At 56.8% G+C, this 57671-nt stretch carries 52 protein-coding genes and 3 pseudogenes (2 of these 55 cut by a window edge); 22 read left to right on the top strand and 33 right to left on the bottom strand.

Annotated elements, in window-relative coordinates; translation table 11 throughout:
* From FFH21_RS03255 to FFH21_RS03220, 7 genes and pseudogenes are all read right to left on the bottom strand, one after another.
* Positions 1–127 carry the 5' portion of a phage tail tube protein gene (locus tag FFH21_RS03255; RefSeq protein ID WP_011167615.1) on the bottom strand. 218 nt of this gene lie to the left of the window's left edge, so 127 of the gene's 345 nt are visible here — the first part of the coding sequence; its start codon is at positions 125–127; its stop codon lies beyond the left edge, outside the window.
* 60 nt (positions 128–187) lie between these two features.
* A pseudogene (locus FFH21_RS03250) lies at positions 188–421 on the bottom strand (phage tail sheath C-terminal domain-containing protein); the annotation flags it as partial.
* Between the two features lie 157 nt (positions 422–578).
* Positions 579–917 (bottom strand): hypothetical protein, encoded by a 339-nt coding sequence (locus FFH21_RS03245; RefSeq protein ID WP_011167613.1) that lies wholly within the window; start codon positions 915–917, stop codon positions 579–581.
* On the bottom strand, positions 898–1287 hold the full coding sequence (locus FFH21_RS03240) for a hypothetical protein (RefSeq protein WP_003411734.1): 390 nt from the start codon (positions 1285–1287) through the stop codon (positions 898–900). Before FFH21_RS03240 ends, FFH21_RS03245 begins: the two co-directional genes overlap by 20 nt.
* Before the next feature lie 122 nt (positions 1288–1409).
* Positions 1410–2582 (bottom strand): cellulase family glycosylhydrolase, encoded by a 1173-nt coding sequence (locus FFH21_RS03235; protein WP_011167612.1) that lies wholly within the window; start codon positions 2580–2582, stop codon positions 1410–1412.
* Positions 2583–2584: 2 nt separating this feature from the next.
* On the bottom strand, positions 2585–2779 hold the full coding sequence (locus tag FFH21_RS03230) for a Com family DNA-binding transcriptional regulator (RefSeq protein WP_004644430.1): 195 nt from the start codon (positions 2777–2779) through the stop codon (positions 2585–2587).
* A gap of 272 nt (positions 2780–3051) precedes the next feature.
* Complete coding sequence (locus FFH21_RS03220) at positions 3052–3495, bottom strand: hypothetical protein (protein WP_004642425.1); 444 nt, start codon at positions 3493–3495, stop codon at positions 3052–3054.
* A gap of 189 nt (positions 3496–3684) precedes the next feature.
* Here FFH21_RS03220 and FFH21_RS03215 point away from each other — a divergent pair, with 189 nt between their 5' ends.
* The 4 genes from FFH21_RS03215 (at position 3685) to estP (ending at position 7091) form a co-directional block, all read left to right on the top strand.
* Positions 3685–4296 carry a LexA family transcriptional regulator gene (locus tag FFH21_RS03215; protein ID WP_004663805.1) on the top strand — a complete coding sequence of 204 codons (612 nt, stop codon included), beginning with the start codon at positions 3685–3687 and terminating at the stop codon, positions 4294–4296.
* A 154-nt stretch (positions 4297–4450) separates the two neighbouring features.
* Positions 4451–4699: a DUF1654 domain-containing protein gene (locus FFH21_RS03210; RefSeq protein WP_004642420.1), complete on the top strand. Its 249-nt coding sequence runs from the start codon at positions 4451–4453 to the stop codon at positions 4697–4699.
* A 121-nt stretch (positions 4700–4820) separates the two neighbouring features.
* Complete coding sequence (locus tag FFH21_RS03205; protein ID WP_004643929.1) at positions 4821–5063, top strand: pyocin activator PrtN family protein; 243 nt, start codon at positions 4821–4823, stop codon at positions 5061–5063.
* Between the two features lie 105 nt (positions 5064–5168).
* Entirely contained in the window at positions 5169–7091 is a 1923-nt protein-coding gene (gene estP / locus FFH21_RS03200) for an esterase EstP (RefSeq protein ID WP_011167609.1), read from the top strand.
* A gap of 340 nt (positions 7092–7431) precedes the next feature.
* On the opposite strand, the gene trpE is transcribed toward estP, so the two are convergent.
* The 9 genes from trpE to FFH21_RS03145 form a co-directional block, all read right to left on the bottom strand.
* Positions 7432–8913: an anthranilate synthase component I gene (gene trpE, locus FFH21_RS03190; RefSeq protein WP_011167608.1), complete on the bottom strand. Its 1482-nt coding sequence runs from the start codon at positions 8911–8913 to the stop codon at positions 7432–7434.
* Positions 8914–8982: 69 nt separating this feature from the next.
* Positions 8983–9801, bottom strand: a complete 819-nt coding sequence (locus FFH21_RS03185) for a phosphoglycolate phosphatase (RefSeq protein ID WP_041924419.1) — start codon at positions 9799–9801, stop codon at positions 8983–8985.
* Complete coding sequence (gene rpe / locus FFH21_RS03180) at positions 9798–10472, bottom strand: ribulose-phosphate 3-epimerase (RefSeq protein WP_004660148.1); 675 nt, start codon at positions 10470–10472, stop codon at positions 9798–9800. Before rpe ends, FFH21_RS03185 begins: the two co-directional genes overlap by 4 nt.
* Before the next feature lie 126 nt (positions 10473–10598).
* Positions 10599–11420 carry an ABC transporter permease gene (locus FFH21_RS03175; RefSeq protein ID WP_011167606.1) on the bottom strand — a complete coding sequence of 274 codons (822 nt, stop codon included), beginning with the start codon at positions 11418–11420 and terminating at the stop codon, positions 10599–10601.
* Between the two features lie 11 nt (positions 11421–11431).
* Positions 11432–12679 (bottom strand): ABC transporter permease, encoded by a 1248-nt coding sequence (locus tag FFH21_RS03170; RefSeq protein ID WP_011167605.1) that lies wholly within the window; start codon positions 12677–12679, stop codon positions 11432–11434.
* Between the two features lie 77 nt (positions 12680–12756).
* On the bottom strand, positions 12757–13779 hold the full coding sequence (locus FFH21_RS03165) for a polyamine ABC transporter substrate-binding protein (RefSeq protein WP_011167604.1): 1023 nt from the start codon (positions 13777–13779) through the stop codon (positions 12757–12759).
* Positions 13780–13861: 82 nt separating this feature from the next.
* Complete coding sequence (locus FFH21_RS03160) at positions 13862–14986, bottom strand: ABC transporter ATP-binding protein (RefSeq protein ID WP_011167603.1); 1125 nt, start codon at positions 14984–14986, stop codon at positions 13862–13864.
* Between the two features lie 315 nt (positions 14987–15301).
* Positions 15302–15931 carry a response regulator transcription factor gene (locus FFH21_RS03150; RefSeq protein WP_004660136.1) on the bottom strand — a complete coding sequence of 210 codons (630 nt, stop codon included), beginning with the start codon at positions 15929–15931 and terminating at the stop codon, positions 15302–15304.
* A complete protein-coding gene (locus FFH21_RS03145; protein WP_011167602.1) occupies positions 15928–17940 on the bottom strand; it encodes a histidine kinase in 2013 nt (670 codons plus the stop codon). The genes FFH21_RS03150 and FFH21_RS03145 overlap by 4 nt, the downstream gene beginning before the upstream one ends.
* 114 nt (positions 17941–18054) lie before the next feature.
* On the opposite strand from FFH21_RS03145, the gene FFH21_RS03140 reads away from it, so the two are divergent.
* Positions 18055–19041 (top strand): alpha/beta hydrolase family protein, encoded by a 987-nt coding sequence (locus FFH21_RS03140; RefSeq protein ID WP_019741163.1) that lies wholly within the window; start codon positions 18055–18057, stop codon positions 19039–19041.
* Between the two features lie 32 nt (positions 19042–19073).
* Here FFH21_RS03140 and FFH21_RS03135 read toward each other — a convergent pair whose 3' ends face one another.
* The 3 genes from FFH21_RS03135 to FFH21_RS03125 form a co-directional block, all read right to left on the bottom strand.
* On the bottom strand, positions 19074–19841 hold the full coding sequence (locus tag FFH21_RS03135; RefSeq protein ID WP_004660130.1) for a TerB family tellurite resistance protein: 768 nt from the start codon (positions 19839–19841) through the stop codon (positions 19074–19076).
* Positions 19842–20513 carry an N-acetylmuramate alpha-1-phosphate uridylyltransferase MurU gene (gene murU / locus FFH21_RS03130; RefSeq protein ID WP_011167600.1) on the bottom strand — a complete coding sequence of 224 codons (672 nt, stop codon included), beginning with the start codon at positions 20511–20513 and terminating at the stop codon, positions 19842–19844.
* A 64-nt stretch (positions 20514–20577) separates the two neighbouring features.
* Positions 20578–21603, bottom strand: coding sequence for an aminoglycoside phosphotransferase family protein (locus tag FFH21_RS03125; RefSeq protein ID WP_004660128.1), 1026 nt, complete (start codon positions 21601–21603; stop codon positions 20578–20580).
* 129 nt (positions 21604–21732) lie between these two features.
* Between FFH21_RS03125 and FFH21_RS03120 the strand changes: the two genes are divergently transcribed.
* The 11 genes from FFH21_RS03120 to FFH21_RS03070 all read left to right on the top strand — a co-directional run bounded on the left by FFH21_RS03120 (position 21733) and on the right by FFH21_RS03070 (position 35798).
* On the top strand, positions 21733–24513 hold the full coding sequence (locus FFH21_RS03120) for an LPS-assembly protein LptD (RefSeq protein ID WP_019741166.1): 2781 nt from the start codon (positions 21733–21735) through the stop codon (positions 24511–24513).
* Positions 24494–25816 (top strand): peptidylprolyl isomerase, encoded by a 1323-nt coding sequence (locus FFH21_RS03115; protein WP_011167598.1) that lies wholly within the window; start codon positions 24494–24496, stop codon positions 25814–25816. The genes FFH21_RS03120 and FFH21_RS03115 overlap by 20 nt, the downstream gene beginning before the upstream one ends.
* Entirely contained in the window at positions 25813–26802 is a 990-nt protein-coding gene (gene pdxA, locus FFH21_RS03110) for a 4-hydroxythreonine-4-phosphate dehydrogenase PdxA (RefSeq protein ID WP_004663773.1), read from the top strand. Before FFH21_RS03115 ends, pdxA begins: the two co-directional genes overlap by 4 nt.
* Positions 26799–27605 carry a 16S rRNA (adenine(1518)-N(6)/adenine(1519)-N(6))-dimethyltransferase RsmA gene (gene rsmA / locus FFH21_RS03105; protein WP_004660123.1) on the top strand — a complete coding sequence of 269 codons (807 nt, stop codon included), beginning with the start codon at positions 26799–26801 and terminating at the stop codon, positions 27603–27605. The genes pdxA and rsmA overlap by 4 nt, the downstream gene beginning before the upstream one ends.
* A 113-nt stretch (positions 27606–27718) precedes the next feature.
* Complete coding sequence (gene apaG, locus FFH21_RS03100) at positions 27719–28099, top strand: Co2+/Mg2+ efflux protein ApaG (protein ID WP_004660122.1); 381 nt, start codon at positions 27719–27721, stop codon at positions 28097–28099.
* Entirely contained in the window at positions 28099–28995 is an 897-nt protein-coding gene (locus FFH21_RS03095) for a symmetrical bis(5'-nucleosyl)-tetraphosphatase (protein WP_004660119.1), read from the top strand. Before apaG ends, FFH21_RS03095 begins: the two co-directional genes overlap by 1 nt.
* Positions 28992–29312 carry a thiosulfate sulfurtransferase GlpE gene (glpE, locus tag FFH21_RS03090; protein WP_004660117.1) on the top strand — a complete coding sequence of 107 codons (321 nt, stop codon included), beginning with the start codon at positions 28992–28994 and terminating at the stop codon, positions 29310–29312. Before FFH21_RS03095 ends, glpE begins: the two co-directional genes overlap by 4 nt.
* A 284-nt stretch (positions 29313–29596) precedes the next feature.
* A complete protein-coding gene (locus FFH21_RS03085; protein WP_002551885.1) occupies positions 29597–31519 on the top strand; it encodes a PrkA family serine protein kinase in 1923 nt (640 codons plus the stop codon).
* A gap of 121 nt (positions 31520–31640) precedes the next feature.
* On the top strand, positions 31641–32912 hold the full coding sequence (locus tag FFH21_RS03080) for a YeaH/YhbH family protein (protein WP_002551884.1): 1272 nt from the start codon (positions 31641–31643) through the stop codon (positions 32910–32912).
* Positions 32909–34471 (top strand): SpoVR family protein, encoded by a 1563-nt coding sequence (locus FFH21_RS03075; protein WP_002551883.1) that lies wholly within the window; start codon positions 32909–32911, stop codon positions 34469–34471. The genes FFH21_RS03080 and FFH21_RS03075 overlap by 4 nt, the downstream gene beginning before the upstream one ends.
* Before the next feature lie 97 nt (positions 34472–34568).
* Positions 34569–35798 carry a multifunctional CCA addition/repair protein gene (locus FFH21_RS03070; RefSeq protein ID WP_004667103.1) on the top strand — a complete coding sequence of 410 codons (1230 nt, stop codon included), beginning with the start codon at positions 34569–34571 and terminating at the stop codon, positions 35796–35798.
* Between the two features lie 96 nt (positions 35799–35894).
* Here the strand turns inward: FFH21_RS03070 and folK are convergent, their stop codons facing one another.
* Complete coding sequence (gene folK / locus FFH21_RS03065; protein ID WP_004660110.1) at positions 35895–36419, bottom strand: 2-amino-4-hydroxy-6-hydroxymethyldihydropteridine diphosphokinase; 525 nt, start codon at positions 36417–36419, stop codon at positions 35895–35897.
* Positions 36410–36763, bottom strand: coding sequence for a dihydroneopterin aldolase (gene folB, locus FFH21_RS03060; RefSeq protein WP_011167596.1), 354 nt, complete (start codon positions 36761–36763; stop codon positions 36410–36412). Before folB ends, folK begins: the two co-directional genes overlap by 10 nt.
* 74 nt (positions 36764–36837) lie before the next feature.
* Here folB and plsY point away from each other — a divergent pair, with 74 nt between their 5' ends.
* Positions 36838–37407 (top strand): glycerol-3-phosphate 1-O-acyltransferase PlsY, encoded by a 570-nt coding sequence (plsY, locus tag FFH21_RS03055; RefSeq protein ID WP_004660108.1) that lies wholly within the window; start codon positions 36838–36840, stop codon positions 37405–37407.
* A gap of 35 nt (positions 37408–37442) precedes the next feature.
* On the opposite strand, the gene tsaD is transcribed toward plsY, so the two are convergent.
* Positions 37443–38468, bottom strand: coding sequence for a tRNA (adenosine(37)-N6)-threonylcarbamoyltransferase complex transferase subunit TsaD (gene tsaD, locus FFH21_RS03050; RefSeq protein WP_004663765.1), 1026 nt, complete (start codon positions 38466–38468; stop codon positions 37443–37445).
* Positions 38469–38666: 198 nt separating this feature from the next.
* Between tsaD and rpsU the strand changes: the two genes are divergently transcribed.
* The 4 genes and pseudogenes from rpsU to FFH21_RS03030 form a co-directional block, all read left to right on the top strand.
* Positions 38667–38882: a 30S ribosomal protein S21 gene (gene rpsU, locus FFH21_RS03045; protein ID WP_002551877.1), complete on the top strand. Its 216-nt coding sequence runs from the start codon at positions 38667–38669 to the stop codon at positions 38880–38882.
* Between the two features lie 509 nt (positions 38883–39391).
* Complete coding sequence (gene dnaG / locus FFH21_RS03040; protein ID WP_004663763.1) at positions 39392–41347, top strand: DNA primase; 1956 nt, start codon at positions 39392–39394, stop codon at positions 41345–41347.
* A gap of 67 nt (positions 41348–41414) precedes the next feature.
* The gene (gene rpoD, locus FFH21_RS03035) at positions 41415–43265 is read left to right on the top strand and encodes an RNA polymerase sigma factor RpoD (RefSeq protein ID WP_011167595.1); all 1851 of its coding nucleotides are present in this window, start codon (positions 41415–41417) and stop codon (positions 43263–43265) included.
* Between the two features lie 277 nt (positions 43266–43542).
* Positions 43543–43914: pseudogene (locus tag FFH21_RS03030) on the top strand (PAS domain S-box protein); the annotation flags it as partial.
* 60 nt (positions 43915–43974) lie between these two features.
* Here FFH21_RS03030 and FFH21_RS03020 read toward each other — a convergent pair.
* The 3 genes and pseudogenes from FFH21_RS03020 to FFH21_RS03010 all read right to left on the bottom strand — a co-directional run bounded on the left by FFH21_RS03020 (position 43975) and on the right by FFH21_RS03010 (position 46066).
* The gene (locus FFH21_RS03020; RefSeq protein ID WP_004667385.1) at positions 43975–45234 is read right to left on the bottom strand and encodes an IS256-like element ISPsy17 family transposase; all 1260 of its coding nucleotides are present in this window, start codon (positions 45232–45234) and stop codon (positions 43975–43977) included.
* A gap of 183 nt (positions 45235–45417) precedes the next feature.
* Positions 45418–45741 (bottom strand): annotated as a pseudogene (locus FFH21_RS03015) (hypothetical protein); the annotation flags it as partial.
* A gap of 145 nt (positions 45742–45886) precedes the next feature.
* Positions 45887–46066 (bottom strand): MbcA/ParS/Xre antitoxin family protein, encoded by a 180-nt coding sequence (locus tag FFH21_RS03010; RefSeq protein WP_050772247.1) that lies wholly within the window; start codon positions 46064–46066, stop codon positions 45887–45889.
* 1453 nt (positions 46067–47519) lie between these two features.
* Between FFH21_RS03010 and FFH21_RS03000 the strand changes: the two genes are divergently transcribed.
* Complete coding sequence (locus FFH21_RS03000) at positions 47520–47939, top strand: hypothetical protein (RefSeq protein WP_041924415.1); 420 nt, start codon at positions 47520–47522, stop codon at positions 47937–47939.
* 18 nt (positions 47940–47957) lie between these two features.
* On the opposite strand, the gene FFH21_RS02995 is transcribed toward FFH21_RS03000, so the two are convergent.
* The 8 genes from FFH21_RS02995 to FFH21_RS02960 all read right to left on the bottom strand — a co-directional run.
* Positions 47958–48806: a hypothetical protein gene (locus FFH21_RS02995; protein ID WP_011167593.1), complete on the bottom strand. Its 849-nt coding sequence runs from the start codon at positions 48804–48806 to the stop codon at positions 47958–47960.
* A gap of 370 nt (positions 48807–49176) precedes the next feature.
* Positions 49177–50241, bottom strand: a complete 1065-nt coding sequence (locus FFH21_RS02990) for a hypothetical protein (protein WP_041924414.1) — start codon at positions 50239–50241, stop codon at positions 49177–49179.
* The gene (locus FFH21_RS02985) at positions 50231–51169 is read right to left on the bottom strand and encodes a hypothetical protein (protein WP_041924413.1); all 939 of its coding nucleotides are present in this window, start codon (positions 51167–51169) and stop codon (positions 50231–50233) included. The genes FFH21_RS02990 and FFH21_RS02985 overlap by 11 nt, the downstream gene beginning before the upstream one ends.
* Positions 51166–53037 (bottom strand): hypothetical protein, encoded by a 1872-nt coding sequence (locus FFH21_RS02980; protein WP_011167590.1) that lies wholly within the window; start codon positions 53035–53037, stop codon positions 51166–51168. Before FFH21_RS02980 ends, FFH21_RS02985 begins: the two co-directional genes overlap by 4 nt.
* The gene (locus FFH21_RS02975; RefSeq protein ID WP_011167589.1) at positions 53024–53920 is read right to left on the bottom strand and encodes a hypothetical protein; all 897 of its coding nucleotides are present in this window, start codon (positions 53918–53920) and stop codon (positions 53024–53026) included. The genes FFH21_RS02980 and FFH21_RS02975 overlap by 14 nt, the downstream gene beginning before the upstream one ends.
* A 337-nt stretch (positions 53921–54257) precedes the next feature.
* The gene (locus tag FFH21_RS02970; protein ID WP_011167588.1) at positions 54258–55304 is read right to left on the bottom strand and encodes a hypothetical protein; all 1047 of its coding nucleotides are present in this window, start codon (positions 55302–55304) and stop codon (positions 54258–54260) included.
* Positions 55305–56041: 737 nt separating this feature from the next.
* Positions 56042–57169: a hypothetical protein gene (locus tag FFH21_RS02965; protein ID WP_011167587.1), complete on the bottom strand. Its 1128-nt coding sequence runs from the start codon at positions 57167–57169 to the stop codon at positions 56042–56044.
* Positions 57153–57671, bottom strand: the 3' portion of a protein-coding gene (locus FFH21_RS02960; RefSeq protein ID WP_081002660.1) for a hypothetical protein. Its footprint extends 126 nt past the window's final position; the window shows 519 of its 645 coding nt (coding positions 127–645); its start codon lies off the right edge, out of view; its stop codon occupies positions 57153–57155. The genes FFH21_RS02965 and FFH21_RS02960 overlap by 17 nt, the downstream gene beginning before the upstream one ends.

Genomic DNA, 57671 nt, shown 5'->3' with positions numbered 1-57671 from the left:
TTTCCTTGTAGTAACCAGGCACGACGGTCTCGCGCTTGATGTTCATCAGAGGCGCTTCGCCGCCGCTGATGGTCAATTGGGTGCCATCCACTTTGATGTAGCAGGTACCCGCAACTTTCTGACCCATGTTGTTTATCTCCAGAATGAAAAAACCCGCACGAGGCGGGCTTGAAAGGGTTGGTTAGGCTTATGCCGCTTCGTCGTACTGCAAGCGGAACTGGTTGAGCAGCGCGAACACGCGCAGGCCGTTGATGTAGTCAGGCGGGAACATCACGTTCACGCGGCTTGGGTCATTGCCGTCACGCTCGACAATCAGGTGCTGGGCGAACGTTTCGGCGTTCTCCACATGACCCTCTTCTTCAAGACGTGCGTATTGCGCAATCAACTCGCCACGGATGGTGCTCGGCGTGATGATCGGCTGGGCGAGCTGATCACCGAGGGCGACCGCCGCCCAGTCGATACCGGCACTGATTCGCCCGGCAAAGCTCGGGCAGGTCGCCTGCAAGTGGGCAACTATCGGGGTTATCTTCATGAGGGGTTCCGCGTGTGTTGAAGGTTGATTGCGGCGTGGGAAACGCCTACTGGTTCGCCTTGCCCAACGCCTCATCAGCCTTGTCTGCAGCACGGCTGGCCGTGTGAGCGGCCTGATTGGCAATTGATGCAGCACTCTCGACCTTGTCTGCCGCCTGGGTGGTGGTTTCGGCCAGCCTGTCCAGGCGCCGGGCGCGCTTGCCCAGTGCTGCGTCGTAGGCATTGCGAACCTCGGCCAGCTGCTGCGTATGCTCGGCATTCGCCGACCACTGCCCGGCCTGAAAACCGAGCATCAGGCAGCCAGCGATCAGCAGCACGGAAATCAGCCAGACCTCCAGGCGCCGCCACCAATGGCGAGCGATGAAATCAATTGCGCATCTGTGCATCGTTTGCACCTCCGAGTTGGGATCGCAGCCGGGCTATTTCGGCGCTTTGCGTGGTGACCTTGTCGGTGAGTTGAACGATGTGGCTGGTGAGGGCTTCGATCTTGCCCTCCATCCGCCCAACCGCTGCGGCGAGCTCGTTGCGCTCCTTGGCGAACTGATCAGCCCGCGCTTCAGCCTCCTTGCGCGCCTGGCGCTCGGAGTCGAGCAGCTCATTGAGGCGGCGCACCGTACCGATGTCCGCGTTGTCCATCGCCCGGTCTGTTGCATCTCTGGAAAGAAACTTGCGCAGCCATAGAAAGCCGCCAAGCAGTATTGTGCCCGTGCCGCCCAGCCAGGTAGCTGTGCCTGGGCCTAGGTCGGTTGGGTCCATTGGTGCTCCGTAATAGGGTAGTGGACTCTCAAGGCCCTCGAAAATCGAAAGCCTGAATAAACTGGAAAGAGCCCCTTGATGCGGGGCTCCGTTGTTGGTTCAGAACGGAATGACTTGCACCGTCATGCTTGTGCATAACCCCACAGGGCAATGCGCTCGGCAAAGTACGGTGTGACCAGTGCGACGGTCTCCGCCTGATTGCTGGCCTCCAGGCTCATCTTTTCGCCATCGGTGCCTGGCCCTGTGACCCACAGTGTCACTGGCACTTTTTCCGCCTTCGCTTTATCGAGCAGGTTTTTCAGCGCGGTGCGACCGGCAGCCGTTGGCGGAATCCCTGTTTCGCCGATAAATGCGGCCATCTTGTTGGTCTTGGCATAGGTCAGAAACGGACCCACGATTTCATCGCGCAGAACGGTCGGCGAGATCAGGTCGTTGTTATTGGCGTAGGCACCGCTGGAGCTTTTATCGTAATCGCCGTAAGCATGGGCTTCCCAGACAATTGCATTGGCCGGGTCGACGATCTTCGACTGAAGGTTGGCAGAGACGGTGGCCCAGTTTCTGGCGCTTGCAAACTCAAGCCCACAAATGAACACCGGCTTTTTCGAGCTGTTGCGCAACGCCTGCAGCACGGTATTCATCGTGCTGATGTATAGCGCCTCAAGAGCAGGGAACGTAATGTAGTCCTTGGCACCCACCGTAGTATTCGAATACGGCTCGTTACCCAACCCCCAGCCCAACACCATCGGATCGTCGCATTCGGTGACCAGCTTCTGGTGAAAGTTGGCCAGGTGAACGGCGCTCCAGAAAGTGCCACTGACACCGTTCCCATCCTTGATCAATACCGACTCGGTTGCCTTCCAGCCGTTCTGATTACCGGCCTCCGCGGCAGGAAGAATGCGCCCGATCAGGTTCCCGTTTGCATCGGTTTCGTAGCGATGCAAACGCATGTAGTGGTGCGGATCAGGAATGATTCTGGCCTCGCCAATGGAGTCTTCACGAATCCAGCCAAGCATTTCTTTCCAGCGCTTCACGAAGTCGGTATTCAGGTTCGCCCCTTGACCTGGCAGGCCGTCCAGAGTCGACAGTTGAATAGCGCGCTGAAGTTCGAACGGGAAACGGATCAGACGCACGCCCCGATTCTTGACCCAGGTAGTGATGGTTCCACGATTGGGCCACTGATAATGAGTCCCTGCCTCGCCAGGCACGATCTGCCCGGCGTTAGCCACTGAACCCAGGTTGATACCTACCAGCGGAATATTCTTGAGCTGGCTGACAGCAGAACTGCTATTGGACATGATTAATACCTCTGATTAGCACCGCGAGGCAGCAACGACGCTGCTGTACCTCTGTCGCTCAACGGCGATAACTCGAGGCGCGCGGCCTTCACATGATTCAACGTTCCGCAGCGGGAACATTTGATCTGGAGCTCTGTGTACTCACCCATGCGGGCCAGCAGTTTCTTGCACTGCCCGCATCGAAAGTCCTTCAACATTTGCACTGGCCTCCGTGTGCCTGACCCAATGAAAAACCCCGCCGAGGCGGGGTTTGAGATGGGTCGCGAGTGACCGGTTGTGGCTGTTGTTCAGCCTGTTTCCGGCTGCTGCCCTGAGGCGCAAATCGCATATCGTGGGACCTTTTTACCCCCCTCCGGAAAGGCTGGGAAGGGGCAGTTTCGGGGTGGGTCGAGTTTGACCGGAGTTCAACACGAGTTCGGCCACAGCTGTGCAATCGACCCGGATAAACGGCGTAAAACCGTGTCTTCGTTCAGCCCTGTGCAGCTTTGTTGGCGACGGCGTTGTTGCTTCTGGAAGCGCTGCGCTCAGCGAGAATTGCCAGCACTTGCTGGTGAAGCTTGTTGATCCAGTTGCGATAGGTGCGGTCTGCGCCTTCATTGATGCCCACCAGACGCATCTGCTCGCGCACCGGCAACGACTCGACATAACGCAATGTCGCCAGTTGCGCCAGTTCAGGCCCGCGGCTCTTTGCAGGGCTGCGCGAAAGCTGCGCCACAGCCGCCTCGACTTCGCTGCTTATATAGTCCAGGCCGCTGCCATTACCCACCAGTGCGCGCGAGCCGGGTGTGCGACGCGGAATGTACGCGCCCCACTCCATGATCCCGGCCATCGGGCTGCTCAGTCCGCCGCCCAGGCCAATGCGCATGCGCTGTTCCCCCCAATGCTGCATCACGGCTTCTATTTTCTCGATCATCGTGTCTCTCCTGTAGGACCTTTCTGAAACGCTGCGCAACGTCTTTCGCTGCGCAGAACCAAGGCCTTACAATACATTTTGTATTTTTATGAAACAACGAAGCATTACATTATGTATATTGCTCAACACCCTACAGCCTGTATGATTCGACGCATGAACAGAAAATGGTATGAAGTCGCAAGACAGGTCATGGAAACCCAGCAGATCAGCCAGGAAGAGATGGCTGAGCGGATGGGCGTGACGCCCGGCGCGGTAGGGCATTGGCTGAATGGCAAGCGTGAGCCGAAGATCGAGGTTATCAATCGGTTCCTGACCGAGCTCGGCCTGCCGATTCTCACCACCTCCATTCCGGCCAGCGAGCCCGGCATGCACAACGTGGAGCCCACGGTGCAGCCCTCGCGTTTCTATCGCTATCCGGTCATCAGCTGGGTAGAGGCCGGTGGCTGGAGTGAAGCCGTCGAGCCCTACCCTGCTGGCTATTCGGACACCTTCGAGATCAGCGACTATAAAGCCAAGGGCAAAGCCTTCTGGCTGGTGGTCCGTGGCGATTCGATGACCGCACCCGCAGGCCAGAGCATTCCTGAAGGCATGTTGATTCTGGTCGACACCGGAATCGAGCCCACTGCCGGCAAGCTGGTCATCGCCAAACTGCCGGAAAGTAACGAGGCCACGTTCAAAAAACTGGTCGAAGACGCCGGACGCTACTTTCTCAAGCCGTTGAACCCCGCCTACCCGACCCTTGCGGTGACCGAGGAGTGCAAACTGATCGGTGTCATCAGGCAGATGACGATGCGTCTCTGACCCCCGGCATGCCACGTCCAAGCCCCGATAACCGGGGCTTTTTCATGCGCCACTGTTTCGTCCCGGGCAGGTGTCCGTGTAGGAAACATTTGTAGCTTGCGTGAGAAACACCCCTCAATTACTGTATGCACATACAGTAAAAAGGAGTTCACTCATGCTCAAGCAGTTCCCCGACACCTCGCAACATGACGCTTACCTGGCCTTGGCACAGCGCATTCAGGACGCTATCACCGGTGACAAGGCGCAGATCGAGCATCAGGTCCTGCTGATCAGGGAGCCTGGCGAATCGGTGGCTCACTGGGAGCGCATCATGGATCAGATCAGCGAGGCCGAAGGTATCAGCGTGACCCGCAACCCTGAAAACGGCACTGCTCGCGTGTCCTGGTACATCGATTCCCTGTGAGACGAGAAATACAAATCGTATTTAAGATACAAACTGTATTGTCACGAAGCGCTACATATCGTATTGTTTGTCTGCACCCCATCGCGGGAGTACTCACATGCAAACCACAGGGAGTCATGGAATGAACGAAATACTGGATCAACTTCGCAAAGAATTCGCCACGCCGTGCCCTTCACTGAGCGCCGTCCGAGAGCGTTATTTTTCGCACCTGTCGAACGACAGGAATCTGCTGCGCAAGATCAACGCAGGACGCATCGACTTGAAGGTCAGCCGCACAGGCGGCAGTCGTCAGGGTCACCCCTTCGTGTACCTGCATGACCTGGCCAAATACCTGAGCGCCATCGTGACCAACAGGGCAGCCTGAGGTCAAAAAAGCACCGCCGTAGCGCGATAATGTTCATCGAACTTTGCAGTCATGAAAAATCTTGCTACGTTTCCGGTACAAAACAAAAACAATCGGGATCCGTTCATGACCAAGACATCGAGGCGCTGGCCCTTCGCGGCCTGCCTGTTATCGCTTGCCTGCGGCACCGCTGCTGCCGCGCCCTATTCGACCATGGTGGTGTTCGGTGACAGTCTGGCCGATGCCGGGCAGTTTCCGGATACCGCAGGGCCCAGGGGCTCTACGTTAAGGTTCACCAATCGTGTCGGCCCCACGTATCAGGACGGCAGCGGTGAAGTGTTCAATCTGAACTCATCGACGCTGATTGGCAGAATGCTCGGTGTTCCGGCAGGAGATCTGGCGGCCTCCACGTCGCCAGTCAATGCTGCGTTGGGCGCCTCGGATGGCAATAACTGGGCAGTCAGCGGCTATCGGACCGACCAGATTCTTGAGTCGATCAACTCGCAATCCACCTTTGTCGACCCGAACACAGGCACACTGCTGCGCAGCCGGACCGGCTACCTGCCCGCAAACGGTTTTCGCGCCGACCCCAATGCGCTTTATTACCTGACCGGAGGCGGCAACGACTTCCTGCAGGGTCGCGTGGTGAGTGCCAGCAGCGCAGCGCAAGCCGCCAATCAGCTGGCTGACAGCGCGCAAGCCCTGCAACAGGCCGGTGCGCGCTACATCATGGTCTGGTTGCTGCCGGACATCGGTAAAACGCCAGCCTTGAGCGGTTCGCCACTGGCTTCGGCCACCTCGGCACTCAGCGCGGGCTTCAATCAGCAACTGGTCAGCCGACTGGCGCAGATCAATGCGCAGATCATTCCACTGAATGTTCCATTGCTGATCAATGAAGTCCTCGCTGAACCGGCACGCTTCGGGTTCGATCCCAACGAGAACCTGGTCAGTACCTGCTTCAGTGGCGACAGCTGCACAGAAAGCGCAGCCAACGGCAGGTCCAGCGCGACGCCGAATCCGAGCCGAGTGTTTTTCAACGACCGCGTCCACCCGACGGAAGCCGGACAACGACTGCTGGCCGACTACGCCTATTCGTTGCTCTCGGCCCCATGGGAAATAACCCTTTTGCCGGAGATGGCCAATGGCACGCTGCGGATGCATCAGGACGAGATTCGCGCGCAGTGGCTGAGCGACTGGGGCAACTGGCAAGGTGTCGGCCAGTGGCAGAGCGTGCTTGCGGCGGGTGGTCAGAAAATGGACTTCGACGCGCAGGACAGCTCGGCCGATGCTGATGGAAGAGGCTACAACCTGACCATCGGCGGCAGCTACCGATTTGCCGAAAACTGGCGCACTGGCGTTGTTGCCGGAGCGTATCGGCAGAATCTTGAGGCAGGCCCCAAGGACTCGGACTACAAGCTCAACAGCTACATCGCCACCGCGTTTCTGCAGTATCAGGCCAACCATTGGTGGGGTGATCTGGCGGTTTCAGGCGGCAAGCTGGACTACGAAAATGCCGAGCGCAAGTTCGCGCTGGGCGTCAGCGAAGGTCAGGAAAAAGGCGATACCGACGGTGAGATGTGGGCGGCCAGCGGTCGAGTCGGCTTCGACATCGCGGGGGCTTCCAGCCGCTGGCATCTGTCGCCTTTTGTCAGCGCCGACTACGCGCACATCGATGTCGATGGCTACTCGGAAAAAGGTGATCGCTCGACGGCACTGACCTTCAGCGACCAGACCCGCAAGTCGCGGCGTGCAGGCGTGGGTGTGCAGGGCAAGTTCCAGGTGACACCGAGCACACAGGTATGGGGAGAAGTTGCCCATGAACGGGAGTTCGAGACCGATCAGCAGGACGTGACCATGGCGCTCAACAGCGTCCAGTCAGTGGGTTTCACGCTGGAAGGTTACACACCGCAACGCGACCTGAACCGGGCAACGCTGGGCGTCAGCCAGAAGCTGACTCAAGACCTGACACTGCGCGGCAACTACAACTGGCGCAAGAACGACGACGTGACCCAGCAAGGGGTGAATGTTGCGTTGAGTATGAGTTTCTAGAGAGTCCGCTGGGCAGCCTCACTATCGTGCGTGGCGCTTTTTCGGGGTTTCACTATCGTGCGACGCTCCGCGTCGCATGCCTTTCTGGACGCTCTGCGTCCTATCCTGAGAACTGCGGCGCGGCGCAAATCTGTGACGCGGAGCGTCACCCACGGCATTCCCACGCTGGAGCGTGAGGAACGATGATCCAACGATAATCTCGGCTATCGTGCGACGCTCCGCGTCCTCTCCTGAGAACTGCGGCGCGGCGCAAATCTATGACGCGGAGCGTCACCCAAGGCATTTCCACGCTGGAGCATGAGGAACGATAGCTATCTAACTACCAGAGCAGCAAGCCTGCTCAACCCTCGGCAGGCTGCGACGCCAGGGCAACGGCGCGGAACATGGCGCGGCGTTTGTTCAGGGTTTCTTCCCATTCCAGCACTGGCACGGAGTCGGCGACAATGCCGCCACCGGCCTGTACATGCAGCTCACCGTTCTTGATTACCGCAGTCCGAATCGCAATCGCCGTGTCCATGTTGCCGTTCCAGGCCAGATAACCGACTGCCCCGCCATAGACGCCGCGCTTGACCGGCTCCAGCTCATCGATGATTTCCATGGCGCGGATCTTCGGTGCTCCGGACAGGGTGCCGGCCGGCAGAATCGCCCGCAGTGCGTCCATTGCCGTCAGCCCGTTTTTCAATTGACCGGTGACGTTGGAAACAATGTGCATCACGTTGGAATAACGCTCGATAACCATCTTCTCGGTCAGTTTGACCGTACCGATCTCGGACACCCGCCCAACGTCATTACGGCCCAGATCGATGAGCATCAGGTGCTCGGCGATTTCCTTGTGATCGGACAGCAGGTCTTCTTCCAGCGCAAGATCGGCCTCTTCGGTGGCACCGCGAGGGCGAGTACCGGCGATTGGACGCACCGTAATCAGGTTGTCCTCGACCCGTACCAGCACTTCCGGCGAACTGCCGACGACATGGAAGTCGCCGAAGTTGAAGAAGTACATGTAAGGCGTCGGGTTGAAGCAGCGCAGCGCCCGATACAGATCGATGGGCGCGGCCTTGAAATCGATGGACATGCGTTGCGACGGCACAACCTGCATGACGTCACCCGCGAGGATGTACTGCTTGATCGTGTCGACCGCAGCCTCGTAATCATCCTGAGTAAAGCTGGAGCGAAACACCGGGTCGGCAGCCGGAGGCCGGTCCAGATCAAGACCGCGGCGCGGCGTGATCGGCTGACGCAGCTTGTGCTTCAGTTCATCGAGCTGCGCGACGCCACGTGCGTAGGCATCCTGCTGCGCCGGATCGACCAGCACGATGGCGTGCATCTTGCCCGCCAGGTTGTCGAACACCACGACCGCGTCAGACACCATCAACAGGATATCCGGCACGCCCAGCGGGTCCGGGTTCGGGCAGTTGGCCAGACGCTTCTCGACATAACGCACACAGTCGTAGCCAAAGTAGCCCACCAGCCCGCCGTTGAAGCGTGGCAGCCCGGCAATCGTCGGTACGTTGTAACGCGCCTTGAAGGTCTCGACGAAGTCCAGCGGGTCTTCGACATCCAGGCTTTCGATCTCGACGCCATCGTGGGTCACGCTGACGTGATGGCCATGAACGCGCATCACGGTGCGGCATGGCAGGCCGATGATCGAATAACGCCCCCACTTCTCGCCGCCCTGAACCGACTCCAGCAAGTAGGAGTTGGGCTGATCGGCAAGCTTGAGGTAGATCGACAGCGGCGTATCGAAGTCGGCCAGGGTTTCGCGGGCAAGCGGGATGCGGTTGTAGCCTTCGGCGGCCAAACGCAGGAATTCTTCACGGTTCATGAGCAACCTCGTGGTTTGAGGAAAAACGGTCAGTCAGGCAAACGTGCCGGCAGGCCGGCCAGGATCAGGTCAGGCGCGCCAACGCCAGCGGGCCAGGGCCTTGATGACTTTCATCCAGAGCTTGCGAGTGACCACCACGATGGATTCTCTTGAGGAGGGACTGTTGATGTCGGGCAACAGTATCTCAGCGTCCATGTCCAGGCAACCGGGAATCAGTTTGCGCAGATCATCGATGACCATCGCCGGGTTTTCCTCGGCAATCGGCCGCCCATGGTTGTAGCCATAACTCAACGCGACGCAGGCCACACCGGCCGCCTTGGCAGCCTGTACATCACTGCGCGAATCGCCAACGAACAGCGCTTGCGAGGCAGGCACACCCGCCATTTTCATTACAAAAAACAGCGCGGCAGGGTCAGGTTTTTTCTGCGGCATGGTGTCACCACCGATGATCCAGCGAAAGAAACGCCCCAGTTTCATCTCATCCAGCAGCGGCGCGACGAAGCGCTCCGGTTTGTTGGTGATGAGGGCCATTTCGACGCCCATCTTCTGCAGCCATTTCAGGGTTTCACGCACGCCGGGGTAGACCACGGTGAACTCGTGCTTCTGAGCGTAGGCACGCATGAAGATCTCCAGACCCTGCTCAGCCAGTTCATCATCGACGCCACTGTGGTCGAGGTGGTTGGCCAGCGCGCGGCGTACCAGCACCGGTGCGCCATTGCCGACCCAGGCGCGGACCGACTCAAGCCCGGCTATTGGCCGGCCAAGTTCAGCCAGCATGGTATCCACCGCTACTGCCAGATCAGGGACCGAGTCCACCAGGGTCCCGTCCAGGTCGAACATGACCAGCTTGGGCAACTTGCCTGCAAACAGCTGCTCAAAGCCGCTCATGCGCGGGATGCTGCCAGTTCTGCACGCATTTTCTCGATCACTTCCCGGTAGTCCGGCGCGTTGAAAATGGCCGAACCGGCAACGAAGGTATCAGCACCTGCCGCTGCGATCTCACGGATGTTGTTGACGTTTACGCCACCGTCGATTTCCAGACGGATGTCACGGCCCGAAGCATCGATCAACGCCCGCGCTTCACGCAGCTTGTTGAGCGTGCCGGGAATGAACTTCTGCCCGCCGAAACCCGGGTTGACGCTCATGAGCAGGATCATGTCGACCTTGTCCATCACGTACTCCAGCAGGTTCAACGGCGTGGCCGGGTTGAACACCAGACCTGCCTTGCAACCGCCTTCACGGATCAGTTGCAACGAACGGTCGATGTGCTGAGTCGCTTCCGGATGAAAAGTAATGTAGATGGCACCGGCCTCGATGAAATCCCCGATGATGCGATCCACCGGGCTGACCATCAAATGCACATCGATCGGTGCAGTAACGCCATATTTGCGCAGCGCGCTGCACACCATCGGACCAATGGTCAGGTTCGGGACGTAGTGATTGTCCATCACATCGAAGTGGACAAAGTCGGCGCCGCTGGACAGCACGTTGTCGACTTCCTCGCCCAGACGGGCGAAGTCAGCGGAAAGAATCGATGGGGCAATAACGAAGGGCTGCATGACGCACCTGTTTGAGCAGAATCACGGTGCGCGGATTGTACGCCAAGCTTCGCCTGGAGCGGTAAGCCTCAAGCTGCACGCCAATGGATTCGCCTTGGCTGGCAGCTTGAAACTTGCGGCGCCCGGTTATTGAGCCGTTCGGAGTTTTTCACTGCGCCCGCGTAACCACTCCAGTACCAGCAGCAACAGCACGGAGAAGCCGATCAGCAAGGTCGCGGCGGCAGCGATGGTCGGGCTGAGGTTTTCGCGAATGCCGCTGAACATCTGCCGAGGCAAGGTCGCCTGCTCCGGCCCGGCGAGGAACAGCGTCACCACCACTTCGTCGAACGAGGTCGCGAAGGCGAACAGCGCACCGGAAATCACCCCTGGCGCAATCAATGGCAGGGTCACGCGACGGAATGCAGTCAGCGGCGATGCACCGAGGCTGGCAGCAGCGCGTACCAGATTGTGGTTGAAACCCTGCAAAGTGGCCGACACGGTAATGATCACGAACGGCACGCCCAGTACCGCGTGGACCAGAATCAGCGAGGTGTAGCTATTGCCCAGGCCCAGTGGCGCGAAGAACAGGTAACTGGCGACACCGACGATAACCACTGGCACCACCATCGGCGAAATCACCAGCGCCATGACCAGCGCCTTGCCGGGAAAGTTGCCACGGGTCAGGCCGATCGCCGCCAGCGTGCCGAAGCCCATCGCCAGCAGGGTCGCGGCCGGGGCGACGATCATGCTGTTCTTCAGCGCACGCATCCACTCGGCGGAGTTGAAGAAGTCCTGATACCACTGCAACGAGAACCCTTGCAGCGGATAGACCAGAAAGCTGCCTGAATTGAACGACAACGGCACGATGACCAGCACCGGTAACACGAGAAAGAGCAGTACCAGCGCACAGATGATGCGCAAGGCGTAATACCAGATGCGTTCAATCGACGATGTGTAGGGGTTCAACATGGTGACACTCCTCAGCTCAGACGCAGGCGGCTGGCGCCGACCAGCCAGCTATAAATCAGGTACAGCACGATGGTCGCCAACAGCAGTAACCCGCCGAGCGCGGTGGCCATGCCCCAGTTGATGCTGGTGTTGGTATAGAAGGCGACGAAGTAACTGACCATCTGGTCGTTCGGACTGCCCAGCAAGGCCGGGGTGATGTAGTAGCCGATCGACAGAATGAACACCAGCAGACAGCCTGCACCAATCCCGGCGTAGGTCTGTGGGAAGTACACGCGCCAGAAACTGGTGAACGGATGGCAGCCAAGTGAAATGGCGGCACGCATGTAGGTCGGGGAGATGTTCTTCATCACACTGTAGATCGGCAGGATCATGAACGGCAGCATGATGTGAACCATCGAGATGTATACGCCCACCCGGTTGAAGACCAGTTCCAGCGGCTTGTCGATAATGCCCATCGCCAGCAACGCGCTGTTGATCAGACCGCTCGACTGCAACAACACGATCCAGGCAGCCACACGTACCAGAATCGAGGTCCAGAACGGCAATAGCACCAGAATCATCAGCAGGTTGCTCTGCCGCGCAGGCAGACTGGCCAGCAGATAGGCCAGCGGATAAGCCAGTACCAGACAGATCGCGGTAATCACCAGGCCCATCCAGAACGTGCGGGCGAAGATGTCCAGATAGATCGCCTGGTCCGGGGTCGCCGGGGCGACTTCGCCGAGGTCATCGATACGATGGTCGACGGCCGCCAGCAGGTAATACGGCGTAACACTGCTGGTATTGCGGCGTACCGCCTGCCAGTACGCCGGGGCGCCCCAGCGCTCGTCCAGTGCTTCGAGCGCTTCTTTATAAGAGGCAGGCTCGGTCTTGAACGGCAGCGCGCGGGCGGTCTTGCTCAGCAGGCTGCGATAACCGGCCAGTTCCATGTTCAAACGCTTGGACAGATCGCCCAGCGTGGAATTCTTGCGTGTTTCGGCCAGGTCCAGGCTCATTGCCTTGTAGACCGACTCGGGCGGCAGCCCTTTTCCATCCCACTTTTGCACTTCGACCACAGTGGTCGGCAGTGCAGTCACGACTTCCGGGTTGCCGACACTCTTATAGAGCAGCGCAGCAATCGGCACCAAAAACACTAACAGCAGGAAAATCACCAGCGGAGCGATCAATGCCTGAGCCTTCCAGCGGTTGACCCGCTCGGCGCGAGCGAGACGTTGCTTCAAGTTGGGGCTGGCGCCTTCAGTCAGGGGCACGGCGATGGCCATAGCGAACTCCGGAATCTTTCAACGAGAGGGCGCTCCCTACAGCAGAGAGCGCCCGGATCTGACGTGATGCAGCCTGATTACTTGGCAGCCCAGGCAGTGAAACGCTGCTCAAGGGATTCGCCGTTGTCGGTCCAGAACGCTACGTCCATCTGCACCTGATCCTTGATGTTCTCAGGCGTGGTCGGCATGTTCTGCAGGGTTTCCTTGTCCAGCAGCTTGACCGCCTGGGTATTGGCCGAGCCGTAGGCGATATTCTGCGAATAGGTCTTCTGCTGCTCGGGGCTCAGCATGTAGGCGATGAATTTCTTCGCGGCATCGGCGTTTTTCGAACCCTTCGGGATGGCCCAGGCGTCGAAGTCGTACACGCCGCCAGTCCACACGACCTTGAGGTTGCTTTCCTTCTGCACAGCAGCGATCCGGCCGTTGTAGGCCGAGCTCATCACCACGTCACCGGAAGCGAGGTACTGCGGCGGCTGTGCGCCTGCTTCCCACCACTGAATGTTTGGCTTGAGTTCATCGAGCTTCTTGAACGCGCGGTCCTGGCCGTCTTTGCTGGCCAGCACTTTATAAACGTCTTTCGGCGCAACGCCGTCAGCCATCAGGGCGAATTCCAGGGTGTACTTGGCGCCTTTACGCAGACCGCGCTTGCCCGGGAATTTCTTGGTGTCCCAGAAATCGGCCCAGCCGTTTGGAGCTGTGGCGACCTTGTCGGCGTTGTAGGCCAGCACGGTGGACCAGACGAAGAAACCGGCACCGCAGGTGGTGATGGCGCCAGGCACGAAGTCAGCGGCATTGCCCAGCTGTTTCGGGTCCAGCTCTTCAAACATGTCCTCATCGCAACCACGGGCCAGCTCCGGCGATTCGACTTCTACCAGGTCCCAGGAAACGCTCTTGGTGTCGACCATGGTTTTGACCTTGGCCATCTCACCGTTGTATTCACCGGCGATGATCTTGCCGTTACCGGCCTTTTCCCACGGCGCGTAGAACGCCTTTTCCTGAGCGGCCTGGTTGGCACCGCCAAAGGAGATGACGGTCAGGTCGGTGGCTGCCATGGCCTGCGCGGCGCACATGAGGCCCAACGTGATGGCGGTGTTCAACATAGGTTCTTTTCTCCACGAGCAGTGTTGGTAAGCGATTGGGATGGGCGATCAGGTCGCCTCTGTTATTGCTTTTATTGATAGATCAATGCACTTGCTGCAAGGGGTCGAGCGCGCGGACGTGCTCGACTTGCCAGCCGATCGGCACGACATCGCCCACGCTGAGCGTCGGGTCCAGTTCAGCAATCGGCTGTTTGACGAAGAAGTCGTTCTTGCCGGCTACCTCCAGACGCACGCGAACGTGGTCGCCCAGGTAGATGAACTCGGCCACGCGGCCGGAAAAACGGTTTGCACAATTCTCGCTGCGACCATTGAGGTTGATGCGCTCAGGGCGGATCGACAGGGTCACCGGGCCGCCAGGCTGGCCGACGTTGATCGCCAGCGCATGTACTTTTTCGCCGCGCTCAAGCTCGACGACACAGTGGTCGCCATCCTGACTGACCAGAAGTCCGTTCAGCCGGTTGTTTTCGCCAATGAAATTGGCCACAAAGGTGTTCTTCGGCTCTTCGTACAGGCTGCGGGGCGGTGCGATCTGCTGGATCTTGCCCTGATGGAAGACGGCGACCCGGTCGGACATGGTCAGGGCTTCGCCCTGGTCGTGGGTCACGTAGACCACGGTCACACCCAGACGCTGATGCAGGTGCTTGATCTCCATCTGCATGTGCTCACGCAGCTGTTTGTCGAGCGCGCCGAGCGGTTCGTCCATCAGCACCAGTTGCGGTTCGAACACCAGCGCACGCGCCAGCGCCACGCGCTGCTGCTGGCCACCGGACAACTGCGTCGGGTAACGATGTGCAAAGGTGTCCAGCTGGACCATGCCCAGCGCCTTTTTAACTTTCTCGCCAACATCGGTCTTGCTCATGCCACGCACTGACAACGGGAACGCCAGGTTCTCGGCCACCGTCATGTGTGGAAACAATGCGTAGTTCTGGAACACCATGCCGATGTCGCGCTTGTGCGGCGGCACGTTGTTGATGGCGCGCCCGCCGAGGAGGATTTCACCAGCCGTCGGGGTCTCGAAACCGGCCAGCATCATCAGGCTTGTGGTCTTGCCCGAGCCGGACGGACCGAGCAGCGTCAGGAACTCACCCTTGCGAATATCCAGGTTAAGGTCTTTGACGATCAGTGCTTCGCCGTCGTAGCTCTTCTGCACACCACGAAAGCTGACCAGAACATCATTTGCTCCAGCGCTTGTATCGACGTCGCTCATTACCCACACCTTTGTTTTGTCTGCGTGGGCTCAAGCCTAGAGCAGCCTGAATGCCCCGCAAATCGGCAGCCGGGAGAGAATCGCCTAGGCAGGCTGGAAGGCTGGGGGTAGGGATTGCCCTACAGCGATGGCGCGATTGAGTATGTGAGTGAGCCTGATCGTTGCGCACGCCCCAGCGTGGGAATGCAGTGCGTGACGCTCTGCGTCACAAAAGAGGACGCAGAGCGTCCAGAACGGCATGCCGACGCGGAGCGTCGCACGATAGTTGTGAGTAAGGCACCGACCCGACACTCAACTGGAGTGTCGTTTTCAGACTCAGAGCAGTTTGTGCTCCATCGCGTATTTGACGAGATCGGCCAGTGAGTTGAGTTTCATTTTCTGCATCAGCCGCGCCTTGTGGGTACTGATGGTTTTGCTGCTCAGTGCCAGTTGCTGGGCGATGTCGTTAACGTTGGCGCCCTGCGCCAAGCGCTCGAACACCGAGAACTCGCGCTCCGACAACAATGAGTGCAAAGGCCGGCTATCGGTCAGGCCCACTTCAAAGACCATGCGGTCGGCGAGGTCCGGGTCGATATAGCGCCCGCCTGCCGCTACCCGACGAATTGCCGTCAGCAGCAGCGCCGGGTCGCTGTCCTTGGTGGCATAACCTGCGGCGCCGACTTTCAGCGCACGTGCCGCCATCTGTGCTTCATTGTGCATCGACAGCACCAGAATGGCGGGCGGACTGGCCAGTGCGCGAATTCGCGGAATCGCCTCAAGACCATTGACGCCGGGCATGGAAATATCCAGCAACACCACTTCGCAGGCCACATGACGCAAGGTTTCGAGCAGCTGCTCGCCATTGCTGGCCTCACCGACCACTTGCAGGTCTCTGGCCAGACCGATCAACTGCTTGATCCCTTCACGCACGATGGTGTGGTCTTCGGCTACCAAAACACGAATCACTGGCTTCGCTCCTGTGCGACGGGGTCCAACGGGATGTAGGCGCGCAAGGTTGTGCCCTCACCGGCATCGCTGTCCAGCTCCAGTCTGCCGCCGAGCATCAGCACCCGCTCGCGCATCCCGACCAGACCGAATGAAACCACCCTGCCCGACTCGACGACAAACCCCTGCCCGTCATCGGCGATGCTCATGCACATCATGCCATCCTGCAACGTCAGGCTGATTTCCACCGTGTGCGCCTGGGCGTGGCGCATGACGTTGGTCAGCGCTTCCTGGAGAATCCGGAACATGCCAGTGGCTCTGGCATCGCTAAGCACCGGGAGGTTGTCCGGCACCTGCACCAGGCAAGGGATTTGCGTGCGCGCCTCGAAACGGCGTGCCTGCCACTCGATAGCCGACGCAATGCCGGCGTCGAGAATCGGTGGCCGCAATGCCGTGGCAACATCACGCACCAGTTGAAACAGCTGAGCGATGAGACGCTTCATGCTGTCCAGTCGCTCACCAAGGCCGGGGTCCAGGTCAGCATAGGCCAGTTCGCACATTGATGTTTCCAGCTTCAGCACCGTCAGCATCTGCCCCAGCTCGTCATGCACCTCGCGAGCAATACGCGCCTTCTCTTCTTCACGCACGCTTTCCAGGTGCGCTGATAATTCACGTAACTGATCATGCGCACGGCGTCGTTCGCTGGCATCGCTGAGAAACACCACCAGGTATTCCGCCTCGTGAAAGCGCAGGAAGCTCAACGAGACATCGGCAGGCAGAAGACTACCATCAGCGCGCAGACAATGGGCCTCAAACACCTGCGGGCTGTCTTCGCGGGAACGCGCGTTCTTCCACAGGTTGAGCCAGCGGTCCATGTGCAGACCGGGCTCGAAATCAATCAACGGGCGCTCGACCACCTGTCCCGGCGCGTAGCCGAGCATGGATTCCGCCGCCCGGTTGGCGTAACGCACACGACTGTCCCAATTGACCCAAAGGATGCCGACAGTGCTCTGGTCGATGGAGAATTGCGCCAGACGCAGCGCCTCCTCCCCCTCGACGCGACGGGCGAGTTCTTCTCGCGCGCAAAGCAACTCCTGCTCCTGCGCTTGCTGCTGGCGACGCTGCCAGATCACGATGGCGAAACAGGCCAGCAACATTATCAGCAGCAGAATGCACAGGTTTTTCCAGAGCTTGGTCGACTCGATGAAATGCGATGGGGTGAGTGGCATCCAGCGCGCGTGCAGTTGCTCCAGCTCTTTGGCAGGAATCGCGCGCAACGCTTCGCTGACGATGGCGGCCAGCTCCGGCATGTCACGGCGTGAAGCCACGCGCAACAATTGCGGCAGCCCGATATCCCCCACTACCGCCAGCCCGGCAAATTCCGGCTCGCGGAGCAGGCGGCTGAGCTGCGCCTCGTCCACCACGGCATACCGTGCCTGCTGACTGAGTAACAATTGCAGCGCCTGACGCTCCAGCGGCACGCCTTGCAGGTTCAGGTGCGGAAAATTGCTGCGCAGGTAATCGGCGGCAGGGCCTGGCATGCGTACAGCAACCCGCGAAAGGCTGTCGAGTTTCTCGAGGTCCACGGCAGTGCTGCCGTCACGTTCGCCGATCAACAGTTGCGAAACACGCAGATACGGATCGGAAAACAACCACAGACGCAGGCCCGCCGGGGTCTGCATCAAACCAGGCGCAACATCGATTTCACCATTGGCCAGAGCCTTCTCAAGCGCCGCCTGATCAGGAAAGTTCCGCCACAGCAACTCGACCGGCAGCGTTGCTGCCAGCGCGTTCATCAGGTCGACGTTAGCGCCGGACAACTGCTGCAAACGCTGATCGAACTGGGCGTAAGGCGCGCGCAGTACCAGGCCAACCCGCAATGGGCCATGCTGATCGAGCCAGCTACGCTGTGCTGAACTCAACTGCGCAGGTTCAGGCGTTTGTGGCTCGTCGGCCTGCGTATTCGCCATCTGAACCATCAAGAGCAAAGCCAGGCAGCCGATAAAGCCGGTGCGCAGAAGACCAATCATCAATGTGTCGCTCTCGTGTGTTCATATGACGGCCATATGCCGCGCAGGCTCAGGCCTGACAAAAGCCGATCAACCCATTAGGCTGCCGGGATAGTTTCTGGCTTGGAATATCCGATGTCCTACACCTTTCGCGCAACGTTTCCTGCATTGTTTCTGTCATTGGTCCTGCCTTGCGCATTGCCTGTGCTCGCAGCCGATCCGGCCCCGGCCAAGGACGCGGCTGCCGAAGCGCCGGTAGAACGGGCACCGCTGCTCAGCCGCTCGCAGGAAGACGCGATAGCGCTGGAGCGTCAATTGCCTCGCGAGGATCAGCAGCAACTTCAGGCGGGTGACGAAAGCTTTCTCGCGCTCTGGAAGCCTGCAAACAGTGACGAGCCCCAGGGCGCGGTGATCATTGTGCCTGGCGACGCCGAGTCACCGGACTGGCCGGATGCCGTCGGCCCGCTGCGCAGAAAATTTCCGGATGTCGGCTGGTCAAGCCTGAGCATCACCCTGCCGGATGCGATAGACAACAGCCTGGTGCCACGCGAGCCCGACGCCGCCTCGACCGACGCGAACGCTGCCAAACCCAAGGAATCCCCCAAGGACGCCAGTGCGAAAGCGCAAGACCCGGCAGCTGAAGCCGAGGCTCTGGCTGCCGCAGCAACCGCAAAGGCAGCTGCCGACGAGGAACTCAACAAGGCTCAGGCCGAGCGCATCTTAGCGCGGATCGAAAGCGCGATCAGCTTTGCGCAGCAGAACAAGGCTCGCAGCATCGTATTGATCGGCCATAGCAGCGGTGCCTATTGGGCAGCCAGATTCCTCAATGAACGCACATCGCCTGCCGTGCAGAAGCTGGTGATGCTTGCTGCGCGCGAGCCGGTCAATGCTGCGCCTTCGCTGCTGGACATGGTGCCTCAGCTGAAAATAAAGACCGCTGACTTCATCTACAAAAACTCGCCGGACCAGGCCGCCAAAGCACGTCTGCAGGCCAGCAAACGCGCCAAAGGCCCCGGTTTTACGCAGATTGGTCTGATCAATATCGTGGGCAATGAAGATACCGAGCAAGAACAACTGTTCCGCAGGGTTCGTGGCTGGATAGACGCCAAGGAAGAAAAATAAGCTTCACCCCGAGCGCCCGACGCACAGCAGGCTCAGTTGAACCCGCGTCGGGCCTTTACCACCCGATAGGCGTTATGCAGCTGACTGGTCTTGTCGGTCGCCACCCGTACTTGCTGAGGGTTGGCGCCCGAACCGGCAACCTTGTCAGGGTGATGCCGACTGAGCAGCCGACGGTAGGCGCGCTTGATGCTTAAAGGATCGGTGTCCGGTTTTATTCCCAGAAGCGTCATCGCGCTTTTGTAGTCATCACCGCTACTGACCGGCGAACGCTTCATCGGGTCGTGATCGGCAGCCAGCGCTTCGACTTGTGGTCCTGTCCAGCCCAGCCACATGCCCCATACTCCGATCAGCTCGCGCTCGACCCGGGAAGCCTTGCCATCCGCCCAGGCCATGCGCCAGCACGCACGCAACAACTCCTCGGCGGTGTCCGGCTGCCCGTGCAGACCGCGCAAATAACTGCGCAGGCCATCGGCACCGTCACGACCGCGTTTGAAGGCGTTGATGGCGCGCAACTGATCCGCCTCGTTCAGGTTCAGACGGCGCATTTCGGTACGGGCCTGATTAATATGACTGGCCAGGACACGTCCGTCACTCTTGGCCAGACGGCCCAGCAACACAAACAGCAGCCCATCGGCGGGTATCGCCGCCCGCCCGCCCAGACGCTCGCGCAGATGCGCCCAGCTCTGCAGCTTCAGGCGACGATCCAGCGCCTGCCCCAATAGAGCACCCAGCATTGCGCCCGGGATGCTGGCAATTGCATAGCCGACACCCGCGCCGATCAATGTGCCAGGCCAAAGCATTCAGCGGGTCTCCGCAAGCAACTGCTCGACTTCAGCCAGACGCTCGTGCGTGCCGACATCGACCCACCGCCCTCTGTGGTGCTCTCCCGTTACCAGGCCTTGATGCATGGCCTCACGCAACAACGGCGCAAGCTTGAACGCACCGGGCTCACAGTTGGCAAACAACTGTGGATGCAGGATAGCGATACCGCTGTAGGTCAGCCGCTGGCCTGCCGAATCGTCATCGCGTACCTGACCGTCGACCAACGAGAAATCGCCAGTGGGGTGATGTGCCGGGTTATCGACCAGCACCAGATGCGCGAGACCGGCTAGCGGCACGCGCAAAGCGCTGAAGTCATAGTCCGTCCAGATATCCCCATTGATCACCACAAACGGCTCAACGCCCAGCAATGGCAAGGCCCGATGAATCCCGCCGCCTGTTTCCAGCGGCTGGCCTTCGGGGGAATAACGGATGCTCAGGTCGAAACGCTGACCGTCGCCCAGATAATCCTCGATCTGCTGCCCCAGCCAGGCATGGTTGATGACCAGCTGGTGAAACCCGGCTGCGCGCAAGGCGTTCAGGTGGTGCTCGATCAACGGCATCCCCCCGGCACGCACCAACGGTTTGGGCGTGTGCAGGGTCAACGGGCGCATTCGCTCGCCTCTACCGGCGGCGAGAATCATGGCTTTCATGCAGTCCTCTTCAACACAATCAGGTTTCTTTCAAAATAGCCATTTTCAGGCCGTCGCTGGCGTATCAGACAGCGGTCTCTACCGGTTGCTGCAGACTGGTGAGCAACTGCCCGAGTTGAGCCAGCTCGGGGCGACGCGACAAAACTGCCTCTATATAAGCGAAAAAGCGCGGGACGTCTTGCAGATAACGCGGTTTTCCATCGCGGTGGCAGATGCGGGCAAAAATACCGATCACCTTCAAATGGCGCTGAACACCCATCAGATCACTGGCGCGCTCAAAGGCTGCAAAATCTTCCTGCACCGGGATACCAACGGCACGCGCCTGATCCCAGTAGATTCTGAGCCAGTCGCTGACGCGTTCTTGTGGCCAGCTCAGGAACGCGTCCTTGAACAGACAGGTCACGTCATAGGTGACCGGGCCGTAGACAGCGTCCTGAAAATCCAGCACGCCTGGATTGGGCTCGCTGATCATCAGGTTTCGCGGCATGTAGTCGCGATGCACCAGCACTTTGGGCTGCGCCAGAGCGCTGTTGATCAACAACTCGCTGGCCTGCCGCCAATCGCTCAGTTGCGCCTCGTCCATCTCGATACCCAGGTGGCGCTTTACGTACCACTCGGGGAAAAGCTCCAGCTCACGACGCAGCAACGCGACGTCATAGCTGGGCAGCGGCGCGTCCATCGGCAATTGCTGATAGGCCAGCAGCGCCTGGATTGCATCGGCGAACAAGGCATCGGAATTGTCAGCGTCAATCACATCCAGATAGGTCTGACGGCCAAGATCATTGAGCAGCAAAAAGCCTTGCGTCAGGTCTTCGGCATAAATTTCTGGAACATTAATGCCCGACTTTTTCAGTAAATGAGCGATATCCACAAACGGTTTGCAGTTTTCCTGCGGTGGCGGAGCGTCCATCACAATAAAAGTTCGGCCAGCGCCCTCCCAGCGAAAATAACGACGAAAACTTGCGTCACTACTGGCCGCAGTCAATGTAGCCGGGGGTACAGCGCCCCAATTTTGCGCCGCAAACAGCGCTGGCAACTGCTCATCGAGCCAAACTTTCAGGGATTGCAGGCGTATATCTTGATCTGACATTACAAGGGTCTCCGACGGCGCTAGCCGTCAAGCGGGTCATGCTTTATTATCCGGAATCTTTTTCAGCCCATCGAGAGGCGTGCGGCCCCCCCGCGGGCAGATGGCGCGCAGGAAGCCCGGACTAATAAGATGGCATTGAAATCCCCCGCGTTTCGTAAAAAATTTCCGTTGCTCGTAACCGGCAGTCTGCTGGCGATGCAACCTCTGGCCACTCAGTTCGTGGTCGCCGCGGAACAGTATGACTGCTCAGTCTCTGCTTCGGGTGCCTGGAACTGTGCGCCGAAATCCAATGCTGCTGCAGTGGACCTGCCTCCGCGCCCCGTGCATGACACGACGTCGGTCAGTTCCAACGGCACAGTCACCTCGCAAAGCACCTCTTCGGGTGAGCAGGTTGCGGGTACGCAACTGGTTACCGAAGCCAAGGGCAAAGGTCTCAGGTCGCGTAGTGCTGACTACAGCCACCTTGATTGGGTTCCTCGTGAAAAGCTCACCGCAGCACAACTGGCCGAAACCGGCCCGTATTGCTCGGGTGCTTACGTCGAGCCAATCCGCCCTGGCATGGACGACAAGACGCCGATGAAAGACGCGCCTATGTTCGTGGGTGCCAAGGCTTCGCGTTACGAACAGGAAGCGCAGGTCGCGACGCTGGCAGGTGATGTCGTGTTGCGCCAGGGCAGCATGCAGGTACAGGCTCAAGAGGCAGCACTGCATCAGGCCGAAAACCGTGGCGAGCTGAACGGCGATGTCCGTCTGCGCGACAACGGCGCGCTGATCGTCGGTGACAAGGCCGAGCTGCAACTCGATACCGGCGAAGCCCGTGTCGACAATGCCGAGTACGTCCTGCACAAGTCGAACATTCGCGGTAACGCCCTGTATGCCAAGCGTGCAGAGAACGCGATCATCCGGCTCAAGGACGGCACCTACACCACCTGCGAGCCGAACAGTAACGCATGGACGCTCAAGGGCAACAACATCACGCTGAACCCGGCCACCGGCTTTGGTACAGCGACCAACGTTACCCTGCGGGTCAAGGACATTCCGGTTCTGTACACGCCGTATATCTACTTCCCGATCGACGACCGTCGCCAGTCCGGCTTCCTGCCGCCGACCATTGCGGCAGGCGGCGATAACGGTTTCACGCTCGTTACTCCGTACTACTTCAACCTGGCACCGAACTACGACGCCACGTTGTACCCGCGTTACATGGCTGACCGCGGCCTGCTGATGGAAGGCGAGTTCCGCTACCTGACCAAAGGCAGCGAAGGCCAGTTTGGCGGCGCGTACCTGAACGACGAGAATGACGACCGCAAGCTGCAGTCGGACTACGACAAGACTCGCTGGATGATCAACTGGCAGCACAAGGGCGGACTTGATACGCGCTGGCTGACCCAGGTTGATTACACCGACATCAGCGACCCGTATTACTTCCAGGATCTGGAAACCGATCAGATCGGCGTTAAACGGACTGACTTCCTCAACCAGCAGGGCTCTTTGACCTACCGTGGCGACAGCTACGCGGCAACGCTCAACGCTCAGGCTTACAAGCTGGCTACGGTTGCCAACATTACGCCTTACAACCGCCTCCCGCAGTTGACGCTTAACGGTACGTTGCCTTACAACCCGGGCGGGCTGAAGTTTGATTATCAGACTGAAGCCGTTCGCTTCGAACGTGACCTGCGCAGCGGCGCGTTCATTGATGAAGATGGCAACTCCGAGACACGCCTGGACAACAACATCTCCGGCCTTGCCCGGGCAAACGGGGACCGCCTGAATCTGGCGCCGTCCGTAAGCCTGCCAATGAACTGGACCTATGGTTTCCTGACACCGAAGCTCAAGTACGTCTACACCCAGTACGCGTTGGACCTGGACAGTCAGGGCAAAAGCTCGCTTCTGGCTGGCGAGGAATACAGCAGTAGTCAAAGCCGCAGCGTGCCGATCTTCAGCGTCGACAGCGGCCTGTACTTCGACCGTAACACCAACTGGTTCGGCAAGGATTACCGTCAGACCCTGGAACCGCGCCTGTTCTATCTCTATGTACCTGAGAAAGACCAGACCGACATCCCGGTATTCGACACCAGCGAAAGCACGTTCAACTATGCCTCGCTGTTCCGTGACAACCGCTTCACCGGTTCCGACCGCATCGGCGACGAGAACAAGCTGTCGCTGGGTATCACCAACCGCTGGATCGAAGACAACGGCTTTGAACGTCAACGCTTCAGCATCGGCCAGGCGCTGTATTTCGAAGACCGCAAGGTGCAATTGCCTGGCGTAGTGTTCGCTGATCGTGATGATGCGCGTGCCAACGTTTCGCCTTACGCACTGGAATACGAATACCGCTTCAACCGCGACTGGCGCTTCAACTCCGATTTCAACTGGGATCCGGACAGCAAGAGCACCCGTTCGGGCAGCGCAATGTTCCATTACCAGCCTGAAGACAACCCGAACAAGATCGTCAACCTCGGCTATCGCTATCGCAACGACCAGATTCGTTACGACGAAAGCACTGGCCGCTGGATCGTGGGGGGTGGCGACTACGGACGTCCGGGTGATGCCAACTACGTGAAGGACTACTACAAGATCCAGCAGCACGATTTCTCGGTCATCTGGCCAATCGTGCCGCAGTGGAGCCTGATCAGCCGCTGGCAGTATGACTACAACCGTGAGCGCACCATCGAAGCTTTCGGCGGGTTCGAGTACGACAACTGCTGCTGGAAAATGCGTCTGGTCAACCGCTATTGGGTCGACTACGACGAGTTCAGTCAGGCAGCGCCTCAGAACGAGAAAGGCGACCGCGGCATATTCCTACAAATCGTGTTGAAGGGGCTCGGCGGTGTAACTGGCGCCAAGGTAGACAGCTTCCTCGACAAAGGCATTCAAGGTTATCGTGAACGTGAAGACCAAGCTTTCTGATTGTCTGCGCCCGCTGATGCTGGGCGCGTTACTCCTGAGCGGTGCAGTGCATGCTGCGGTTCAACCTCTGGAAAGTGTCGTGGCTATCGTCGACAACGATGTGATCATGAAAAGCCAGATGGACCAGCGTGTACGTGAAGTTCAGCAGACCATTGCCAAGCGTGGCTCTGGTGTACCGCCTGCAGAAGCCCTGCAACCACAGGTTCTGGATCGTCTGATCCTGGAAAACCTGCAGTTGCAGATGGGCGAACGCTCTGGCATTCGCGTCTCAGACAACGAGTTGAATCAGGCCATTGGCACCATTGCCCAGCGCAACAACATGAGCGTGGAGCAGTTCCGCGCCGCGCTGGCTCATGACGGTTTGTCCTATAACGATGCACGCGAGCAGGTGCGCCGGGAAATGATCATCAGCCGTGTGCGTCAGCGCCGGGTGGCCGAACGTATCCAGGTATCCCAGCAGGAAGTGAAAAACTTCCTCGCCTCCGATCAGGGCAAGGCTCAGTTGTCTGAAGAGTTCCACCTGGCCAACATCCTGATCGCCACGCCTGACAGCGCCTCTTCGGATGCCATCCAGGCTGCAGCGGTCAAAGCCAAGGGCATTTATGACCAACTGAAGAAAGGTGCTGACTTCACCCGACTCGCAGCAACCACCTCCTCCAGCGAAAATGCACTGGAAGGCGGCGACATGGGCTGGCGCAAGGCTGCGCAACTGCCACCGCCGTTCGGTGACATGCTCAGCGCGATGCCTGTCGGCGACGTGACGCCTCCAGCGCGCACGCCGGGCGGTTTCATCATCCTCAAGTTACTGGAAAAACGTGGCGGCCAGGGGCAGGCACAAATGCGTGATGAAGTGCATGTGCGTCATATCCTGATCAAACCAAGCGAAATCCGTAACGAAGAAGAAACCAAGCGTCTTGCCGAGAAAATCTACGACCGCATCCAGAATGGCGAAGACTTCGCCGAACTGGCAAAAAGCTTTTCGGAGGATCCAGGCTCGGCACTTAATGGCGGCGATCTGAACTGGGTTGATCCGAACTCTCTGGTTCCGGAGTTCCGTCAGGTCATGAACGAAACGCCACAAGGCGAATTGTCCAAACCGTTCAAGACCGCTTATGGCTGGCACGTTCTGGAAGTTCTCGGTCGCCGCTCCACGGATGCTACCGATCAGGCGCGTGAACAACAGGCGTTGAACGTACTGCGTAACCGCAAGTACGACGAAGAGCTGCAAACCTGGCTGCGTCAGATCCGTGACGAAGCCTACGTTGAAATCAAACTCCCTGGCGCGACCCAGGCTGCGCAGTGAAACCCAAGCGTTTCGCCCTGACACCCGGCGAGCCGGCCGGCATAGGCCCTGACCTTTGCCTGCTGCTCGCCACGCAGCCTCAGCCATACCCCCTGATCGCCATCACCAGCCGTGACCTGCTCCTTGAGCGGGCCGCGCAACTGGGTGTGGCGGTCAGTCTGCTTGACGTCACCCCTGATACGCTTCCCGACCTGCCTGCGCCTGCCGGCAGTTTGTACGTCTGGGATACGCCCCTGGCAGCCGCGGTAGAAACCGGCGTGCTGAACAAGGCCAATGCAGCATTCGTACTGCAAACCCTGACTCGCGCTGGCCAAGGCTGTCTCGACGGGCTGTTCAGCGGCATGATTACTGCCCCGGTGCACAAAGGCGTCATCAACGACGGCGGCATCGCTTTTTCCGGACACACCGAATTTCTTGCCGAACTGACCCACACTGAACAGGTGGTGATGATGCTGGCGACCGGCGACCTGCGCGTGGCACTGGTGACCACGCACCTGCCGTTGCGCGAAGTAGCTGATGCCATCACGCCAGACCGACTGGAGCGAGTGACACGCATCCTGCATGCCGATCTGGTGAACAAATTCGGCATTGCCCGCCCGCGTATTCTGGTCTGCGGCCTCAACCCTCATGCTGGCGAAAGCGGGCATCTGGGCCGTGAAGAAATCGACATCATCGAACCGACTCTGGAGCGCCTGCGCAGCGAGGGCCTGGACTTACGCGGCCCACTGCCTGCCGACACTCTGTTTACCCCCAAATATCTGGAGCACTGCGACGCAGTGCTGGCGATGTACCACGATCAAGGCTTGCCCGTGCTGAAATACAAAGGTTTCGGCGCAGCAGTCAATGTGACGCTCGGCCTGCCAATCATCCGCACCTCTGTCGATCATGGCACGGCGCTGGACCTGGCCGGCACCGCAAACATCGACACCGGCAGCCTGCACGTTGCACTGCAAACCGCCTACCAGATGGCCGAGACCCATTCATGACCGAGCAATACCAACACCGGGCGCGCAAGCGTTTCGGTCAGAACTTCCTGCACGACGCAGGCGTTATCGACAAAATCCTGCGCGCCATTCGTGCCAAACCTGAAGACCGGCTGCTGGAAATCGGACCGGGCCAGGGCGCGCTGACCGAAGGGCTGCTCAACAGCGGCGCACAGCTGGACGTGGTCGAGCTGGACAAGGACCTGATCCCGATCCTCACCGGCCAGTTCGGCAACAAGCCAAATTTCAACCTGCATCAGGGTGATGCACTGAAGTTCGACTTCAACAGCCTGGGCGCCGAACCGCGCAGCCTGCGTGTCGTGGGCAACCTGCCGTACAACATCTCGACGCCGTTGATTTTTCATCTGTTGCAAAACGCCAGCCTGATCCGCGACATGCACTTCATGTTGCAGAAGGAGGTGGTCGAGCGCATGGCTGCCGGTCCCGGCGGCGGTGACTGGGGTCGCCTGTCGATCATGGTCCAGTACCATTGCCGCGTGGAGCATCTGTTCAACGTAGGGCCGGGGGCGTTCAACCCGCCGCCGAAAGTGGACTCGGCCATTGTGCGTCTCGTCCCTTACGAAACATTGCCGCACCCTGCCAAGGATCACCGCGTGCTGGAGCGGGTCGTGCGCGAAGCGTTCAACCAGCGTCGCAAGACCCTGCGCAATACACTCAAATTATTGCTGAGCAGTGACGAAATTACCGCTTCCGGAGTAGACGGCAGTCTGCGTCCCGAGCAACTCGACCTGGCTGCATTCGTCCGCCTGGCAGACACTCTCAGCGAAAAAGTTGTGACAGAGTGAACCCTGAGGACAAGTAAACGGCACTGCCAGTCGTCATTTCCCGCTTACTTGTCCTAGACTTGTCTACCTGCCGCACACGCCCTTTTTTCGCTATGGATTTCAAGGCCTATTGCATGCCCGATTCTCGTTACAAGGTCGACGTCAGCGTCGTCACACGCTTTCTCTCGGAACAGTCTCAACCCGAGCAGAATCGCTTCGCTTTCGCCTATACCATCACCGTGCACAACAACGGTGAATTACCTGCCAAACTGCTGTCGCGTCACTGGGTCATTACCGACGGCGACGGCCATGTCGAAGAGGTGCGCGGCGAGGGCGTGGTCGGTCAGCAACCGTTGATCGAGGTCGGTAAAAGCCATACCTACAGCAGCGGTACGGTAATGACCACCCGCGTGGGCAATATGCAGGGTTCTTATCAGATGCTGGCTGAAGACGGTAAACGCTTTGATGCGGTCATAAAGCCCTTTCGTCTGGCCGTCCCGGGTTCGCTGCACTGATGGCGGTGTACGCCGTTGGTGACCTGCAAGGTTGCCTTGAACCTCTGCAATGCCTGCTCGAGCACGTCCACTTCAACCCCGAGCATGATCGACTCTGGCTGGTGGGCGATTTGGTCAATCGTGGCCCGCAATCGCTGGAAACACTTCGCTACCTGTACGGCCTCCGTGAATCGCTGGTGTGCGTGCTGGGCAATCATGACCTACACCTGCTTGCGGTCGCCCGTAAACACGAACTGCTCAAAAAAGGCGACACGCTGCGCGAAATCCTTGAAGCGCCGGACCGTGACGAATTGCTCGGCTGGGTGCGTCGGCAAAAGCTGATGCACTACGATGCAGAACGCAACGTTGCCATGGTGCATGCGGGAATCGCGCCGCAGTGGTCGTTGAAAAAGGCCTTGAAGCACGCAGCCGAAGTCGAGCAGGCACTTCAGGAAGACCAGCTATATGGCGCTTTTCTCGACGGCATGTACGGCAACGAGCCGGCCAAGTGGGACAACGACCTGCAAGGCGTCACGCGTTTGCGGGTCATTACCAACTACTTCACCCGTATGCGCTTCTGCACCAGCGATGGCAAGCTCGACCTGAAGAGCAAGGAAGGCGTTGAAACCGCCATACCTGGCTATGCGCCCTGGTTCAGCCACCCGAAACGCAAGACCCGTGAGCTGAAAATCATTTTTGGCCACTGGGCGGCGCTTGAGGGTCGCTGCGACGAGCCGGGCGTCTTTGCCCTCGACAGCGGATGTGTCTGGGGCGGTTCGATGACGCTGCTCAACGTTGATACCCTTGAACGTCACCAGTGCAATTGCGATGCTGTCGGCCATGCCGCCAACGGGCTTGTTAAAAGCGCACAGGCCGGCACCGCCACTAACCCCCAGGCTCAGGAGCCCAGGCAATGACCGAATTCAAACGTATTCCACCTGAACAGGCACAGGCGCTGCGCGAGCAAGGCGCAGTGCTGGTTGATGTTCGTGATGCGCAGACTTTTCAGAGCAATCACATTCCTGACTCCGTGCATCTGGACAATCACTCGATTGCCGACTTCATCGCCAAGGCCGATCTGGATAAACCGCTAGTCGTTGTCTGCTACCACGGCAACTCCAGCCAGAGCGCCGCAGCCTATCTGGTCGGCCAGGGTTTCTCCGACGTATACAGCGTTGACGGTGGTTTCGAGCTGTGGCGCGCCACTTACCCTGACGAAACCGTGCAAGGCTGATAAAAAATATTTTTATGACAGCTGATCCCGCGTTCTACGCGGGCTCGCGAGCCATCTGACGAACGGTCAGCCCGTCTTCTCGCGCATCCCTTCTTTATCTTTCCGAATCCGAACTATCCTTAGCCTAGGCCATCCGTATTCAGGGGAGAGCCGGTACACCGGCGCGTGGGTCATCGGTAGTTACTTTTAAGGTGTTCTGGGGGGAAACAGCAGCCGCATTGCGGTCGCTGCCAGCATCGACTGACGATCCGCCGCCGGCTCCACGTATCGAGCGAGGTGACGTCATGAGTATATTCAGCCACTTCCAACAACGCTTCGAAAGCACACGGCAAGAAGAGCTCTCGCTACAGGAATATCTGGAGCTCTGCAAACAGGACCGCAGCGCCTATGCCTCTGCCGCAGAACGTCTTCTGCTGGCCATTGGCGAGCCCGAACTGGTGGATACCTCTACCAACTCCAGGCTCTCGCGAATATTCTCCAACAAGGTGATACGCCGCTATCCAGCCTTTGCCGACTTCCACGGGATGGAAGAATGCATCGACCAGATTGTTTCGTATTTCCGCCATGCCGCCCAAGGCCTGGAAGAGAAGAAGCAAATCCTTTACCTGCTCGGCCCGGTTGGCGGCGGTAAGTCGTCCCTGGCTGAAAAGCTCAAGCAACTGATCGAAAGAGTCCCGTTCTACGCCATCAAGGGCTCGCCAGTCTTCGAGTCGCCTCTGGGCCTGTTCAACGCCACTGAGGACGGCGCGATTCTGGAAGAAGACTTCGGAATTCCGCGACGCTACCTGAGCACTATCATGTCGCCGTGGGCGACCAAGCGCCTGGCCGAGTTCGGTGGCGACATCAGCCAGTTCAAGGTTGTGAAGCTCTACCCTTCGATTCTCAACCAGATCGCCGTAGCGAAAACCGAGCCCGGCGACGAAAATAACCAGGATATTTCCGCGCTGGTCGGCAAGGTCGATATTCGAAAACTGGAAGAATTCCCACAGAACGACGCCGACGCGTACAGCTACTCGGGCGCACTGTGCCGGGCCAACCAGGGCCTGATGGAATTCGTCGAGATGTTCAAGGCACCGATCAAGGTCCTTCACCCGCTGCTGACCGCGACCCAGGAGGGTAACTACAACAGCACCGAGGGGCTGGGGGCCATCCCGTTCACCGGTATTCTGCTGGCGCACTCCAACGAATCGGAATGGCACAGTTTCCGCAACAACAAGAACAACGAAGCCTTCATCGACCGTATCTACATCGTGAAGGTGCCGTACTGCCTGCGTGTCAGCGACGAGATCAAGATTTACGACAAGCTGCTGTTCAACAGCTCGCTGTCCAAAGCGCATTGCGCGCCTGACACCTTGAAGATGCTCGCACAATTCACCACGCTGTCGCGCCTCAAAGAGCCGGACAACTCTAACATCTACTCCAAGATGCGCGTGTATGACGGCGAGAACCTGAAAGATACCGACCCCAAAGCCAAGTCGATCCAGGAATACCGCGACAGTGCGGGCGTCGACGAAGGTATGAACGGTCTCTCTACCCGCTTCGCGTTCAAGATTCTGTCCAAGGTCTTCAACTTCGATCCACACGAAATTGCTGCCAACCCGGTGCACCTGCTGTACGTACTGGAACAGCAGATCGAACAGGAGCAATTTCCGGCCGAAACGCGTGAACGCTACCTGCGTTTCATCAAGGAATACCTGGCACCCCGCTACATCGAGTTCATCGGCAAGGAAATCCAGACGGCGTACCTGGAATCCTACAGCGAGTACGGTCAGAACATTTTCGACCGCTACGTGCTGTATGCAGACTTCTGGATTCAGGATCAGGAATACCGCGATCCGGAAACCGGCGAGATTCTCAATCGCGTGGCCTTGAACGAGGAGCTGGAAAAGATCGAGAAACCGGCCGGCATCAGCAACCCGAAAGACTTCCGCAATGAAATCGTCAACTTCGTGCTGCGTGCCCGCGCCAACAACAACGGCAAGAATCCGACCTGGCTCAGCTACGAGAAGCTGCGCGTGGTGATCGAGAAGAAAATGTTCTCCAACACCGAGGACCTCCTGCCCGTCATCAGCTTCAATGCCAAGGCCAGCAAGGAGGATCAGCAGAAGCACAACGACTTCGTCACACGAATGGTCGAGAGGGGCTACACGGACAAGCAGGTACGTCTGCTGTCCGAATGGTATCTGCGCGTGCGGAAATCGCAATAAAGCAGCTGCAAGCTTCAAGCTATCAGCTGCAGGCGAAAAGCGATCGAGGCCCGGCTTCGGGATCGATGGCGCGCTCGCCTGCAGCTTGAAGCTTACAACTTGAAGCTCCCCGGAGGAGCCTATGAGCTATGTGATCGACCGACGTCTCAACGGCAAGAACAAGAGCACGGTAAACCGGCAGCGGTTTCTGCGTCGTTACCGTGACCACATTAAAAAGGCAGTGGAGGAAGCGGTCAGCCGGCGCTCCATTACTGACATGGAACACGGCGAGCAGATCAGTATTCCCGGACGCGACATTGACGAACCGGTGTTGCATCACGGTCGTGGCGGCAAACAGACCGTTGTTCATCCAGGCAACAAGGAGTTCACCACAGGCGAGCACATCGCCCGCCCTCAAGGCGGCGGTGGCGGCAAAGGGCCTGGCAAGGCAGGCAACTCCGGCGAAGGCATGGATGAGTTCTCGTTTCAGATTACTCAGGAAGAGTTTCTTGAATTCATGTTCGAAGACCTGGAGCTGCCGAACCTGGTGAAGCGCAACCTGACCGGTACCGACACCTTCAAGACCGTGCGCGCGGGTATCAGCAACGAAGGCAACCCTTCACGCATCAACATCATCCGTACCCTGCGCTCGGCGCATGCGCGACGCATTGCGCTGTCCGGCAGCAGCCGGGCAAAACTCAAAGAGGCAACTGTCGAGCTTGAGCGTATGAAGCGCGAAGAGCCCGACAACTTCGGCGATATTCAGGAACTGGAAGTAGAAATCGATCGACTGAAAGCACGTATTCGTCGCGTACCGTATCTCGATACGTTCGACCTCAAGTACAACCTTCTGGTCAAACAACCCAACCCCAGTTCCAAAGCGGTCATGTTTTGCCTGATGGACGTCTCCGGATCCATGACCCAAGCGACCAAAGACATCGCCAAGCGCTTCTTCATCCTGCTGTACCTGTTTCTCAAGCGTAATTACGACAAGATCGACGTTGTGTTCATTCGCCACCACACCAGCGCCCGTGAAGTGGACGAAGAAGAGTTCTTCTATTCTCGGGAAACCGGCGGCACCATCGTTTCCAGCGCATTGAAACTGATGCAGGAGATCATGGCCGAACGCTACCCAAGCAGCGACTGGAATATTTACGCGGCACAGGCCTCGGACGGAGACAACTGGAACGACGATTCGCCCATTTGCCGGGAAATCCTGACCAAACAGATCATGCCCTTCGTGCAGTACTACACGTACGTGGAAATCACGCCGCGTGAGCACCAGGCCTTGTGGTACGAATACGAGCGTATCGGTGAAGACTACGCCGACACGTTCGCCCAGCAGCAGCTGGTCTCTGCCGGTGATATTTATCCGGTATTCCGCGAACTCTTCCAGCGAAGGTTAGTGTCATGACCGCCAGAGAGCAGAAGCGCCAACCCCTTTCCACGGGGTCAGAGTGGACATTTGAACTGATCCGGGCCTACGACCGTGAGATCGGCAGAATTGCCGAGCGGTATGCTCTGGACACCTATCCCAACCAGATTGAGGTGATCACTGCCGAACAGATGATGGATGCCTACGCCTCGGTGGGCATGCCCCTGGGCTACCATCACTGGTCATACGGCAAACACTTCCTCAGCACTGAAAAATCCTATTCGCGTGGCCAGATGGGGCTGGCGTACGAGATTGTGATCAACTCGGACCCGTGTATTGCCTACCTGATGGAAGAAAACACCATCTGCATGCAGGCGCTGGTCGTTGCGCACGCCTGCTATGGCCACAACAGCTTCTTCAAGGGCAATTACCTGTTCCGCACCTGGACCGACGCCAGCTCGATCATTGATTATCTGGTGTTCGCCAAGCAGTACATCATGCAATGCGAGGAGCGGCATGGCATCGACGCCGTGGAAGATTTGCTCGACTCGTGCCACGCGTTGATGAACTACGGCGTGGACCGCTACAAGCGTCCGTATCCGATTTCCGCTGAAGAGGAACGGCGGCGCCAGAAGGATCGGGAAGAACATCTTCAGCGCCAGATCAACGATCTTTGGCGCACTATTCCGAAGAACGCCGAAAAAAACAGTAAAGAGGACAACGCACGCTTTCCTGCCGAGCCGCAGGAAAACATTCTCTATTTCATCGAGAAACACGCGCCGCTGCTGGAGCCCTGGCAGCGCGAAGTGGTGCGCATTGTGCGCAAGATCGCGCAGTACTTTTATCCACAGCGCCAGACCCAGGTAATGAACGAAGGCTGGGCAACGTTCTGGCATTACACGCTGATGAACGACCTGTACGACGAAGGACTGGTCACCGACGGCTTCATGATGGAGTTTCTGCAGTCGCACACCAGCGTGATTTTCCAGCCCGGTTTTGACAGCCCCTACTACAGCGGCATCAATCCCTACGCGCTGGGCTTTGCCATGTATCAGGACATACGCCGGATGTGCGAAAACCCTACCGATGAGGACCGGCAGTGGTTTCCGGAAATTGCCGGCACCGACTGGCTGACGGCGATCAAGTTTGCGATGACCAGCTTCAAGGACGAGAGCTTCATTCTCCAATACTTGTCGCCCAAGGTGATTCGCGACCTCAAGCTGTTCAGCATCATGGACGACGACCAGCAGGAAGACCTGCTGGTGCCTGCCATTCATGATGAAAACGGTTATCGGACCATTCGCGAGATCCTCGCTGCGCAATACAACCTGGGCAATCGGGAGCCCAACGTGCAGATCTACAGCATCGACCGCCGAGGCGATCGCTCGCTGACCCTGCGCCACCAACAGCACAATCGAAAACCTCTGGGCGATTCGACAGACGAGGTGCTCAAACACCTGCACCGGCTGTGGGGCTTTGATATCCATCTGGAAACCCTGCAGGGCGATCAAGTGGTCAAGACTCATCACGTACCTCCAAAAGGCGAGCATGCCGACAGTGAGTATCCCCGGCTTGATATGGCGGTCGTCCATCTTTAGGCGTTAGGGAAAAGGCTGTTTAAACGGCTGCTCATGCAGCTTTAGCCTCCGCAAGCACGGCACAAGGTTTATCCTGTCGCGCTTACGGAGGCTTTTTATGCAGATTTATAAAGTGGGCGGTGCTGTACGCGACCGCCTCCTGGGTCAACCTGTCACTGATATCGATTGGGTCGTGGTCGGCGCGAGCACTGAGGACATGCTGGTCAAGGGCTATCGCCCGGTCGGCACAGACTTCCCGGTGTTTCTGCACCCGCTGACCAATGAGGAATACGCGCTGGCGCGCACCGAGCGCAAAAGCGGCGTGGGCTATGGAGGCTTTGTTTTTCATGCAAGCCCCGAGGTAACGCTTGAGCAGGACCTGATTCGGCGCGACCTGACGATCAATGCCATGGCCGAAGACAAGGACGGTAACCTGACCGATCCGTATAACGGTCAGAAAGACCTTGAAGCGCGAATATTGCGCCACGTTTCCCCCGCATTCGCCGAAGATCCGCTTAGGGTCTTGCGCGTGGCCCGGTTCGCAGCGCGCTACGCACGTTACGGTTTCACCATCGCACCCGAGACCTTGGGGCTGATGCGCCAGCTCAGTGAATCCGGCGAACTCAAGGCGCTGACTGCCGAACGAAGCTGGAAGGAAATCTCACGCGCCCTCATGGAAGAGCAGCCTCAGGTGTTCATCCAGGTACTGCACGACTGCGGCGCGCTCAAGGAACTGATGCCTGAGGTTGAAGCGCTGTTTGGCGTGCCGCAGCCCGCTGCGCATCATCCGGAAATTGACACCGGCGTACACGTCCTCAGCGTGCTAGAGCAATCTGCGATTCACAAACACCCGCTGACCGTACGCTGGGCCTGCCTGCTGCACGATCTGGGCAAAGGGCTGACGCCAGAAGCCGAATGGCCCAGGCACATCGCCCATGAACATACCGGCCTGCGCCTGATTAAAGCGGTCAACGAGCGTTTTCGGGTGCCCAGGGAATGCCAGGAACTGGCGCTACTGGTCGGCCAGTACCACACCCACGGCCATCGGGCGCTGGAACTGAAACCCTCGACTTTGCTGGAGCTGCTGCAAAGTTTCGACGTCTACCGCCGCCCGCAGCGTTTTGAAGAGTTCATTGCGGCGTGCGAGATGGACGCGCGAGGACGTCACGGCTTCGAACAACGCAGTTATCCACAGGCTGATTACCTGCGCGGTGCAGCACAGGCCGCTCGAACGGTGTCAGTACAGCCGCTGCTGGAGAAGGGCTTCAAGGGCAAGGAACTGGGCGACGCGCTAAAGAACGAACGCCTCAAGGCGCTGAAAATCTATAAGGCGGAGCACGTCGCCTGACTCTAACTGACTACTATCGCTCCCACCCACCAGCGTGGGAGCACAGCCCTGGACGCTCTGCGTCCGATCTTCAGCACCCGAGAACCACGAACCCACTCAGCTACGCAGCAGACTCTCAGGCGTAAGGCTCACGCCGCGCCATTCAAAAGCCACAGGCCAGAGCTGCTGATCGATCTGCGCGTCAGCCCAAAGCTTGCTGAAGGCAATCCCCACACCCGGATGCAGACGCTCAGGGGCAATCAATGCCAACGGGCACAGCACGAAGGCATTCTTCAGAATCTCCGCTCTGGGCAAAATCAGCCCGTCGAAATTGCCGACCTGCTCGCCATACAACAGCACATCGATATCCAGCGGCAGCCCTTTGCGATCCGGGGCATAGCGGCCATTATCGGCCTCGATGAATTTCAGGCGGCGATCAAGCTCCATCAACGGCAGATCGGTCAACGCCGACACCACCAGATTGAAGAATGGCCCGCTCTTGATGCCCACCGCATGGCTTTCAAAAACCGGCGAGCAACTGAGGTCAGTCAGAAAGCCATCCAGCGCATCCAGCCCGGCATGCAGGTGACGTTCGCGCTCGATATTGCTCCCCAGGCCGAGGAAAATCCGCGTCAGCGACATCCGCGCTCGATCTCCACGCCCACACCGGCAGCGGCCGCTACGGCACCCGGCTTGGTCAGTTTCAGACGCAGCCAGGGAATATTGAATTCGCTCATCAGCACTTCAGCCAGCCGCTCAGCGAAGGTCTCTACCAACTGAAACTGAGCCTGCTCGGCGAAAGCCTGAATACATGTCGAAACACTGGCGTAGTCGAGGGCCTTGCTCAGGTCGTCGCCTGCCGCTGCAGGGCGATTGTCCCAGGCGAAGCTGAGGTCCAGACGCAGGCACTGGCGAATGCCGCGCTCCCAGTCATAGGCGCCGATGACCGTATCAACCTCAAGGCCCTCGATGAAAACTCTGTCCAAGCACTACTCTCCACTGCACGACAAGGGCGCGATGCGCCGTTAGAATCAGGGCATCCTCGCCCGGAATGGTTAGCATGTTTTGGTTACTGGCCACCTTCGCCTACCTGCTTGGCTCGCTGTCCTTCGCCATTCTGCTCAGCCGCCTGAGCGGCAGGCCAGACCCGCGCGCCAGTGGCTCGGGCAATGCCGGTGCTACCAACATGCTGCGTCTGGCCGGAAAAAAACTGGCCATCCTGACCCTGCTTGGCGACCTCTGCAAAGGCCTGCTGCCAATCCTGATCGCCAGCGCCTGGAACCTGAACATCGCGCAACAGGGCTGGATCGGCGTCTGCGCAGTGCTGGGCCACCTGTTCCCAGTGTACTTTCGCTTCCGTGGTGGCAAAGGTGTCGCAACAGCCGCCGGCGTGCTGCTGGGGCTGTACCCGCCCGCAGCCGCCCTGGCGATAGCGGCCTGGTTGCTGACGCTCTACCTGACGCGTACCAGCTCGCTTGCCGCCCTGATTGCCACACCGCTGACCCTGCCATTACTGGCATGGCAAGAACCTCATGCGCTGTTGCCGATGAGCGTATTGACGCTGCTCATCGTCTGGCGCCATCGCGGCAATCTACGCGACCTGCTCGCCGGGCGCGAACGACATTTCTGAAGGGCAAACTGAAATCATCTCACCCTCGCCTGTCATCACAGCCCCGGCAACTGCTCCATGAGCCAACGCGCCTGCACGCTGATGCTCAAATCTTCCTTCTGCCCTGCCTGCAAACGCTGACAGCCCGCAAAGGCGATCATTGCGCCGTTATCGGTACAGAACTCGGGCCTTGCGTAGTAAACATTTCCGCGCAGGTCGCCGAGCATGCTTTCCAGCGAAGCCCGCAGCGCCTTATTCGCGCTGACGCCGCCCGCAATGACCAGGCTCTTGAGGCCAGTCTGTTTGAGCGCACGCTTGCACTTGATGGTCAAAGTCTCCACTACCGCCTGCTGGAACGCCAGAGCTATGTCGCAGCGGGTTTGCTCGCTGTCGTCTCCAGCGCCCTGACATTGCTGCCAGGTATTGAGCGCAGAAGTTTTCAACCCGCTGAAACTGAATTCCAGCCCGGGGCGATCGGTCATTGGCCGGGGAAAGACAAAACGCCCCGCCACGCCCTGCATCGCCGCCTTGGAAATCTCCGGGCCGCCTGGGTACTGCATGCCCATCATTTTGGCGGTCTTGTCGAACGCCTCACCTGCCGCATCGTCCAGCGTCTCGCCCAGCAGTTCGTACTGACCGATGCCATCGACGCGCACCAGTTGGGTATGACCACCGGACACCAGCAACGCGACGAACGGGAACTGCGGCGGGTTTTCTTCCAGCATCGGGGCCAGCAAATGGCCTTCCATGTGGTGAACGCCCAACGCCGGGATATCCCAGGCGAATGCCAGCGCCTGAGCGCACGAGGCGCCGACCAGCAATGCACCTACCAGACCCGGTCCGGCCGTGTAGGCAATGGCGTCGATGTCAGTGGCCACGCAGTCCGCCTCGGCCAGTGTCTGGCGAATCAGCGGCAGCATGCGCTTGACGTGATCGCGCGAAGCCAGCTCCGGCACTACACCGCCATAGGCACGATGCAGGTCGATCTGGCTGAATAATGCGTCCGCGAGCAAACCGCGTTCGCTGTCGTACAACGCGACACCGGTTTCGTCGCAGGAGGTTTCTAATCCCAGTACTAGCATGGGGTTGCGCCTTGTAGGGGGCAGATTTGAAGGCGCGCATAATAGTCGTCGACCGAGGTGCCGACCAGCGGTTTTCGATCAGAGGCTTTGCATTCCTCTCAATGAGGGGTTAACATCCGCAACCCTTAAAAACCGACGTACTTTTGTGCAGTGTTTGCACTAAGCGTTGACCCCGGTAATGAATGAAGGTAGCTCTGGATGCCAGCCGTCAAAGTTAAAGAGAACGAACCCTTCGACGTAGCTCTGCGTCGTTTCAAGCGCTCCTGCGAAAAAGCCGGTGTTCTGGCTGAAGTTCGTAGCCGCGAATTTTACGAGAAGCCGACTTCGGAGCGTAAGCGCAAGGCAGCAGCTGCTGTCAAACGCCACGCCAAGAAAGTCCAGCGCGAACAGCGCCGCGCCGTTCGTCTGTATTAATTTACAGACCTTCGTCGCAAGCTTCTGCCTTGCCCGGCCAACCAGCCGGGCTGTCGGCAGTTCCAGCTTCGCTTTTTTGCGTTAACTGGATCGCGCGTTAGCTAGATTGATTGACCTCGTCCAGGCCGCCGATGCGACTCAGACATTCAATCAAGCACGTCCAGCCTGTTCACAGGCTACATCGGCCATGCCCACTCGGGCAGCAGACCGGTCGATGATAAGACGAGTATGCCTTGATGACTTCGCAAGAAGCTCAGCCAAGGCAGCGTCTTCCGTGCACCCAGGCTTATGTATCCGGGTTTTGTCACCCTCAGGTGGACGCCCAGCGTGAAGCCTTATGACCTGCCCTCAGGCTCAAGCTTATTCCCCTTTCAGGCCCACACCGCCCATCGGATGCAAAGACGTGCCCGTTGATTGCCCACGTCTTCAAAAAAGACGGCTGACAGGCTGACGGAACGCTCGTAGAGTCTCCCGATACTTTTGCACCACGCTTGAATGATGAGAACGCCATGGCCGGGCTGATTCCCCAGAGCTTTATCGACGACCTTCTGAACCGCACCGACATTGTCGATGTAGTCAGTTCGCGCGTGCAGCTCAAGAAAGCCGGGAAGAACTACACCGCCTGCTGCCCGTTCCACAAAGAGAAAACACCCTCTTTCAGCGTCAGCCCGGACAAACAGTTCTATTACTGCTTCGGTTGCGGCGCTGGCGGCAACGCGCTCGGCTTCATCATGGATCACGACAATCTGGATTTCCCCCAGGCTGTCGAAGACCTCGCCAAAGCAGCAGGCATGGAAGTGCCTCGCGAACAGGGCGTAAAAGGCCAGAAGCCCCGCCAGCCAACCGATTCCCCGCTCTACCCGCTGCTGACCGCCGCCGCCGAGTTCTATCGCCAGGCGTTGAAAAGCCATCCATCGCGCAAGGCAGCGGTGGATTACCTCAAAGGCCGCGGGCTGTCCGGTGAAATCGCCAGAGACTTTGGCCTGGGCTTTGCTCCGCCAGGCTGGGAAAACCTGTACAAGCACCTGAGCAGCGACTCACTGCAGCAAAAGGTCATGATCGATGCCGGTCTGCTGATCGAGAACGCCGAAACCGGCAAACGCTATGATCGCTTCCGTGACCGGGTGATGTTTCCGATACGCGACTCGCGCGGACGCGTCATCGCCTTTGGCGGTCGCGTACTGGGCGATGACAAGCCCAAGTACCTGAACTCGCCGGAAACACCGGTTTTCCACAAGGGCCAGGAGCTGTACGGGCTGTTCGAAGCCCGCAAATTCAATCGCAACCTCGATGAAATCATCGTCGTTGAAGGCTACATGGACGTCATCGCCCTGGCGCAGCAAGGTTTGCGCAATGCCGTGGCGACGCTGGGTACCGCGACCAGCGAGGAGCATTTGAAACGCCTGTTCCGGGTCGTGCCCAACGTGCTGTTCTGCTTCGACGGCGATCAGGCCGGGCGCAATGCCGCGTGGCGGGCACTGGAAGCCACCCTGTCGAACCTGCAGGACGGGCGTCGGGCGCGCTTTCTGTTTCTTCCCGAGGGCGAAGACCCGGACACTCTGGTGCGCTCCGAAGGCACCGACGCGTTCAAGGCGCGCATCAATCAGCATGCCCAGCCGCTGGCCGATTATTTTTTCGAGCAACTGACCAAAGAGTCTGACCCGCGCTCGCTGGAAGGCAAGGCGCACATGGCCACCCTCGCGGCGCCACTCATCGATAAAGTGCCTGGGGCGAACCTGCGCATTCTGATGCGCCAACGCCTGACCGAAATTACCGGGCTTACCGGCGAGGCCGTCAGTCAGTTGGTACAGAGCGCGCCGGTGGATGCACCACCGAGCTACGACCCCTATGTCGATTACGACGCCATGCCTGACTTTGCCGATTACCAGCCTCAAGGCGGTTATGAGCCACAGCAGGAATGGACGCCAAAGAAAACCGGCGGTCAGAATCAAAAAAAATGGGACAACAAATCCTGGGGCAAAAAAGGCAAGCGCCAGGACTTCGAACCTCGAACGCCGCGTGTACCGACCGCTGTCGAGCCGCCCATGCAGGCCGCACTGAGAACCTTGCTGCATCACCCTGAACTGGCCGAAAAGGTCGAAAATGCCAGCCATTTCGCTGCAGAAGACCAATCTAACGCGCAACTGCTGGTAGCCCTTATCGAAGCCAGGCAAAAGAATCCCAACCTGCGGTCGTTACAGTTGATAGCGAGGTGGCACGGGACTGAACAGGGCCGTTTGCTGCGCGCTCTGGCAGAAAAGGAATGGCTGATTGAGGCCGACAACCTTGAACAACAGTTTTTCGACACTATAACTAGCTTATCCGCTCGCCAACGCGAGCGCAGTCTGGAACATCTGATCAGCAAGGCTCGTCAAACCGAGTTGAGCGCAGAAGAGAAAATTCAGCTTAGGGAACTGCTAAATCGCAATGTTCCCGCACAAACCCCGACCTCAACTGGCGCGTGAGGTCATAGCTCGGGTATAATCCTCGGCTTGTTTTTTGCCCGCCAAGACCTTCAGTGGATAGGGTGTTATGTCCGGAAAAGCGCAACAGCAATCTCGTATCAAAGAGTTGATCACCCTGGGTCGTGAGCAGAAGTATCTGACTTACGCAGAGGTCAACGACCACTTGCCTGAGGATATTTCAGATCCCGAGCAGGTGGAAGACATCATCCGCATGATCAACGACATGGGGATCCCGGTACACGAGAGTGCTCCGGATGCGGACGCCTTGATGCTGGCCGACGCCGATACCGACGAGGCAGCCGCAGAAGAAGCGGCTGCAGCGTTGGCAGCGGTCGAGACCGACATCGGGCGTACCACCGATCCCGTTCGTATGTACATGCGTGAAATGGGTACCGTTGAACTTCTGACCCGTGAAGGCGAAATCGAAATCGCCAAACGTATCGAAGAAGGCATCCGTGAAGTGATGGGCGCAATTGCGCACTTCCCTGGCACGGTTGACCATATTCTTTCCGAATACACATGTGTCACCAGTGAAGGCGGTCGCCTCTCCGATGTTCTGAGCGGCTATATCGACCCGGACGACGGCATTGCGCCGCCTGCCGAAGTACCTCCGCCTGTCGACCCCAAAGCCGTCAAGGCCGAAGGCACCGATGACGACGAGGAAGAATCGGCAGACGCCAGCGACGACGAAGACGAAGTCGAAAGCGGTCCTGATCCGGTCATCGCCCAGCAGCGCTTCGGTGCGGTTTCCGATCAAATGGAAATCACCCGCAAGGCGCTGAAGAAATTCGGTCGCGACGACAAGCACGCCATTGCCGAAATGGTTGCACTTGCCGAACTGTTCATGCCGATCAAACTGGTTCCAAAGCAGTTTGAAGGTCTGGTAGAGCGTGTGCGGGGTGCTCTTGAGCGTCTTCGTGCTCAGGAACGCGCCATCATGCAGCTGTGTGTACGTGATGCACGTATGCCGCGCGCCGACTTCCTTCGCCAGTTCCCGGGCAACGAAGTTGACGAAAGCTGGACTGACGCACTGGCCAAGGGCAAGAGCAAATACGCCGAAGCCATTGGTCGTCTGCAGCCTGACATCCAGCGTTGCCAGCAGAAGCTGTCGGCACTGGAAGAAGAAACCGGCCTGAAAATAGCCGAGATCAAGGACATCAACCGTCGCATGTCGATCGGTGAGGCCAAGGCCCGCCGCGCGAAGAAAGAGATGGTTGAAGCGAACTTGCGTCTGGTGATCTCCATCGCCAAGAAGTACACCAACCGTGGTCTGCAATTCCTCGATCTGATCCAGGAAGGCAACATCGGCTTGATGAAGGCTGTGGACAAGTTCGAATACCGTCGTGGCTACAAGTTCTCGACCTATGCCACCTGGTGGATCCGTCAGGCGATCACTCGCTCGATTGCCGACCAGGCCCGCACCATCCGTATTCCGGTGCACATGATCGAGACGATCAACAAGCTCAACCGTATTTCCCGGCAGATGCTGCAGGAAATGGGTCGCGAACCGACCCCGGAAGAGCTGGGCGAACGCATGGAAATGCCTGAGGATAAAATCCGTAAGGTATTGAAGATCGCAAAAGAGCCGATCTCCATGGAAACCCCGATCGGCGACGACGAAGATTCGCATCTGGGTGACTTCATCGAAGACTCGACCATGCAGTCGCCAATCGATGTCGCCACTGTTGAAAGCCTGAAAGAAGCGACACGCGAAGTGCTGTCGGGCCTTACCGCCCGTGAAGCAAAAGTTCTGCGCATGCGTTTCGGCATCGACATGAATACCGATCACACGCTTGAAGAGGTCGGTAAGCAGTTTGACGTTACCCGCGAGCGGATTCGTCAGATAGAAGCCAAGGCACTGCGCAAGCTGCGTCACCCGACAAGAAGCGAGCACCTGCGCTCGTTCCTCGACGAGTAATCGCACCAGCGAGTCAACAAAACCCCCGGCCTGCCGGGGGTTTTGCGTTTCCGGGAAAAAGAAATCCGGATTTGCAGGTCCAGTCGTCAATTTATCAAATCAAACAGAGGTCAGACGTCGGTCTAATTGCAGGCCATGGCGAATTGACCTACAACTATGTATCACACAGGACACAAGCGCTTGCCAGTCGAGCCTTGGCCAGTGATTGTTACAAATTCACGCCACAACAATATCAGCGATAGTCAAACACGGACGTAAGCCGCATATGCGTGAAGTAATAATCGATACCAATGACCGGGAAGCGTCGTGCCTGTCCGAGGGAAAATTCGCCTCGGTCTTCGCTCAGTGCCCGGATGCCATGATTATCGCAAGCCTTGCCGACGGGCATATCATGGATGCCAACGCGGCATTCGTTGAACGGACCGGCCTCGCCCTTGACGAAGTGATCGGAAAAACGCCCACCGAACTGGACCTGTGGGCAGTGCCAGGTATAGGCCCAAAAGTTTTGCAGCAACTGCAGACAGGCAACATCCATAATCTGGAGATACCCTTTCGGCGCAAGAACGGCGAAACCTTTTCCGGGCTCATGTCCGCCCAGCCTTTCGACCAGAGCTCGACGCCAGCCGTACTGGTGATAGTGCGTGATATGGGAGTATCAGTTTTTTTGTGTTCGGGCTGGTTAGGGCCTGCCGTCAGGCAGGCCCTTGTTTTACCAGCTCGGTCTGGTAAATCGGTCTCCGTACAGGATCGCAAATTGATTCATTGCCACTTTCCAGTCGTGTGCCGCATGACCCCAGTTGGCGGTGATGTTGCGCAACCCAAGCCATATCAGTTTCGTCGCAGCCTCATCGGTCGGGAAGTGCCCTCGAGTCTTGATGATCTTGCGTAACTGGGCATTGATGCTCTCGATGGCATTGGTCGTGTAAACCACTTTGCGAATGCCCGCCGGAAAAACAAAAAACGGTATAACCCGATCCCAGGCGCGACGCCATGCAGCAACTACAGTCGGATACTGCTTGCCCCAGGGGCCCGCTTCAAAGGCGTTAAGCTCTTGCTCAGCCACATCGGCATTGATCGCCTGGTAGATCGGCTTGAGTGCTTTGGCCAGTGCCCGACGTTTATCCCAAGCGGCATAGTCCAAGCTGTTGCGGATCAGATGCACGATGCAGGTTTGCAGCGTCGTGGCAGGAAAAACCGCCCCCAACGCCTCCGGTATTCCTTTGAGGCCATCCGTGACGGCGATCAGAACATCTTCAACGCCACGAGTCTTGAGGTCGTTGAACACCTTCATCCAAAACTTGGCACCCTCGGTGCTCTCGATCCATATACCCAGAATGTCGCGCGTGCCATCAGGTAATACCCCCAGCGCCAGATAAATAGCCTTGTTGCACACTAACCCCTCGTCCCGGATTTTGACCCGTAACGCATCGAAGAAGATCACCGGATACATCGGTTCCAAGGGTCGTTGCTGCCAAGCGCCCACCTCTTCCATGACCGCATCGGTGACTGAGCTGATGAAGTCATGGGACACGTCAGTTCCATACTGCTCAGATAGAAAAGCGCGGATCTCACGCACCGTCATGCCCCGGGCGTACATGGCAATTATCTTGTCGTCGAAGCCTGTAAAACGTCGTTCGTGCTTGGGAATCAGGATCGGGGCGAAGCTACCATCGCGGTCTCTGGGGATATCCAGGCGAAGCGGCCCGTCGTCGGTCAGAACCGTCTTGCTGCTTTTGCCATTGCGCTGATTGGTCGACTCCTTAGGGCGCTCCGCGCCCTGAGGATAACCAAGGTGGTGACCCAGCTCGGCGCCTAGCGCACGCTCGATCAGAGCCTTCTTGAACGCCATGGACGCGTCTTGAATGGCTTCGGCGCTCATCGGGCCTTTAACAAACTGCTCGATCAGCTCTTGGGGAATCGAGGGCAACTCCCTCGCTGTTGCATTGGCGGACTTCTTTTTGGTCGGCATACATGCACCTCTAGCTACATGTTATGCCCGAACACAAAATTTCTGACAGTCTCGGCACCGAGGCTTCTGTAGGACGTGTACCCGTTTCGCAACACGATCCTGTTTTTTACTTCATCCGGCTTGGTATTGCCCGGCATCACCCCATAACTATCCCTGTCTCCATAAACCGCAAGGACAGACCATGGCTACCTTATGAAGGTAGTTTCCCACTGCGACCGGAAATTGCAGGCCTTCCTGCGATAACCAGTGAACGTTCATCCGCTGGGACATGTTGATGCTGCTAAGCGTCCTACAAGCCGAGATCACCAGGTGCAATGGGTCGAGCTGATCTTCACGCGCGGGGATGACGCCATTTCCACCAAGGCACTGACTGATTAACTCTTTGTGCACATCACTGATGGCAAACGGGTCATTCCACACATCAGCCATAGCGTTGGTAAGCGAAAAATGTTGAGGATCGAGCGCCATCCCTAGGCCGTTTCCAAATATCAATGTCTTCCTTGGCATCATGACTTCCTTGAGGGTGGGCTGAATTTTCAGTGCTTGATTGGGATAGCGTACTCGCTTCACAAACAACAAACCAAAAACGATCATTGCTCAACACTATTGATACGGATCAGTGCCTCCTGAGATTTGGTACTTCAAAGGGCTTTCAGGCACCAAAGCCATGCTCCAGCCTTCCTATCAAGGTCAAAACATCTTTGGTATCGACATCGAGCGGGCGCTTACCACCAAACGCCCGACTATGCTTGGATAACCAGTCGATGACGAGCGTGGTGTCGCCAAATAAGGCGGTCGCGGCTTCCAGTACCCTCGGATCTAATGTCTTCAATGACTCTTTCCTGTTCAAACCCTTTCTGATTGTATATTGATGAGTTCTCTAGAAGATAATACGGTATTTGCAAGCCAGGATGGATGTTAGACAAGTATTACGATTGCGAGCATGTCAATACACGAAGTTTAACTGTCGCTGCCCAGGAACATAGAAAGAAACTTACAAAGATGATCAGTTCAGTGCTTTTTCTGTATAGGAAAATCCCTGGTCTGGAGGCATTCCGCAACTTGTAGCCTGCACTGTCTTCACCATTTTAGTGAGTATTCTCTAAGCAGGTTGAATGTTCTATTGTGCATGCTACGAAGGGTTGACTGGCAGCTGACTGGTTCAATGACCTGCATCTCTTACACCTACCAAGGGCGTGACCAAAATGAACATTCTCAACAACCAATCGGTAGAAGCGATAACACTGCTACGTGAGCTGGGTGTCCATAAAGTGTCCCCTAGTATTTGGGCGTTCACCGACATAGAGACCGCGAGCCACGGGTACGTACATCACTCCCGTCAACCGGTTGCTCTCGCTGCCTACACGGCAATCGACACGACATTCGCAGCAGGTCGCTTCCCGGGATACACGCTAATAGACCTAGTTGAAAAAATACCTTGCTTGGATGGTACTGAGTACGCCGCTTTGGCGATGGTCTGCCATATGTCTGCCCCGATATACCCGTCTGCTGAGCAACGAGGTGAAAGGTTTGGGGCGGTCGCTTGGGAGATCATTGAGCAATACGGACTACAGCAATGCTTCACCCGGTGTAACCCGTACGGCAGCCAGGGCATTCACTACACAATTCGACCATGTGGTTTCGATCATGATCGTTCAGAGCCTCTTCCTGAGGCATTGAGGGCTATGCGCAGCTCGTATAGAAGAATGACCACAGTACAGCAGGTGATGGTACTGACGTTGCTGCATCTCTACTCCCAAGGAACTGACGATTTCTATTTGATCGGCGGCTGTCGAACTAAGATCTCGGCGGCTGAGGCGCTTCGAGCTCTTAGAGGAAATGAAACTGCGCTAACCATCTGGGGGCAGCTAGTTACTCACTACGCAGGCTGGTGATACCGCTTAGTGCAATTGGCGTTGCTGCGCGGCTGATGGCCGATGCCCGCCGTCCGTAGACGGGCGTTTGTGGGTCTGCTGGCGACCCCGATAACGGACGCCAGTCGACCTATCGCAGCCCCTCAGGGTGACACGTTGCTGGCGTAATACCTCGAAGCGAATAATCGGAAAGATAGCTTTACGCCAGCACTAAACGTGCGATTTTTTGGCACTAACCTCTCAACTCTACGCTTCCTCGTTAGTTGCCTTCTTATGATCCTCACCTAGACTCCCTATGCGCCACACACCCAGCGCCCATGCTGAATGTGAGCCCAATAAAGGACTCGGTCTCCAGCGAGCTGAACCCAGACTGATATTAAAAAAAGCAAGGACGTCGACGATGAATAAAACTTGAAAGTGTTCTCGGCTTCAATTCTTTCGCTATCCGTTAGTGTGCCTTTCACCGACGCCTCAGAACAGCAGCCACCAGCAGTCATTGCTCCTACGCAGCTCGTCAGCGGTGGGCTGATGCATCCGCAATACGCGAAGGTCATTGGTCGAATGGCTTACGTAATGGGGCTGGCCTATGGTCAACTGCCCAATCGCAGCCAAACCATCACCAAGGCGCCCAAGCCGGGGTTGTTGGCGGGATTCTGCCGGTGGCACCGCAGGGGTATGGGCCTTCCCTTGACGATCAATACTTCTCCAGCACGTGCGGCGGCTACGCGGCTCATGGATTACCTCGGAATGAACGGAGTAATGGTTGATGAGCGTGATCCGGACGAGTCCACTGTGCAGGAAGTGGGCGCTCGCGAGATATGTCGTTTATAAGGTGATAAATGCCATTGCTCAGGATCGCGCTGCTCTCGACTCCAGCTCCTTGGCAAAAGCATCGAGCATCTTTCTGGCAAATATCATGGCTTGGGATTTTTCAGCCGATGTCAGTGGCCTCAACGAAGCCGAGTGCATCCCGTTATGGCGCCCCCCCATAACGGAGACACCATTGAAAAGCTTTCCAAAACGATCCCACTCATTTTCACTGAGCTTTAAGACTTTCTGAGCGTTCCCAAATCTTTTCTCAGCTGCTTCTCTGATGTCGTAGAGATGACCAATCGCATGGTCGCCCGATCCTTGTGCCAGGCTATAGCTTTCCCAGGCTCGCCTGAACTGCGGGTCACTCAAGAAAGGGACTATGTTCGCCGCAAGGACTCGAAGCTCTCGCTTCGCAGCCTGACGACGAGCCTGAGCCTGGGAGGCTTCAAATGCCTTCATGTCAGACAGCACCGTTCCATTGCCATCTAGGGTCTGGATGTTTAGAACGCCGATGCCAACGTTGATTTTGAAGGGATGAATCATATGCAGCACGCCATCCAGGACATACTCCTCGAACCACATGCTGAAGCTCAATCCCTGGTTGAAGTGATTGCTCCTTACCCCCGCCAGAATCCGGATCAATTGACGCAGCTCTGGCAGCTGGGTATTGAGGACATCTTTGACCTGCTCGGGCTCGCAATCGAACTCGGCATGAAGCCATCGGACATCGACGAACGTATCAGGCGTTTCGTCCGACGTCGTGGGGGTTGAGATCCTTCTGATGGAAAGCCGCCATCCTTGGATAGTCTGACGTTCATCGGAGATGAGCTCGTCGAAAAAGTCGTTTGGATTGGGGCACGCCCTTATGCTGATAAAACAGCTCATTTCACACTCCATTGTCTGGGGTGCAAATGTAACTGCTCGGGGCGTTGACCGTCGATAGCTGTTGAGTAGACGGCCACTGATCATCGCAACCGGGAAGATCAGAGCACTTTTTGAGGCGGGCGGATGCTCTGGTAAAGCGGGATCGATGTATTGCTGCTGGCAATATTCCGAGCGTCCCGTTGGCGCCGTTGCTGGTCAGGTTGAAACAGAGTTTTCAGTACCTGTAGTTAAGCGTCTTGGAGCTGAGTCGCGAGAAAGTCGTGCAGAAGGTTTTGGCCAACGTACTCGATCTGGCGATCCTGCTGGCCTCCAACTGGTCTGTCAGCGAAGTGCCACGCCAAACATTGGTGCGATGCTAAGGGCGTAACAATCATGCCTGTTGAGCGTCCACACCGATCATCGAAAGCCATAAGCTCAATCTGGCCATGGTGATATATCGCGCGCCCGTTCCCCGGTAGAGTTCTCGGAGCTCTGCCCATCGGGAGCGAATTCTGGTTTGAGCGAGTAAAGCGTTCGCTTTAGTCGAGAATTTCAAGGCTATCACGCAATCGGAAAGCTGTACGACCTCCGAGAGTTTAACTACGTTTATCATCTGGGCCTCCGGAAGACCCACCCTGGGAATCAAAATGACCCATCCCTTTATCCGACCTTTTCCCATCTTGGAAGTCTTGGTAAGGTGTTGCACGTCCCAACCGGCTGCCACGTGACGCAAGTCGGTAGAGTGAATGAATGGCACCCCGGCAGGATCGAAGTTTCGTAAATGAACTGGAAGGCTGCCTCGGACAAGGGAGCTTTGAATAACTCCAATGTTATGAACGATGTCGACCTGCTGGCGGCACTGGGTGCCAGGGCTGATCTGCACAACCGATGCTTGTACTCGGGCGCCTCGAAACGTGCAGCGTTGCAAATCTGCAATTTTTTCAATCCGGTAGCTCTCTTCGAGAGTGTGCCGGGCGAGCTGGTCTGTCTCAGAGTATAGGAGTGATTCAGGTGCAACGACGACGGCTCCGAGTTTCGGCCTGAAAATCTCAAAGCTTCGTAGGATATGCGCCATGGCGATGCTCCCGGTCATCTCCTTGCCACCGAAATTAATGTCGACGAATTTCCTTTTCCCGTGGCTAAACGGAGGGTTAAGTACGAGAAGGTCAATCGCCTGCTGCTCGCGGGCGACGTCGATACTCTCATGACTGAGCAAATCCCCGACCGACAGCTGCCAACCGGGCCTTCTCAGGCGTAATTGCGAAATTGCTTCTACGTCCCGGTCTATTCCTATAGACCGCACGGAGCCGAAGACGGTGTTGGCTGCATCAAGCAGCCTGCCCGATCCGCATGTGGAGTCCGCGCACACCATTGGTGTCGAAAGAAAGCTCCCCCGCTCCATAGCTTGGATCGCCACGTTTTCCGGGGTGTAGTACCTATCCATATCAATAGGCATGAAAGTCCTCAAAATCGTACACATGGACGATACCAATGCCGGAGGTTCGCCCGCTTTTCTTCACCGGGTAGTCGAACATTATCTCTGTAGTATCGGAATGTTTGATGGCGAACAAGATGGAACCTATAGCGTGTGGCTTGGTGCCGACCAAGGCTAAGTAAATGTAATGATCTGGGTAGTCCCGATGAATCTGGGTCAGCGCTTTGAATGCCTCGAAGGGGCAGCTGGCACGTGCGTATCTTACCTCAGAGTGGGCCTTGTATTCGTCCAAAAACATCCGGTTGCATCCGACGGTTAATGCAGGATATTCGAGTTGGAAACCTGGCACTCCTACGACGGGAATAACTTTGGGCCTAGGGTCTAGCTGTGCGGCTAAATGCTCGGGACGATTACCCTCGAAGCCCAACATCGCGATGAACAGGCAACGGTCTTCGTCATCTGGGCCAGATAATTGGACGAAGCCAGGCAGAGGTGCCAAGCCTTCAAAGGTGACGCTTAGGTCAAAAAAAGCCGAAGAAGCGGGGCTGGGATGAGGTGTATACGATTCAGGTTCGGCGTAGAGAACTCTAGTCCTGACCCCATGATTATATGCGCTCTTCAACAGCGGAGCCCATATATTATGCGTTAAGCCGGTAACATCGATCAGGATTTCTTTTGAGCTAAGTATTTTTTCTAGAGCCTCTTCGTCCCTTAAAGAGACTGTCGTTTGTTTACCGTTGTGGTTGATCAGAATGCTTTCTTTGTCAATGCTTTTGATGGATATAATGCGTTCAGGGTTAGATGATTGAAGATCTTCCCACAATTTCAGCCTGTCTCTATTTTCCGCAGAGTCTGCCGCCGAGATTATCAATTCATTTGGGCGAATGTCAGCTAAAGTTATGTCTCTGAATCTTTTCGTGTGAAGCGGGGGCATGGGCATGCTGATCATTTTGGCTCACCTTCTTCATAGAAGGCAGAAAAAAGAGCAAGCTGTTCAGGAAGTTCCTCTTCCCTGGTTTGTGGTCTGTCATCCAGTAGAGACGAAATGGCACGGGCAGGGCGATCCTCCAAGACGCTTAGTAATGTAGATGCCTCGATAGTCATCCGCCTTTTCTTACGGTGTGATATTTCGAAGAATGCGCTGAAAATGCGATGCAAACGATATTCGTCGTCTCGTAGCTCTACGCTACTAGTAGACTTTGTGCGAGGGTCGGACTCAAATGCTAAATGCCCTACGCCTTCTTGAAGTAAGCTATGGATTCTTGAGGACTCGGCTTGGCTTCCGGAAAGAACAAATGAAGTAACTTCTGGTGTTTTGCCGCTAGGAGAACGAGCTAGTTCAAAAAATACCTTACCTATAGCCAGCACAATTCTTTTAAGTTGGACGCCGTGGTCTGCCAGGCCCTCCAGTTGATTGAGCCTTCTCTTGCCAACTTCTCGGGCTGCCAGCGTTTGCGATTTAGCAGAAATTTTAAGGCTGGTACCATTCGCCGGCTGATCATCTAATTGATATCCGATGGCTGTGTCGATCAGCTCCAAAAAGTACCTGATGTTACCCGCCGCCAGGGAAAGCATTGTCCTTTCGCCGCAGTAGTATTTTCGGATTCTCGCTCCTTTCCGACCCTTTGAGAGCCAAAAGAGACTTGCATAACCATGATTGCCTAGCCGGGTTTTCCATTCGGTTTCATTGTTAAACCATTCAGTTGCGAGATCTTGTAGCGATCCGCCTTCACTTTCTTGCCAGTATTTAAGGAAATAAAGCTCACCAGGAGATTTTTGCTTAAAAAAATCTAAGGTTTTATGGTCGGTGAGCTCTGCCAACGCGTGTGACGCTATACGGTCGGCTCCTAATACGATGGCTTCTTCAGAAAGTGATAGCTCCTCAAGGAATTCCCGTAGGTTGGCAGATACATTCACCCCAACGCTCTTAGCGTGCTTCAACCTTAACTCAGCCACAGCCTTTGCAAAAAAATCGAATCCTTCGTCAGCTATCTCAATTTCTAGGCAATCGTCAGGTACGCGTAGAACGTCCTGCCCATCAAGAGTCTGTCGATTTCGAAGCCCGTTCTTCCTAACTCCAACTTTGTAAGAAAGGGGAGGTTCTGCGTGCTTTATATATGTGTTTAATATCGCCTGCTGGTAGTTGAGTAAGTTTTCATACTCGTCGATACAGCAGAACACCACCCTCTCTCCCAGCAGCCCTTCGGTTCTCAAGATTTCCGCAAACGTACGAAGAGGAGATTCAGCCATGGATAATGTAATTCCCATATCCTTGGCGGGATTGTTAACTTGGAGTTGGAGAGTGGAAATGGCTCTTTTGATTGAATTCTTGAGTTCGTCCAGCGTCTCGCAGTCGGCGAGACCCAATTCAGTTGAAATTATGCTCAGGCTTTCTGCAGAGATTTTTGAAGGTGACCTAAGTTCTAGCCAAGAAGCTAAATTTGCCAGCTCGCTGCATGCCAATAAGTTGAAGTAATGGGCAAAAAATTTTGACCATATTTCCTCACTGAGACCGCTGCCTATGAACGCGCGAACCCTATTTTTATTCATCCGTACTAGGACGCCGAGGTACTCCTGGTCTGCGAACGTCTGCCCGTCATCTTCAATACGCTCCAGCATCGAATCGTAACGTAGCGATTGAAGTGCGGTAGTCTTGCCGGTGCCACGACCGCCCACTAGGAAACATGGTCGCATTACTTCGAGCTTGCCGAGATATGTTGGCGTTACAAACAACTGTTTGAAGTTTGTCGATGGCCATTCGGCTCGATTGTCCCCGAACAGCTGCCGCAGAACCGAATTTGGATTAAGATCGTTCAATTAATGGCTCCCAGTTGTCTTGTCCTGGTGCCCAAAATATTGGCAGCGTGGCGTCAGGTATGGAGTGCTCGAAGCCAAACATCAGGCCTCTATTTTTGTAGCCAAACATGAGGTAGTTGGGGCAGTTGGCTATGTATTGTTCAGCGGGATTTAGTTTTGGTGAATATTTAGCCAAAAATCTTAGGACAGGGGATCGCATATTTGGGTTGGATTCGATGACACCCTCTAGCGTTGATCGCTTGTCAAGCACATGCGTCGCGCAAACTGCGACGGAAGGTGCATTGTCATGGATGTTTTTTAATCCAAAGTCAGTAGTGACCAGAGTGACGTATATGGCGCCGAACTGCGAAACGGCATTAGCCTTCGCAAACGACCTTCCAAGGCTATCCTCGGTTTTCCACGTGGTTAGAAACTGATCGCCGGAACCCACGAAGTCGTCAATGAAAACAACAGTTTTTCCCTCATAGGCGTGCTGGATTGCTATGTCTGTATCTTGGATGAAAGTGTCGTTCAGCCGTAAAAGCTGCCGAGCTTTACGACATAGGAGATAGCCCGAATCAGTGGGGTTGGGATGTTCACCCTTTACTGGGGTGATAATGGCTGTGCCGAGGCTAGCCACTAGATCCATGCTATTGGGAGAAGCAGGCCCTTTCGGCATGCCGTCTCCAATTGAATGGTAGGACGCCACTAACAATGCATCGGTCAGTGTTCTGTTGTAGAACGTAAATTTGTCTAATAGGAACGCCGCAATGTAAACGTCGGGTTCGTCGAAATTCTCAAGCCATGCTCTGGGGCGCAGGACTTGTTCTGACGGCCAAAGGGTGGCGCGCTTGAGGACGTCGCATTTCGCGAGAATCTCTTGAATTTGGGTATCGGCACGCAAGGTAGATCTCCCTTTCTCCTCGCTGCAGTTCGAGGTGGTCTGATTTACATTCTGGTGGCTGCATGGTGCCCAGAATCGGATCTAGTTTGCAGATGACCACGTGCATAGGCGATCCATGAAAATATGTCGTTCCCGAACATGTCAGATGTGCGTCGAGGCTAACAAAATGCTATAGACGCGTCCATGAGCCTGAGAGGTCAGATGTGCAGTCTAGCCTGACAGTGGCCGAGTTCTGTCAGTAGAATGCATTCAGGCACGGTTGTCGCGATGCAGTATTAGCGGCGCTTTCAGCATTCGAGTAACGGACATACTTAGCCATTCGAACCCTGACCTTCCGTCACCGCTGGCGTGCTTGCCAAATTTCGTCAATATCGAGGTTGGCCAACGCGTCACGCATCTGCGTGTAAGCGTTATCCGAAAACTGCGGGATGCGGGTAGAGCCGAACTCAAAGACGTTTCGGCATCTCACGTCATCATCAATACCCAGATGTGCCCTCAGCGCTTTGGCCTTAGGTTGGGAAAGCCCTACTTTTTTTGCAAGATCAGCCGCTCCGAGGTAAAACTTCTTCTGAAGATCTAGCTCTCGTACGGCTGCTGCGTCTGCCGGGTCGTCGCCACCAATATAGCGGACAGGCGCACCTTCTTTCTTGGTAAAGTGAACTATGAGATTCACTCCTTCTCCGTCAGTTCGCGTACCTACTGTGGACAGCCGAGGGAAAACGTCATTAATATTTTGGCCACCGCGAACTGCTCTCTCTACCCGGTCAATATCTCGCTCCGAAACCTCGACCTCTTCTACGGCGATGGACTCCATTGCCAGCATCGATCTGATGCGGCCACGTGCCTCATCTCGCTGGCGCCTGCCGGGCTCAAGTAGCTCGCGAATTAGGTTGTATTCCCGGTCGATAAGGAATTCAAAGTCCCCTGGGGGCATTGTCGAAACCGGGAGAACACGAGCGGGTATATGATCTATGAGGCTGATCTCCAGCGCTCTTAGTAGGTAAGAGTCAAACGCAGTGATCAGTGCCCGAGTGTTCAGGTAAAGCAAATCTTCAGCGACCACGACGAGCCAGTGCTGTGCTGCGTCACGTAAGCTATCCACCGCACGCATCACGCCGGCTTCTTCCGGTGTTAAGCCGTAGTGGGCTATGCAAAGGCCTAGGCTCCTGTCAAAAGTAATGGAGCGTCCTGTGACCTTATCGAACACTTTAGCTTTGTTTTGCACAAGAACAGCTTTGAGCAACATCTCACAGGCGTGTTGCAGGTGGAGTAACACTGTAGTTATACGGCCATCGTCATCAAAGCTATTGAAGGCCTGCATCCCGATACGCAAGGAGCTGACAGCTTTGATCTTCAAAGTCCTGGCTTCCCTTAAAAGCTTCATTGTCTATTCCTTGAGCTGGGCTAGGGCTTGTCTTCGAAACTGAGCTGACCTTTGCGCGATGCTGGGTATCACCCAGGTGACTGTCATCTTATCTGGGGAGAGGGCATGGAGCATGGGGCCTAGCGTTTGATCGCACATCAATGGTAGCAGGCGCTAGCGGGTCGTTAACCTGGCTCGGCTAAATTTGGTAGCTGTCTCAGCAAAACACGGAAACGAAAAAGCCAGACCTATTGGTCTGGCTTTGATATTGGTGGGCCTCCCCGGAGTCGAACCATTATGTGGTGCGTAAATATCCTCTTTAGATACTGTCCGTCCGGTCTTGTGGCCTTTAATCTCTAGAGGGAATGGGCAATTTTGGTAATCGGAAGATTCAGTGGCAACGTTTTCCAAATATCACCTCGGTGTGGCATTTGAATAAATGTCACCTCATCCCAGTTTTTAGATATCTATTGCTTCCGACAACGCAAGGCATCCGATCTTGCCCAGCAGGCGCCCTCCGGAGCGTGCTCGGAATATCCTAGTATTGTCAGGTGAGCCGCTGCCTGAAATTTCTCAGATGCAGCGGAATGGAACCCCGCACTTCATCGCCGATGTCGCCAACCATGCACTGGAATTCAAGTGGTCACAAAAAAGCCGACCTTAACCAATGACTGGTAGCCAGCGGATAACTCATCTGCATGGCAGTCTGCATCCAGCTCGGTGGATCTCTGCACGGGTCTCCAAACGCTGCACGCGATCTACAAAATGATCGCGTTGGTCACAGCTACCCTGCTGGCATCGAGCATAGGCTTCTCGGATAAGCTCAGCAGGAAGCTTTGCTCTTTAGCGACCTCCCGAAGGAGACTGTCCATGGCCACGGAGAGATGCATCAAGCCGTTAAACTTATCTTCCGTGTTAAATATAAAGCGAGATCCATCTGGCACTATCAGTCGCCTCGCTTCTTCCTTGTTGTTCCACAAGTAATCCAAATATCTTTGGGTCTCAGCTAATATCGCTAATTCATAGTAGGCGCCAACGGAGAGACTATGCATGTTGGCGTGGTACATTATTGAGGCAATATCAAAGCTGGAGATCGTTACAGCTTTTCCTTCCGCCTCGAGATCTGCCTTTATATTTTTACATAATCTTATTGATTTGCGGAGCCCACCACTCGTGGTTTCACATCGTTCTCGTATTTTTTTGATGTGCAGGAAAGGCCAGTTTTCAATCGTGGTGTTTTTATGCGAATCTAGGATGGTGACAGCACGGTCATGTTTCTGACCAGATGCTTGATAACTAATAGTGTCATGCCAGTGGGAAGGCACGACATCAACTGGACGCGCTAATGACCCTCCTTGCAATTTAATGGCCTTGGAGCCAGAGGTGTCAATTGTCGCAGCGGGAAACGCATCGCGAAGAGCTTTACTAATTTCCCCCCTGCGAGCAGTTAACACCCCAACTGAGGTGCGTGAGGTCGGTGAACGGTACTGACCCGATGTACTCATGTACCCACGGGCATCATAGGTATGAAAGTCAGCTTCTATCGCTAAAAGGTCGACATCACTGACCCCTCGGATATGGACATTCAGTGGTACTGATCCCTGTAGCTCGAATTCAAGATTGCCGCTTGTCCTCTTAGACAACTGGTTGCTAACCCGTTCTGCGGTTTCGATGCTGATGCGGGTGTAGGTAGGATCTACCTCCTGCATAGCGCCTAAAGCAAATGTTGTATTCGGCTTGTCTTTAACCCTATGTTCCCACGCCTCTTTTGTAAGGCTTCGGTTCACGATGAAATCCTTCGCATCCATCGCGATTACAGAGGATCTATCAAGGCCCGAGCGTCTGGAGCGCAGACGATTGATTCGTTCGTTAATTGGTGTGTTCATTTTTTCTCCTCAGCTCCATTCGCCCATAGGTGGGCCGACCGTAACCGTTAAAATAGTCACCCTGTGCGCAATCTAGTGACTTAGTAAACAAAAGGTTTGCGCTGCCAACATGTCCCCGAAGCTCAGGTTCGCCGGGACTAGGATCATTCCGGTAGTTATAAAGAAGGCGGTATCCGTCAGCTTCATCGTGAACCAACGCCGCAGTGATACTGTTGGAGCCTGATTGATGTGTCTTCAATCGCACTCTAATCTTGTCCCAAGTTTGACAAATATATACATCGGCTTGCCAAGAGCGAATCGGATTTCCTTCGGTGTCCAGTGTTGTTCCAGTGCACTGCCACTCTCCCGACAGATCAGGAACTTTTAGATATTTAACTGCCCAGCGCCATTTCCAAACTGTCTTATTGAATAGAGCGTACAGCAGGGCAAAAACTATACCTGCGCCAATTAGTGACAGGGCTGTAGGTGGAAGATTTACAGGCAGGTCATACTTTTTAGCCAA

Origin of the sequence: Pseudomonas sp. KBS0707 (genome assembly GCF_005937945.2) — a bacterium.
GTDB classification, from domain to species: domain Bacteria; phylum Pseudomonadota; class Gammaproteobacteria; order Pseudomonadales; family Pseudomonadaceae; genus Aquipseudomonas; species Aquipseudomonas amygdali.
Note: the sequence above shows the minus strand (reverse complement) of the source record. Positions and strands in the feature narration are given on the sequence as shown.

What these genes read in the sequence shown, in the direction of transcription:
- FFH21_RS03205 (WP_004643929.1), top strand. Translation starts at nt 4,821, where the DNA reads ATGAACGAAATACTGGATCAACTTCGCAAAGAATTCGCCACGCCGTGC.
- FFH21_RS02965 (WP_011167587.1), bottom strand. Translation starts at nt 57,169, where the DNA reads ATGAACACACCAATTAACGAACGAATCAATCGTCTGCGCTCCAGACGC.
- FFH21_RS03140 (WP_019741163.1), top strand. Translation starts at nt 18,055, where the DNA reads ATGTCCTACACCTTTCGCGCAACGTTTCCTGCATTGTTTCTGTCATTG.
- FFH21_RS03210 (WP_004642420.1), top strand. Translation starts at nt 4,451, where the DNA reads ATGCTCAAGCAGTTCCCCGACACCTCGCAACATGACGCTTACCTGGCC.
- FFH21_RS03070 (WP_004667103.1), top strand. Translation starts at nt 34,569, where the DNA reads ATGCAGATTTATAAAGTGGGCGGTGCTGTACGCGACCGCCTCCTGGGT.
- rsmA (WP_004660123.1), top strand. Translation starts at nt 26,799, where the DNA reads ATGACCGAGCAATACCAACACCGGGCGCGCAAGCGTTTCGGTCAGAAC.
- dnaG (WP_004663763.1), top strand. Translation starts at nt 39,392, where the DNA reads ATGGCCGGGCTGATTCCCCAGAGCTTTATCGACGACCTTCTGAACCGC.
- FFH21_RS03160 (WP_011167603.1), bottom strand. Translation starts at nt 14,986, where the DNA reads ATGAGCGACGTCGATACAAGCGCTGGAGCAAATGATGTTCTGGTCAGC.
- FFH21_RS03135 (WP_004660130.1), bottom strand. Translation starts at nt 19,841, where the DNA reads ATGCTTTGGCCTGGCACATTGATCGGCGCGGGTGTCGGCTATGCAATT.
- FFH21_RS03145 (WP_011167602.1), bottom strand. Translation starts at nt 17,940, where the DNA reads ATGATTGGTCTTCTGCGCACCGGCTTTATCGGCTGCCTGGCTTTGCTC.
- FFH21_RS03075 (WP_002551883.1), top strand. Translation starts at nt 32,909, where the DNA reads ATGACCGCCAGAGAGCAGAAGCGCCAACCCCTTTCCACGGGGTCAGAG.
- estP (WP_011167609.1), top strand. Translation starts at nt 5,169, where the DNA reads ATGACCAAGACATCGAGGCGCTGGCCCTTCGCGGCCTGCCTGTTATCG.
- FFH21_RS02990 (WP_041924414.1), bottom strand. Translation starts at nt 50,241, where the DNA reads ATGCCTATTGATATGGATAGGTACTACACCCCGGAAAACGTGGCGATC.
- FFH21_RS03175 (WP_011167606.1), bottom strand. Translation starts at nt 11,420, where the DNA reads ATGTTGAACCCCTACACATCGTCGATTGAACGCATCTGGTATTACGCC.
- FFH21_RS03185 (WP_041924419.1), bottom strand. Translation starts at nt 9,801, where the DNA reads ATGAGCGGCTTTGAGCAGCTGTTTGCAGGCAAGTTGCCCAAGCTGGTC.
- FFH21_RS03215 (WP_004663805.1), top strand. Translation starts at nt 3,685, where the DNA reads ATGGAAACCCAGCAGATCAGCCAGGAAGAGATGGCTGAGCGGATGGGC.
- FFH21_RS03085 (WP_002551885.1), top strand. Translation starts at nt 29,597, where the DNA reads ATGAGTATATTCAGCCACTTCCAACAACGCTTCGAAAGCACACGGCAA.
- FFH21_RS03080 (WP_002551884.1), top strand. Translation starts at nt 31,641, where the DNA reads ATGAGCTATGTGATCGACCGACGTCTCAACGGCAAGAACAAGAGCACG.
- rpsU (WP_002551877.1), top strand. Translation starts at nt 38,667, where the DNA reads ATGCCAGCCGTCAAAGTTAAAGAGAACGAACCCTTCGACGTAGCTCTG.
- FFH21_RS03170 (WP_011167605.1), bottom strand. Translation starts at nt 12,679, where the DNA reads ATGGCCATCGCCGTGCCCCTGACTGAAGGCGCCAGCCCCAACTTGAAG.
- FFH21_RS03020 (WP_004667385.1), bottom strand. Translation starts at nt 45,234, where the DNA reads ATGCCGACCAAAAAGAAGTCCGCCAATGCAACAGCGAGGGAGTTGCCC.
- folK (WP_004660110.1), bottom strand. Translation starts at nt 36,419, where the DNA reads ATGTCGCTGACGCGGATTTTCCTCGGCCTGGGGAGCAATATCGAGCGC.
- FFH21_RS03125 (WP_004660128.1), bottom strand. Translation starts at nt 21,603, where the DNA reads ATGTCAGATCAAGATATACGCCTGCAATCCCTGAAAGTTTGGCTCGAT.
- trpE (WP_011167608.1), bottom strand. Translation starts at nt 8,913, where the DNA reads ATGAACCGTGAAGAATTCCTGCGTTTGGCCGCCGAAGGCTACAACCGC.
- apaG (WP_004660122.1), top strand. Translation starts at nt 27,719, where the DNA reads ATGCCCGATTCTCGTTACAAGGTCGACGTCAGCGTCGTCACACGCTTT.
- rpe (WP_004660148.1), bottom strand. Translation starts at nt 10,472, where the DNA reads ATGCAGCCCTTCGTTATTGCCCCATCGATTCTTTCCGCTGACTTCGCC.
- FFH21_RS03245 (WP_011167613.1), bottom strand. Translation starts at nt 917, where the DNA reads ATGCACAGATGCGCAATTGATTTCATCGCTCGCCATTGGTGGCGGCGC.
- FFH21_RS03220 (WP_004642425.1), bottom strand. Translation starts at nt 3,495, where the DNA reads ATGATCGAGAAAATAGAAGCCGTGATGCAGCATTGGGGGGAACAGCGC.
- FFH21_RS02985 (WP_041924413.1), bottom strand. Translation starts at nt 51,169, where the DNA reads ATGATCAGCATGCCCATGCCCCCGCTTCACACGAAAAGATTCAGAGAC.
- FFH21_RS03230 (WP_004644430.1), bottom strand. Translation starts at nt 2,779, where the DNA reads ATGTTGAAGGACTTTCGATGCGGGCAGTGCAAGAAACTGCTGGCCCGC.
- FFH21_RS03165 (WP_011167604.1), bottom strand. Translation starts at nt 13,779, where the DNA reads ATGTTGAACACCGCCATCACGTTGGGCCTCATGTGCGCCGCGCAGGCC.
- tsaD (WP_004663765.1), bottom strand. Translation starts at nt 38,468, where the DNA reads ATGCTAGTACTGGGATTAGAAACCTCCTGCGACGAAACCGGTGTCGCG.
- glpE (WP_004660117.1), top strand. Translation starts at nt 28,992, where the DNA reads ATGACCGAATTCAAACGTATTCCACCTGAACAGGCACAGGCGCTGCGC.
- murU (WP_011167600.1), bottom strand. Translation starts at nt 20,513, where the DNA reads ATGAAAGCCATGATTCTCGCCGCCGGTAGAGGCGAGCGAATGCGCCCG.
- rpoD (WP_011167595.1), top strand. Translation starts at nt 41,415, where the DNA reads ATGTCCGGAAAAGCGCAACAGCAATCTCGTATCAAAGAGTTGATCACC.
- plsY (WP_004660108.1), top strand. Translation starts at nt 36,838, where the DNA reads ATGTTTTGGTTACTGGCCACCTTCGCCTACCTGCTTGGCTCGCTGTCC.
- FFH21_RS03235 (WP_011167612.1), bottom strand. Translation starts at nt 2,582, where the DNA reads ATGTCCAATAGCAGTTCTGCTGTCAGCCAGCTCAAGAATATTCCGCTG.
- FFH21_RS03120 (WP_019741166.1), top strand. Translation starts at nt 21,733, where the DNA reads ATGGCATTGAAATCCCCCGCGTTTCGTAAAAAATTTCCGTTGCTCGTA.
- FFH21_RS03095 (WP_004660119.1), top strand. Translation starts at nt 28,099, where the DNA reads ATGGCGGTGTACGCCGTTGGTGACCTGCAAGGTTGCCTTGAACCTCTG.
- FFH21_RS02995 (WP_011167593.1), bottom strand. Translation starts at nt 48,806, where the DNA reads ATGAGCTGTTTTATCAGCATAAGGGCGTGCCCCAATCCAAACGACTTT.
- FFH21_RS02970 (WP_011167588.1), bottom strand. Translation starts at nt 55,304, where the DNA reads ATGAAGCTTTTAAGGGAAGCCAGGACTTTGAAGATCAAAGCTGTCAGC.
- FFH21_RS03240 (WP_003411734.1), bottom strand. Translation starts at nt 1,287, where the DNA reads ATGGACCCAACCGACCTAGGCCCAGGCACAGCTACCTGGCTGGGCGGC.